This window comes from Enterobacter sp. Ag1, assembly GCA_000277545.1.
GTDB lineage: Bacteria > Pseudomonadota > Gammaproteobacteria > Enterobacterales > Enterobacteriaceae > Cedecea.
The window spans coordinates 56,810-114,480 of the sequence record AKXM01000006.1 but is presented as its reverse complement, the minus strand read 5'-3'; the positions used below and the strand labels follow the sequence as shown (position 1 = coordinate 114,480).

The 57,671-nt window shown below is 54.3% G+C and carries 54 protein-coding genes (1 of these 54 cut by a window edge); 33 read left to right on the top strand and 21 right to left on the bottom strand.

The window, feature by feature from the left end; translation table 11 throughout:
- Window positions 1-73: 73 nt before the first annotated feature.
- Complete coding sequence (gene acuI, locus A936_RS04105; RefSeq protein WP_008454907.1) at window positions 74-1,048, bottom strand: acrylyl-CoA reductase (NADPH); 975 nt, start codon at window positions 1,046-1,048, stop codon at window positions 74-76.
- A gap of 207 nt (window positions 1,049-1,255) precedes the next feature.
- Between acuI and csrD the strand changes: the two genes are divergently transcribed.
- The 8 genes from csrD (at window position 1,256) to tldD (ending at window position 13,698) form a co-directional block, all read left to right on the top strand.
- Entirely contained in the window at window positions 1,256-3,196 is a 1,941-nt protein-coding gene (gene csrD, locus A936_RS04100; protein WP_008454905.1) for an RNase E specificity factor CsrD, read from the top strand.
- A gap of 306 nt (window positions 3,197-3,502) precedes the next feature.
- A complete protein-coding gene (gene mreB, locus A936_RS04095; protein ID WP_000913396.1) occupies window positions 3,503-4,546 on the top strand; it encodes a rod shape-determining protein MreB in 1,044 nt (347 codons plus the stop codon).
- 64 nt (window positions 4,547-4,610) lie between these two features.
- Window positions 4,611-5,597, top strand: coding sequence for a rod shape-determining protein MreC (gene mreC, locus A936_RS04090; protein ID WP_008454901.1), 987 nt, complete (start codon window positions 4,611-4,613; stop codon window positions 5,595-5,597).
- Window positions 5,597-6,085 (top strand): rod shape-determining protein MreD, encoded by a 489-nt coding sequence (gene mreD, locus A936_RS04085; protein WP_008454899.1) that lies wholly within the window; start codon window positions 5,597-5,599, stop codon window positions 6,083-6,085. The genes mreC and mreD overlap by 1 nt, the downstream gene beginning before the upstream one ends.
- 9 nt (window positions 6,086-6,094) lie before the next feature.
- Window positions 6,095-6,688, top strand: a complete 594-nt coding sequence (locus tag A936_RS04080; RefSeq protein WP_008454898.1) for a Maf family protein — start codon at window positions 6,095-6,097, stop codon at window positions 6,686-6,688.
- Entirely contained in the window at window positions 6,678-8,147 is a 1,470-nt protein-coding gene (gene rng, locus A936_RS04075; RefSeq protein WP_008454897.1) for a ribonuclease G, read from the top strand. The genes A936_RS04080 and rng overlap by 11 nt, the downstream gene beginning before the upstream one ends.
- A gap of 206 nt (window positions 8,148-8,353) precedes the next feature.
- Entirely contained in the window at window positions 8,354-12,166 is a 3,813-nt protein-coding gene (yhdP, locus tag A936_RS04070) for an AsmA2 domain-containing protein YhdP (RefSeq protein WP_008454896.1), read from the top strand.
- A gap of 86 nt (window positions 12,167-12,252) precedes the next feature.
- Complete coding sequence (gene tldD, locus A936_RS04065) at window positions 12,253-13,698, top strand: metalloprotease TldD (RefSeq protein WP_008454894.1); 1,446 nt, start codon at window positions 12,253-12,255, stop codon at window positions 13,696-13,698.
- Window positions 13,699-13,715: 17 nt separating this feature from the next.
- Here the strand turns inward: tldD and aaeR are convergent, their stop codons facing one another.
- Complete coding sequence (aaeR, locus tag A936_RS04060) at window positions 13,716-14,663, bottom strand: HTH-type transcriptional activator AaeR (protein WP_034807694.1); 948 nt, start codon at window positions 14,661-14,663, stop codon at window positions 13,716-13,718.
- Between the two features lie 177 nt (window positions 14,664-14,840).
- On the opposite strand from aaeR, the gene aaeX reads away from it, so the two are divergent.
- From aaeX to A936_RS04035, 5 genes are all read left to right on the top strand, one after another.
- The gene (gene aaeX, locus A936_RS04055; RefSeq protein WP_008454892.1) at window positions 14,841-15,044 is read left to right on the top strand and encodes a p-hydroxybenzoic acid efflux pump operon protein AaeX; all 204 of its coding nucleotides are present in this window, start codon (window positions 14,841-14,843) and stop codon (window positions 15,042-15,044) included.
- 7 nt (window positions 15,045-15,051) lie between these two features.
- The gene (gene aaeA / locus A936_RS04050) at window positions 15,052-15,984 is read left to right on the top strand and encodes a p-hydroxybenzoic acid efflux pump subunit AaeA (RefSeq protein WP_008454891.1); all 933 of its coding nucleotides are present in this window, start codon (window positions 15,052-15,054) and stop codon (window positions 15,982-15,984) included.
- 10 nt (window positions 15,985-15,994) lie between these two features.
- Window positions 15,995-17,956 carry a p-hydroxybenzoic acid efflux pump subunit AaeB gene (gene aaeB / locus A936_RS04045; RefSeq protein WP_008454890.1) on the top strand — a complete coding sequence of 654 codons (1,962 nt, stop codon included), beginning with the start codon at window positions 15,995-15,997 and terminating at the stop codon, window positions 17,954-17,956.
- Window positions 17,957-18,054: 98 nt separating this feature from the next.
- A complete protein-coding gene (locus A936_RS04040; protein ID WP_008454889.1) occupies window positions 18,055-19,509 on the top strand; it encodes an NAD-dependent succinate-semialdehyde dehydrogenase in 1,455 nt (484 codons plus the stop codon).
- Between the two features lie 35 nt (window positions 19,510-19,544).
- Complete coding sequence (locus A936_RS04035) at window positions 19,545-19,817, top strand: barstar family protein (protein ID WP_008454888.1); 273 nt, start codon at window positions 19,545-19,547, stop codon at window positions 19,815-19,817.
- 71 nt (window positions 19,818-19,888) lie between these two features.
- Here A936_RS04035 and yhcN (A936_RS04030) read toward each other — a convergent pair whose 3' ends face one another.
- From yhcN (A936_RS04030) to argR, 3 genes are all read right to left on the bottom strand, one after another.
- Window positions 19,889-20,155, bottom strand: coding sequence for a peroxide/acid stress response protein YhcN (yhcN, locus tag A936_RS04030; protein ID WP_008454887.1), 267 nt, complete (start codon window positions 20,153-20,155; stop codon window positions 19,889-19,891).
- Window positions 20,156-20,279: 124 nt separating this feature from the next.
- Window positions 20,280-20,543 carry a peroxide/acid stress response protein YhcN gene (gene yhcN / locus A936_RS04025; RefSeq protein WP_008454886.1) on the bottom strand — a complete coding sequence of 88 codons (264 nt, stop codon included), beginning with the start codon at window positions 20,541-20,543 and terminating at the stop codon, window positions 20,280-20,282.
- Window positions 20,544-20,912: 369 nt separating this feature from the next.
- Complete coding sequence (gene argR, locus A936_RS04020; protein WP_008454885.1) at window positions 20,913-21,383, bottom strand: transcriptional regulator ArgR; 471 nt, start codon at window positions 21,381-21,383, stop codon at window positions 20,913-20,915.
- A gap of 488 nt (window positions 21,384-21,871) precedes the next feature.
- Between argR and mdh the strand changes: the two genes are divergently transcribed.
- Window positions 21,872-22,807 carry a malate dehydrogenase gene (gene mdh / locus A936_RS04015; protein ID WP_008454883.1) on the top strand — a complete coding sequence of 312 codons (936 nt, stop codon included), beginning with the start codon at window positions 21,872-21,874 and terminating at the stop codon, window positions 22,805-22,807.
- 57 nt (window positions 22,808-22,864) lie between these two features.
- On the opposite strand, the gene degS is transcribed toward mdh, so the two are convergent.
- From degS to zapG, 3 genes are all read right to left on the bottom strand, one after another.
- The gene (gene degS, locus A936_RS04010; protein ID WP_008454882.1) at window positions 22,865-23,932 is read right to left on the bottom strand and encodes an outer membrane-stress sensor serine endopeptidase DegS; all 1,068 of its coding nucleotides are present in this window, start codon (window positions 23,930-23,932) and stop codon (window positions 22,865-22,867) included.
- Window positions 23,933-24,020: 88 nt separating this feature from the next.
- Entirely contained in the window at window positions 24,021-25,391 is a 1,371-nt protein-coding gene (gene degQ, locus A936_RS04005) for a serine endoprotease DegQ (RefSeq protein WP_008454881.1), read from the bottom strand.
- 174 nt (window positions 25,392-25,565) lie between these two features.
- Window positions 25,566-25,964: a Z-ring associated protein ZapG gene (gene zapG / locus A936_RS04000; RefSeq protein WP_008454880.1), complete on the bottom strand. Its 399-nt coding sequence runs from the start codon at window positions 25,962-25,964 to the stop codon at window positions 25,566-25,568.
- A 176-nt stretch (window positions 25,965-26,140) separates the two neighbouring features.
- Between zapG and zapE the strand changes: the two genes are divergently transcribed.
- From zapE to sspB, 5 genes are all read left to right on the top strand, one after another.
- Window positions 26,141-27,265 carry a cell division protein ZapE gene (gene zapE / locus A936_RS03995; RefSeq protein WP_008454876.1) on the top strand — a complete coding sequence of 375 codons (1,125 nt, stop codon included), beginning with the start codon at window positions 26,141-26,143 and terminating at the stop codon, window positions 27,263-27,265.
- Window positions 27,266-27,492: 227 nt separating this feature from the next.
- Complete coding sequence (gene rplM, locus A936_RS03990) at window positions 27,493-27,921, top strand: 50S ribosomal protein L13 (RefSeq protein WP_008454874.1); 429 nt, start codon at window positions 27,493-27,495, stop codon at window positions 27,919-27,921.
- A gap of 15 nt (window positions 27,922-27,936) precedes the next feature.
- Window positions 27,937-28,329, top strand: coding sequence for a 30S ribosomal protein S9 (rpsI, locus tag A936_RS03985; RefSeq protein ID WP_000829818.1), 393 nt, complete (start codon window positions 27,937-27,939; stop codon window positions 28,327-28,329).
- 323 nt (window positions 28,330-28,652) lie between these two features.
- The gene (sspA, locus tag A936_RS03980) at window positions 28,653-29,294 is read left to right on the top strand and encodes a stringent starvation protein SspA (RefSeq protein WP_008454872.1); all 642 of its coding nucleotides are present in this window, start codon (window positions 28,653-28,655) and stop codon (window positions 29,292-29,294) included.
- 3 nt (window positions 29,295-29,297) lie between these two features.
- Window positions 29,298-29,801 (top strand): ClpXP protease specificity-enhancing factor, encoded by a 504-nt coding sequence (gene sspB / locus A936_RS03975; RefSeq protein WP_008454870.1) that lies wholly within the window; start codon window positions 29,298-29,300, stop codon window positions 29,799-29,801.
- An 80-nt stretch (window positions 29,802-29,881) separates the two neighbouring features.
- On the opposite strand, the gene A936_RS03970 is transcribed toward sspB, so the two are convergent.
- Complete coding sequence (locus A936_RS03970) at window positions 29,882-31,300, bottom strand: glutamate synthase small subunit (RefSeq protein ID WP_008454857.1); 1,419 nt, start codon at window positions 31,298-31,300, stop codon at window positions 29,882-29,884.
- 9 nt (window positions 31,301-31,309) lie between these two features.
- A complete protein-coding gene (gene gltB / locus A936_RS03965) occupies window positions 31,310-35,770 on the bottom strand; it encodes a glutamate synthase large subunit (protein ID WP_008454856.1) in 4,461 nt (1,486 codons plus the stop codon).
- A 679-nt stretch (window positions 35,771-36,449) separates the two neighbouring features.
- Here gltB and mnmL point away from each other — a divergent pair.
- The 7 genes from mnmL (at window position 36,450) to A936_RS03930 (ending at window position 45,124) form a co-directional block, all read left to right on the top strand.
- Complete coding sequence (mnmL, locus tag A936_RS03960) at window positions 36,450-37,382, top strand: tRNA modification radical SAM protein MnmL/YtqA (protein WP_034807687.1); 933 nt, start codon at window positions 36,450-36,452, stop codon at window positions 37,380-37,382.
- Between the two features lie 61 nt (window positions 37,383-37,443).
- Entirely contained in the window at window positions 37,444-39,786 is a 2,343-nt protein-coding gene (gene arcB / locus A936_RS03955; RefSeq protein WP_008454851.1) for an aerobic respiration two-component sensor histidine kinase ArcB, read from the top strand.
- Window positions 39,787-40,017: 231 nt separating this feature from the next.
- Window positions 40,018-40,671: an isoprenoid biosynthesis glyoxalase ElbB gene (gene elbB, locus A936_RS03950; RefSeq protein WP_008454849.1), complete on the top strand. Its 654-nt coding sequence runs from the start codon at window positions 40,018-40,020 to the stop codon at window positions 40,669-40,671.
- Window positions 40,668-41,396 carry a monofunctional biosynthetic peptidoglycan transglycosylase gene (gene mtgA / locus A936_RS03945; protein WP_008454847.1) on the top strand — a complete coding sequence of 243 codons (729 nt, stop codon included), beginning with the start codon at window positions 40,668-40,670 and terminating at the stop codon, window positions 41,394-41,396. Before elbB ends, mtgA begins: the two co-directional genes overlap by 4 nt.
- Window positions 41,397-41,442: 46 nt before the next feature.
- On the top strand, window positions 41,443-42,570 hold the full coding sequence (locus tag A936_RS03940) for a sugar diacid recognition domain-containing protein (RefSeq protein ID WP_008454845.1): 1,128 nt from the start codon (window positions 41,443-41,445) through the stop codon (window positions 42,568-42,570).
- Between the two features lie 138 nt (window positions 42,571-42,708).
- A complete protein-coding gene (locus A936_RS03935; protein ID WP_008454840.1) occupies window positions 42,709-43,977 on the top strand; it encodes a GntP family permease in 1,269 nt (422 codons plus the stop codon).
- Between the two features lie 10 nt (window positions 43,978-43,987).
- Window positions 43,988-45,124, top strand: a complete 1,137-nt coding sequence (locus A936_RS03930) for a glycerate kinase (protein WP_008454839.1) — start codon at window positions 43,988-43,990, stop codon at window positions 45,122-45,124.
- Between the two features lie 15 nt (window positions 45,125-45,139).
- Here A936_RS03930 and npr read toward each other — a convergent pair whose 3' ends face one another.
- From npr to A936_RS03875, 11 genes are all read right to left on the bottom strand, one after another.
- Complete coding sequence (npr, locus tag A936_RS03925) at window positions 45,140-45,412, bottom strand: PTS phosphocarrier protein NPr (protein ID WP_008454837.1); 273 nt, start codon at window positions 45,410-45,412, stop codon at window positions 45,140-45,142.
- Window positions 45,409-46,263 carry an RNase adapter RapZ gene (gene rapZ, locus A936_RS03920; protein ID WP_008454836.1) on the bottom strand — a complete coding sequence of 285 codons (855 nt, stop codon included), beginning with the start codon at window positions 46,261-46,263 and terminating at the stop codon, window positions 45,409-45,411. The genes npr and rapZ overlap by 4 nt, the downstream gene beginning before the upstream one ends.
- Window positions 46,264-46,309: 46 nt before the next feature.
- Entirely contained in the window at window positions 46,310-46,807 is a 498-nt protein-coding gene (gene ptsN, locus A936_RS03915) for a PTS IIA-like nitrogen regulatory protein PtsN (RefSeq protein WP_008454834.1), read from the bottom strand.
- 81 nt (window positions 46,808-46,888) lie between these two features.
- Window positions 46,889-47,176, bottom strand: coding sequence for a ribosome hibernation promoting factor (hpf, locus tag A936_RS03910; protein WP_008454833.1), 288 nt, complete (start codon window positions 47,174-47,176; stop codon window positions 46,889-46,891).
- Between the two features lie 22 nt (window positions 47,177-47,198).
- Window positions 47,199-48,632, bottom strand: a complete 1,434-nt coding sequence (rpoN, locus tag A936_RS03905; protein ID WP_008454831.1) for an RNA polymerase factor sigma-54 — start codon at window positions 48,630-48,632, stop codon at window positions 47,199-47,201.
- A 48-nt stretch (window positions 48,633-48,680) separates the two neighbouring features.
- The gene (gene lptB, locus A936_RS03900; RefSeq protein ID WP_008454830.1) at window positions 48,681-49,406 is read right to left on the bottom strand and encodes an LPS export ABC transporter ATP-binding protein; all 726 of its coding nucleotides are present in this window, start codon (window positions 49,404-49,406) and stop codon (window positions 48,681-48,683) included.
- 6 nt (window positions 49,407-49,412) lie between these two features.
- Entirely contained in the window at window positions 49,413-49,964 is a 552-nt protein-coding gene (gene lptA / locus A936_RS03895) for a lipopolysaccharide ABC transporter substrate-binding protein LptA (RefSeq protein WP_008454829.1), read from the bottom strand.
- Complete coding sequence (gene lptC / locus A936_RS03890; RefSeq protein WP_008454828.1) at window positions 49,933-50,505, bottom strand: LPS export ABC transporter periplasmic protein LptC; 573 nt, start codon at window positions 50,503-50,505, stop codon at window positions 49,933-49,935. The genes lptA and lptC overlap by 32 nt, the downstream gene beginning before the upstream one ends.
- Window positions 50,502-51,068 carry a 3-deoxy-manno-octulosonate-8-phosphatase KdsC gene (gene kdsC, locus A936_RS03885; protein ID WP_008454827.1) on the bottom strand — a complete coding sequence of 189 codons (567 nt, stop codon included), beginning with the start codon at window positions 51,066-51,068 and terminating at the stop codon, window positions 50,502-50,504. Before kdsC ends, lptC begins: the two co-directional genes overlap by 4 nt.
- Before the next feature lie 16 nt (window positions 51,069-51,084).
- Window positions 51,085-52,071 (bottom strand): arabinose-5-phosphate isomerase KdsD, encoded by a 987-nt coding sequence (gene kdsD, locus A936_RS03880; protein WP_008454826.1) that lies wholly within the window; start codon window positions 52,069-52,071, stop codon window positions 51,085-51,087.
- 16 nt (window positions 52,072-52,087) lie between these two features.
- Window positions 52,088-53,065 (bottom strand): calcium/sodium antiporter, encoded by a 978-nt coding sequence (locus tag A936_RS03875; RefSeq protein WP_008454825.1) that lies wholly within the window; start codon window positions 53,063-53,065, stop codon window positions 52,088-52,090.
- A 229-nt stretch (window positions 53,066-53,294) separates the two neighbouring features.
- On the opposite strand from A936_RS03875, the gene mlaF reads away from it, so the two are divergent.
- The 7 genes from mlaF to murA all read left to right on the top strand — a co-directional run.
- Window positions 53,295-54,110 (top strand): phospholipid ABC transporter ATP-binding protein MlaF, encoded by an 816-nt coding sequence (gene mlaF, locus A936_RS03870; RefSeq protein ID WP_008454824.1) that lies wholly within the window; start codon window positions 53,295-53,297, stop codon window positions 54,108-54,110.
- A gap of 7 nt (window positions 54,111-54,117) precedes the next feature.
- Window positions 54,118-54,900, top strand: a complete 783-nt coding sequence (gene mlaE, locus A936_RS03865; RefSeq protein ID WP_008454823.1) for a lipid asymmetry maintenance ABC transporter permease subunit MlaE — start codon at window positions 54,118-54,120, stop codon at window positions 54,898-54,900.
- Between the two features lie 4 nt (window positions 54,901-54,904).
- A complete protein-coding gene (mlaD, locus tag A936_RS03860; RefSeq protein WP_008454822.1) occupies window positions 54,905-55,456 on the top strand; it encodes an outer membrane lipid asymmetry maintenance protein MlaD in 552 nt (183 codons plus the stop codon).
- A 17-nt stretch (window positions 55,457-55,473) separates the two neighbouring features.
- Window positions 55,474-56,103, top strand: a complete 630-nt coding sequence (gene mlaC / locus A936_RS03855; RefSeq protein WP_008454821.1) for a phospholipid-binding protein MlaC — start codon at window positions 55,474-55,476, stop codon at window positions 56,101-56,103.
- Window positions 56,103-56,405: a lipid asymmetry maintenance protein MlaB gene (mlaB, locus tag A936_RS03850; RefSeq protein WP_008454820.1), complete on the top strand. Its 303-nt coding sequence runs from the start codon at window positions 56,103-56,105 to the stop codon at window positions 56,403-56,405. The genes mlaC and mlaB overlap by 1 nt, the downstream gene beginning before the upstream one ends.
- A 133-nt stretch (window positions 56,406-56,538) precedes the next feature.
- Complete coding sequence (ibaG, locus tag A936_RS03845; protein ID WP_008454819.1) at window positions 56,539-56,793, top strand: BolA family iron metabolism protein IbaG; 255 nt, start codon at window positions 56,539-56,541, stop codon at window positions 56,791-56,793.
- Window positions 56,794-56,846: 53 nt separating this feature from the next.
- Window positions 56,847-57,671, top strand: partial view of a UDP-N-acetylglucosamine 1-carboxyvinyltransferase gene (murA, locus tag A936_RS03840; protein ID WP_008454818.1) — the 5' portion only. Its footprint extends 438 nt past the window's final position; the window shows 825 of its 1,263 coding nt (coding positions 1-825); the start codon lies at window positions 56,847-56,849; its stop codon lies off the right edge, out of view.

Below are 57,671 nucleotides of genomic sequence, written 5' to 3'. Positions count from 1 at the left end.
AAAGCGTTCCGGCGAATATGTCACGAAAAATTGAAATTTGAGGAGCGACAGGGCGTCGCTCCTCGGGCAAGGTTTAACGCACTTTTACCAGGGTTCTGCCCTGAGCGGCGTTATTAATGATATCGCTGGCGTACTTTGGCGCTTCTGCCAGGCCGATTTCGGTCGTCGCTTGCTGGTAGAAGGCATCCGGCAAGTCTTTCACGAGGCGTGCCCACGCGGCTGTGCGGCGATCCGGCGGCGTCATGACGGAATCCACACCCTGCAGGCGAACATTACGCAGAATAAACGGCATTACGGTGGTTGGTAGCGCGAAGCCACCGGCTAAGCCACAGGCCGCCACGCAGCCGCCGTAGTTCATTTGCGCCAGAACTTTCGCCAGCACTTTATCGCCGACGGTATCAATGGCGCCGGCCCAGAGCTGTTGTTCCAGCGGACGGGTTTCGGCGAACTCATCGCGGCCAAGAATACGGTCGGCACCGAGGCTGCGAAGGTAATCATGCGTACTTTCGCGGCCGGATACAGCGGCCACCTTATAGCCCAGTTTGTGCAGCAGCGCGATGGCGGTGCTGCCTACGCCGCCGCTTGCGCCAGTGACGACGATTTCGCCGCTTTCTGACGTCACACCTGCATCTTCAAGTGCCATCACGCAGAGCATCGCGGTAAAACCGGCCGTGCCGATAATCATCGCCTTGCGCGCATCTAAGCCTTCGGGCATTGCAACCAGCCAGTCACCTTTTACCCGCGCGGCTTCCGCCAGGCCGCCCCAATGGTTTTCTCCAACGCCCCAGCCGGTGAGCAGCACCGCCTGGCCTGGCTGAAAACGAGCGTCCTCACTGGTGAGCACTTTGCCAGCAAAGTCGATGCCCGGCACCATCGGGAAATTACGAATGATTTTGCCTTTGCCGGTGATGGCCAGCGCGTCTTTGTAATTCAGGCTGGAGTAATCAATCTCCACGGTGACGTTGCCTTCTGGCAACGCGTCGTGGTCGATCGTTTTTACCGCGGCCAGGGTTTGGCCTTCGGACTGTTCCAGGATTAATGCCTGCATGGGCGTTCCTCGGTCGGTAGCAATGGGAAAAAAATCTTAGCAGACTATACTCCGATACTGATGTGAAGAGCCGACCTGACGCAATAAATGCTCAGAAATTCCCGAGGGGTTTCGTTTGCCTGAGGTCGGCCTTTGCTATTTAATGCTTCCTCGTTTGGGGCCCATGATGAGTGTGGTTAATTTTCACTAACCGGAGTTAACACAGGGATGCGATTAACGACGAAACTTTCAGCCTTTATTACCCTTTTAACCGGGCTTGCGATTTTCGTTACGCTCTTTGGGTGCCTGCTAAGTTTCTATAACTCTGTTCACGACAAAACTCAGCAGCGCATTATGGCGGTTGCCACGATCGTTGATAACCAACTGGTCTCACGCTCACCCCAGGATCTGGTGGATCACTTTAGCGAGCTGATGATACCGGTGGATATTACCGAAATTCGCCTGATGGCGGATAAAACTTACCTCTTCCAGCACGTTTTACCCGAAGGCTATCGCCCGGCAGGGACGCAATATACCTACCGCACTATTAACGTCGCGTTGATGAAGCACCCAGGTATGACGCTGCAGCTGACTTATCTCGACCCGATTGCTGTCTACTATCACGCCATGTTTACCACGACGCCATTAACTGCGGCGGTCGCTTTTATGCTGGTGGTGCTCTTCCTGGCCGGGCGCTGGCTGAGACGACAGCTTTCCGGGCAAGAGCTGCTGGAAATCAGAGCCGGAAAAATCATCGGCGGGGAGCGAGGGGCAGAAGTGCGTGGTTCCGTGCATGAATGGCCGCCGCTGGTGAGCAGCGCAATGGATACTCTACTTTCGGACCTGCAAAGCGCCAGCGAGCAGCGAAGCCGCGTGGATACCCTCATCAGGGCATTTGCCGCCCAGGACATTAAAACCGGCCTCAATAATCGTTTGTTCTTTGATAACCAACTGGCCACGCTGCTGGAAGGCCAGGAGCAAGTCGGTGCTCACGGCGTGGTGATGATGATTCGCCTGCCTGATTTCGAGCTATTAAAAGAGACCTGGGGCAACGGCCCGGTTGAAGAATACTTATTCACTTTGGTTAACCTGCTCTCGACCTTTGTGATGCGCTACCCTGGCGCTTTATTAGCCCGCTATTTCCGCAGTGATTTTGCGGTATTGCTGCCGCACCGAACGCTGAAAGAAGCGGATGGTATCGCCAGCCAACTCCTCAATTCCGTGGATGCACTCCCGTCAACCCGTATGGTTGATCGCAGCGATATGCTGCACATTGGCATTTGCGCATGGCGCAGCGGGCAAACAAAAGAGCAGGTTATGGAGCATGCGGAAATCGCGACCCGCAACGCCGCTTTCCAGGGGGCCAACAGCTGGTCCGTCTACGACGATAAGCTCCCTGAACAGGGCCGGGGCAACGTGAAATGGCGCACTTTGCTTGAGCAGGTCCTCAAGCAGGGCGGCCCGCGCTTTTACCAGAAACCCGCGGTTGATAAGCATGGGGTGGTTCACCACCGTGAAATCATGTGCCGTATCTTCGACGGTGAGCAGGAAGTTTTGTCGGCTGAATACATGCCGATGGTCAGGCAATTTGGTTTATCCGAACAATATGATCGGCAGATCGTGTCCAGGCTGTTGCCGCTGCTAAACTTCTGGCCGGAAGAAACCCTTGCCATTCAAATTACCGTTGACTCGCTGATCCGCGCCCCTTTCCAGCGCTGGCTGCGTGATTCGCTGATGCAGTGCGAAAAATCGAAGCGCGCACGGATTATTTTTGAACTTGCTGAGGCAGATGTCTGTCAACACATCAGCCGATTGCAACATGTTGTAAGGTTAATCACTGCATTAGGGGCAAGGGTTGTGATTATCCAGGCGGGATTAACGGTCGTCAGCACAACTTATATAAAAGAGCTGGATGTGGAGTTAATTAAGCTGCATCCGGGTCTGGTCAGAAACATCGGCAAGCGTACCGAAAACCAGCTTTTTGTGAAGAGCCTGGTTGAAGCCTGTAACGGGACGCGAATCCATGTTTTTGCCACAGGAGTGAGGACCCGCGGCGAGTGGCAGACGCTGATTGATAACGGGGTTGCGGGGGCGCAGGGCGATTTTATCGCCGCATCTCAGCCGCTTGACAGTAATGTGAAAAAATATTCACAAAGATACTCGGTTTAACCTGCCGTTTGCCATTATTTCACGTAGAATAACGCGCGCTGCATCTCAAGGGGGCTAGTCAGCCTGCCAGCCAGATTGTCGCAGCCGTTATGAACCGGTTTGCTGCTGTTAGCTGTTCGTTTATTCTACCGCGTTTGCCGCATTTCTGAACGCCATGTAGGAAGACGTTTCAAAAGTGTTACAGCCGTAGTGAACTGCACTATTTTTCACCGTTGCAGAACATTTTTGCGCCTTGTCGCTGTAGCGTGTGGTTGGTAAAGTAAGCGGATTTTGTATCCGCCCCAGCTTTCAGGATTATCCCTTAGTATGTTGAAAAAATTTCGTGGCATGTTTTCCAATGACCTGTCCATTGACCTGGGTACTGCGAATACCCTGATTTATGTGAAAGGACAAGGCATCGTACTGAATGAGCCCTCCGTTGTGGCCATTCGCCAGGACCGCGCCGGCTCGCCAAAAAGCGTTGCGGCCGTAGGCCATGATGCTAAACAGATGCTGGGCCGTACCCCGGGCAACATCGCGGCTATTCGTCCGATGAAAGACGGCGTTATCGCTGACTTCTTCGTGACTGAGAAAATGCTGCAGCACTTTATCAAACAGGTTCACAGCAACAGTTTCATGCGCCCAAGCCCGCGCGTGCTGGTGTGTGTGCCGGTAGGTGCTACCCAGGTTGAACGCCGTGCTATTCGTGAATCCGCACAGGGTGCAGGCGCACGTGAAGTGTTCCTGATTGAAGAACCTATGGCTGCGGCAATTGGCGCAGGCTTGCCGGTATCTGAAGCAACCGGCTCCATGGTTGTGGATATCGGTGGCGGTACCACCGAAGTGGCCGTTATCTCCCTGAACGGCGTGGTTTACTCCTCTTCCGTACGTATCGGCGGTGACCGCTTCGATGAAGCTATCATTAACTATGTGCGCCGTAACTACGGTTCACTGATTGGTGAAGCGACCGCGGAACGTATCAAACACGAAATCGGTTCTGCCTACCCGGGCGATGAAGTGCGTGAGATCGAAGTTCGCGGCCGTAACCTGGCTGAAGGTGTGCCACGCGGCTTCACCCTGAACTCTAACGAAATCCTCGAAGCATTGCAGGAGCCACTGACCGGTATTGTTAGCGCGGTGATGGTTGCGCTGGAACAGTGCCCGCCAGAGCTGGCATCCGATATCTCCGAGCGCGGTATGGTTCTGACCGGCGGTGGCGCATTGCTGCGTAACCTCGATCGCCTGCTGATGGAAGAGACGGGTATCCCGGTAGTAGTTGCAGAAGATCCACTGACCTGTGTTGCCCGCGGCGGCGGCAAGGCACTGGAAATGATCGACATGCACGGCGGCGACTTGTTTAGCGAAGAGTAACAGCCACAGGCCAGGGGGAGCTTTGCGCTGCCCCTGCTTGCTGGTTTGGGAATACGCATAGCCTATGAAGCCAATTTTTAGCCGTGGCCCGTCGCTACAGATTCGCCTTATTTTGGCGGTGCTGGTGGCGCTTGGTGTCATTATCGCCGACAGTCGCCTCGGTATGTTCAGCCAGATTCGAACATACATGGATACAGCCGTCAGTCCTTTCTATTTTGTCTCTAATGGTCCCCGTGAATTACTCGACAGCGTGTCTCAAACGCTGGCCTCGCGCGACCAGCTTGAACTTGAAAATCGGGTTCTGCGTCAGGAGCTAATCCTGAAAAACAGTGAATTGCTGATGCTGGGTCAATACCGGCAGGAGAACGCGCGCCTGCGCGAGCTGCTCGGTTCCCCGCTGCGTCAGGATGAACAAAAAATGGTGACCCAGGTCATCTCCACCGTTAACGATCCGTACAGCGATCAGGTGGTGATCGACAAGGGCAGCGTGAACGGCGTGTACGAAGGTCAGCCGGTTATCAGTGATAAAGGCGTTGTCGGCCAGGTTGTCGCAGTCGCGAAGCTGACCAGCCGGGTGCTGCTGATTTGCGATGCCACTCACGCGCTGCCTATTCAGGTACTGCGTAACGATATCCGCGTGATTGCCGCCGGTAACGGCTGCACGGACGATCTGCAGCTGGAGCATCTGCCGGCCAATACCGATATTCGTGTCGGCGATGTGCTGGTGACTTCTGGTCTTGGCGGCCGCTTCCCTGAAGGCTACCCGGTTGGCGTTGTATCATCCGTTAAGCTGGATACCCAGCGCGCCTATACCGTGATTCAGGCTCGTCCTACCGCCGGTCTGCAGCGTCTGCGCTATCTGTTGCTGCTTTGGGGCGCGGATAAAAACGGTTCGTCGCCAATGCCGCCAGAGGAAGTCCACCGCGTGGCTAATGAGCGCCTGATGCAGATGATGCCTCAGGTTCTGCCGCCGCCGGGTTCAATGGGCCCTCCTGCGCCGGTCCCAGCGCCAGCAACCGGTATCACACAGCCTGCTACGGGAGCACAGTAGTGGGAAGTTATCGCAGCCAGGGCCGTTGGGTTATCTGGCTTTCATTTTTGATTGCCCTGCTACTGCAGGTCATGCCCTGGCCGGATGACCTCAAGTTTTACCGGCCGGATTGGGTATTGTTGATTCTGCTTTACTGGATTTTAGCCCTGCCGCACCGCGTTAACGTCGGGACAGGTTTTATTGTGGGCGCCATACTGGATTTGATTAGCGGCTCCACGCTCGGCGTGCGCGCTCTATCATTAAGTATTGTGGCTTACCTGGTGGCGCTGAAATACCAGCTTTTCCGTAACCTCGCCCTTTGGCAGCAGGCGCTGGTTGTCATGCTGCTCTCGCTGGTCACAGACATCATTGTTTTCTGGTCAGAATTTTTAGTGATCAACGTCTCTTTCAGACCGGAAGTGTTCTGGAGTAGTGTAGTTAACGGTATCCTGTGGCCCTGGATTTTCCTGTTAATGCGCAAAGTTCGCCAGCAATTCGCTGTGCAATAAAAGGTAAACATGACTACGTTGTATCTGGCATCCGGTTCGCCTCGCCGTCAGGAGCTTCTGACCCTGCTGGGCGTTTCTTTCGAGCGCCTCGTGCCTGGCATTGAAGAACAGCGACAGCCGCACGAAAGCGCGGAACAGTATGTTCGCCGTCTGGCGCGCGAAAAAGCGCAGGCCGGGGTGGCGATGGCCGCCGAAGATTTGCCTGTACTGGGTGCGGATACAATCGTTATCTTCAACGGCGAAGTGCTGGAAAAACCACGGGATACAGAGCATGCCGCACAGATGCTACGTTTGCTCTCAGGCAATCAGCATCAGGTGATGACGGCAGTTGCTATCGCCGACGCCAGTCAGGTGCTGGAAGCGTTGGTGGTGACCGATGTGACGTTCCGCCGCTTATCCGAACAGGATATTGCCGATTATATTGCCAGCGGTGAACCTATGGACAAAGCCGGAGCTTACGGCATTCAGGGGCTTGGTGGCTGTTTCGTTAAAAGGATTAATGGCAGTTATCATGCAGTGGTGGGATTACCGCTGGTGGAAACTGGTGAGTTGCTGAGCAATTTTCACGCGCTGCGTGACGGACGAGGAAAAGATGACGGCTGAACTATTAGTCAACGTTACCCCATCAGAGACGCGGGTGGCCTATATTGACGGTGGCATACTGCAAGAAATTCATATTGAGCGCGAAGCGCGCCGCGGAATAGTAGGGAATATCTACAAAGGTCGCGTTAGCCGGGTGTTGCCTGGAATGCAGGCGGCGTTTGTAGATATTGGCCTGGACAAGGCGGCATTCCTTCATGCTTCTGACATTATGCCGCACACCGAGTGCGTCGCCGGTGAGGAGCAAAAGAACTTTAGCGTGCGCGACATCGCCGAACTGGTTCGCCAGGGGCAGGATTTAATGGTGCAGGTGGTCAAAGATCCGCTGGGCACCAAAGGCGCGCGCCTGACCACCGACATCACGCTTCCTTCCCGTTACCTCGTTTTCATGCCCGGCGCTTCTCACGTGGGTGTTTCCCAACGTATCGAAAGCGAAGCCGAGCGCGACCGCCTGAAGCGTATCGTGAATGAGTATTGCGATGAGCAAGGTGGTTTCATTATTCGTACCGCTGCGGAAGGCGTGTGTGAAGAAGATTTAGCCTCTGATGCGGCTTACCTGAAGCGCGTATGGACCAAGGTCAGCGAGCGTAAAAAACGCAATCAAACCCGCTACCAGATGTACGGTGAACTGGCGTTGGCCCAGCGCGTATTGCGTGATTTTGCCGACGCGGCGTTGGACAGAATTCGCGTTGATTCCCGCCTGACTTACGAAATGCTGCTGGAATTTACCGCCGAGTACATGCCGGAGATGACCAGCAAAATCGAGCATTACAGCGGCCGCCAGCCGATTTTCGATCTCTACGACGTTGAGAATGAAATCCAGCGTGCGCTGGAGCGTAAGGTGGAACTGAAGTCTGGCGGCTATCTGGTGATTGACCAGACCGAAGCGATGACCACGGTGGATATTAATACCGGCGCGTTCGTGGGCCATCGCAATCTCGACGACACAATTTTTAATACAAATATCGAAGCGACTCAGGCCATCGCGCGCCAGCTCCGGCTGCGTAATCTGGGCGGCATTATCATCATCGACTTCATCGATATGAGTAATGAAGATCACCGCCGCCGCGTGCTGCATTCTCTCGAGCAGGCGCTGAGCAAAGATCGCGTGAAGACCAGCATTAACGGCTTCTCCCAGCTCGGCCTGGTCGAGATGACTCGCAAGCGCACGCGCGAAAGCGTAGAGCATGTGCTGTGCAACGAATGCCCGACCTGCCACGGTCGCGGCACCGTAAAGACGGTGGAAACGGTTTGCTACGAAATTATGCGTGAAATCGTTCGTGTGCATCATGCCTACGATTCCGACCGTTTCCTGGTCTATGCTTCTCCTGCGGTGGGCGAGGCGTTGAAAAGCGAAGAGTCTCACGCGCTGGCTGAAGTAGAAATCTTTGTGGGTAAACAGGTCAAAGTTCAGATTGAACCGCTCTACAATCAGGAGCAGTTCGACGTCGTGATGATGTAAATGCGCAAATGCGCATTGCAGACGACTGACAAACCTCTGATGATAGAAGAAATACCAGATGTTTAGTCAAAAAAAACAGGAAAATCAATTCGTTGATTTTCGGCTGATAATCACAAAGAGGGAAAAACCACGCTTTTTCCCTCTTTGTCAGCAACCTCAAATGTGCGGATGCGCATTTTGCCCGTAAGGCTGACAAGGAGAGAAAGGTGAGGCGACTGCCCGGCATTCTGCTGCTCACAGGCGTAACGTTGGTTGTTATCGTCGCGCTACTGGTGAGTGGCCTGCGGCTCGTTTTGCCGCACCTGGATGCCTGGCGGCCCGCGCTGCTGGATAAAATTGAAGCCGCCACCGGTTTGCCGGTGGAAGTCAGTAAGTTACAGGCAAGCTGGGAGAATTTTGGCCCCACGCTTGATGTTCGCGACGTTAAGGCCGGCCTCAAAGACGGCGGTACGCTGAGTATCAAACGCGTTACGCTGGCGCTGGATGTCTGGCAAAGCCTGCTGCACGCTCGCTGGCAGTTTCGCGACCTGACCTTCTATCAGCTGCAAATGCGTACCAACACGCCGCTCAGCCAGAACGGTGGAGATGGTACGCTGGAAGCGGACAAAATCAGCGATCTTTTCCTTCGTCAGTTCGATCACTTCGATCTTCGCGACAGCTCCCTTAGCTTCCTGACGCTCTCCGGCCAGCGGGCCGAACTTTCTATTCCTCAACTGACCTGGCTTAACGGTAAAAACCGCCACCGCGCAGAAGGCCAGGTCAGCCTGTCCAGCTTTAACGGCCAGCACGGCGTGGCCAACGTTCGTATGGATCTGCGGGATGAAAACGGGATTCTGAACAACGGCAAGGTCTGGCTGCAGGCAGATGACGTCGACGTGAAGCCCTGGCTGGGCCGCTGGATGGAAGACAATGTCGACCTGAAAAGCGCCCGTTTTAGCCTCGAAGCCTGGATGGATGTGAAAGAAGGGGATATCAGCGGCGGCAGCATCTGGCTGAAAAAAGGCGGGGCAAGCTGGCCGGGTTCCGGCAGCGTGACGCACTCGCTTTCGGTCGATAATCTTACCGCTCAGGTCAGCCGGGAGAAATCCAGCTGGCAGATCTCCGTCCCTTCTACCAATATCACGCTGGATGACCAGGCGTGGCCGAAAGGCTCGCTCTCTGTGGCCTGGGTAGCCCCGCAGGATGTAGGCGGGAAACAAAGCCAGCGCAGCGATGAACTTCGCGTACGCGCCAGCAATATGGAACTGGACAGGTTTAATGGCCTGTTGCCGATTGCCGCCAAAATTTCGCCGCAGCTGGGGGATATCTGGACTTCGCTGCAGCCTCAGGGCCACATTGACGTGCTGGCGCTGGACATTCCGCTCCAGCAAACCGAGCTGACTCGTCTGCAGGCCCGGTGGAAAGATGTGAGCTGGAAGCAGTGGAAACTGTTGCCTGGCGCGGAGCACTTCTCAGGATCGGTGACCGGCAGCGTCGCAAACGGGCAGCTTAATGCCGAAATCACCGACGCAAAAATGCCTTATGAAACCGTCTTCCGCGCGCCGCTTGAGATTGAGAAAGGCGTAGCGACGCTTGCCTGGCAGAAAAACGCAGACGGCTTCCAGCTAGACGGCAAGAATATCGACGTTAAGGCTCGCTCCGTTTGGGCGCGTGGCGATTTCCGCTACTTCCAGCCCGCCAGCGGCGATCCGTGGCTGGGCATTTTGGCGGGCATTAGCACCGATAACGGTGCGGACGCCTGGCGCTACTTCCCGGAAAACCTGATGGGCAAAGAGCTGACGGATTATCTCAGCTCGGCGATTCAGGGTGGCCAGGCCGATAACGCCACGCTGGTGTACGGCGGCAACCCACATCTTTTCCCCTACGAGCACAATGAAGGCCAGTTTGAGGTATACGTCCCGCTTCGTAACGCAAAATTTGCTTTCCAGCCGGACTGGCCTGCGCTGGAAAACCTCGATATCACGCTAGATTTCATCAATAACGGGCTGTGGATGAACAGCAAGTCGGTCAAGCTGGGCGGTGTAACGGCCATTAACTTGACGGCAAACATCCCCGATTATGCCAAAGAAAAGCTGCTGATAGATGCCGACATCAATGGCCCGGGCAATGCGGTAGGGCCTTATTTCAAAGATACGCCGCTGGATGATTCCCTGGCTGCCGCGCTGGATGAACTCCAGATTGGCGGCGATGTGAATGCCCGCTTACATCTGGATATTCCTCTCACTGGTGAAATGACAACGGCCAAAGGCGATGTGCGGCTGAACAACAACACGCTGCTGATCAAACCGCTGAACAGTACGCTGCATAATCTGAGCGGCAAATTCAGCTTTACCAACGGTGACCTGCAGAGTGAAGCGATGAGCGCGAGCTGGTTTAATCAGCCGGTGAGCCTGAACTTCAACACCAAAACTGGCGATAAAGACTATCAGATTGGCGTCAACCTGAGCGGCGACTGGCAGCCCAATAAAACCGGTGTGTTGCCGAAGCAGGTCAACGACGCGCTCAGCGGAAACATCGCGTGGAAAGGCGACGTGGGTATTACGCTGCCTTATCACGGCAGCGCCAGTTACAAGGTCAATCTGGCGGGCGATCTGAAGAATGTGAGCAGTCACTTACCTGCGCCTGTAGATAAAAAATCCGGGGCAGCGCTGCCCCTGAATATCGCCGTTAAGGGCGATTTAAAGGGCTTCGATCTCACGGGCAATGCAGGCGCGCTCAATCACTTCTCCAGCCGCTGGCTGCTGAATAAGAAACTCACCCTCGACCGGGCTATTTGGGCGACGGACAGTAAAACTGTGCCGCCTCTGCCAGAGCAACCGGGCGTGGAGCTCGATCTCCCTGCAATGGACGGTGCTCAGTGGCTGGCGCTCTTCAGTGAAGGCGCGGCGGACAGCGTTGGGGGATCTGCCATCTTCCCGTCCGCAGTGACACTGCGGACTCCGGCATTAACGCTGGCGGGCCAGCAATGGCATAACCTGAGCCTGGTTTCTCGCCCGGAGATGAACGGCACGCAGGTTGAGGCCCAGGGACGTGAAATTAATGCCTCGCTGAACATGAAGAACAACGCGCCCTGGCAGGCCAGCGTTAAGTATCTTTATTTCAACCCGAACTGGAGCGTTCTCCCGAGTGGTGCAAACGGAACGGAGACGCAGCAGGTCCCGGAAAGCGGCGATACGCTTAGCTTCCGTGGCTGGCCAAATGTGCAGTTGCGCTGCGCGGAGTGCTGGCTGTGGGGACAGAAATATGGCCGTATCGATGGAGATGTGACCATTAATGGCGACACGCTGCAGCTGGCCAATGGGCTGATTGATACCGGCTTTGCTCGCCTCACCGCCGACGGTGAATGGGTGAATAAGCCCGGCAGCGAACGTACTTCCCTAAAAGGCAAGCTGAAGGGCGAGAAGCTCGACGCGGCCGCGAACTTCTTTGGCGTGAAAACACCGCTGCAGGGCTCTTCTTTCGACGTTGATTATGACCTGCACTGGCGGGCGGTACCCTGGAAGCCGGATGAAGCTTCGCTGAACGGTATTCTGCATACCAGGCTGGGGAAAGGGCAAATTACCGACGTCAGCACGGGCCATGCGGGCCAGCTTCTGCGTCTGGTCAGCTTTGACGCGCTGCTTCGCAAACTCCGTTTCGATTTTAGCGATACCTTTGGCAGCGGATTCTACTACGACTCGATTCGCAGCACCGCCTGGATAAAAGATGGCGTATTGCATACTGACGACACGCTGGTTGACGGGCTTGAGGCGGATATCGCGATGAAAGGCTCGGTGGACTTAGTCCGTCGCGAGCTAAATATGGAAGCGGTTGTTGCCCCTGAAATCTCCGCGACGGTAGGCGTGGCTACCGCTTTTGCGGTTAACCCAATAGTCGGCGCCGCGGTGTTTGCCGCCAGTAAAGTGCTTGGCCCGCTGTGGAGCAAAATCTCGGTGCTGCGCTACAGCATTACCGGCCCGGTAGATAAACCGAAAATTGATGAAGTGCTGCGGCAGCCGCGCACCAGCGAAGCTCACTGATTTGACGTTAGCGGTTAATTGCCGCAAGCTCCATAAATAAACCATTCCTCGCCAAACGGGCGATAAGCAATAAGAGTAGCGAAACGATGAGTCTTAACCTGGTAAGTGAGCAGTTGCTGTCTGCGAATGGCTTAACCCATCAAGATCTGTTTTCCATTCTCGGGCAGCTGTCCGAGCGCCGTCTCGACTACGGCGATCTCTATTTCCAGTCCAGCTATCATGAATCCTGGGTGCTGGAAGACCGTATTATTAAAGACGGTTCATGGAATATCGATCAGGGCGTTGGCGTTCGTGCGGTTAGCGGTGAGAAAACCGGGTTTGCCTATGCCGATCAAATTACTTTGCAAGCGCTGGAGCAAAGCGCTCATGCGGCCCGCAGTATCGTTCGTGAGCAGGGCGACGGACGCGCCCGTACGCTGGGTAACGTTCCGCATAGTGCGCTTTATACCGGCGCCGATCCGCTGCTAAGCATGACGCGTGAAGAGAAGCTCGACATCCTGAGACGCGTGGACAGCGTTGCGCGCGCCGCGGATGCCCGAGTGCAGGAAGTTAGCGCCAGCCTGACCGGCGTGTATGAATTGATCCTGGTTGCGGCCACGGACGGTACGCTGGCGGCTGATGTTCGCCCTCTGGTACGCCTGTCGGTTAGCGTTCAGGTTGAGGAAGACGGCAAGCGCGAGCGCGGTGCAAGCGGCGGCGGCGGTCGTTTTGGCTATGAGTATTTCCTGGAAAGCGTGAACGGCGAAGTGCGGGCTGATGCCTGGGCGAAAGAAGCCGTGCGCATGGCGATGGTTAATTTGTCCGCCGTTGCTGCTCCGGCGGGAATGCTTCCGGTGGTACTGGGCGCAGGCTGGCCAGGCGTGCTGCTGCACGAAGCGGTCGGGCACGGTCTGGAAGGCGACTTTAACCGTCGCGGGACTTCGGTCTTCAGCGGCCAGATGGGCCAGCTGGTGGCCTCCGAACTCTGTACCGTGGTGGATGATGGCACGATGGCTAACCGCCGTGGTTCCGTCTCTATTGATGACGAAGGCGTGCCGGGTCAGTACAACGTGCTGATCGAAAACGGCATTCTTAAAGGCTATATGCAGGACAAGCTCAATGCCCGCCTGATGGGCGTGGCGCCTACCGGGAACGGTCGCCGTGAGTCCTATGCCCACCTGCCGATGCCGCGCATGACCAACACCTACATGCTGGCCGGGAAATCCACGCCGCAGGAGATTATCGAGTCCGTGGATTACGGCATCTTCGCGCCAAACTTCGGCGGTGGTCAGGTAGACATCACCTCCGGCAAGTTTGTGTTCTCCACCTCGGAAGCCTACCTGATTGAAAAAGGGAAGGTGACCAGGGCAGTGAAAGGCGCCACGCTGATTGGGTCCGGCATCGAAACCATGCAGCAAATTTCTATGGTTGGGAACGATCTGGCGCTGGATAACGGCGTCGGCGTCTGCGGTAAAGAAGGCCAAAGCCTGCCGGTTGGCGTCGGCCAGCCAACCCTGAAGGTTGATAACCTGACCGTGGGCGGCACTGCCTGAGTCAATATGAGGCCGGACTAGCTCCGGCCCGTTTGTTTTGCCTTCCCGTTCCTGCCCTGCACGCCCTGATAAAGCTCCGCTACCTTCACAAAATAGTTCGTCAGATAGTTAATACATACCTGCACCTTCAGCGGCAGTTTGTCTTTTTCGGTATACAGCGCGTACACCGGACGGGGATCGGACTGATAGCGAGGGAACAGGATCTCCAGCTGTCCGCTATTTATCTCGTCGATCACCCACATCAGCGGCGCATAGCCAATACCTGCTCCGGCTTTCAGCCACCGGCTGAGCGTCATCGGATCGTTGGTGACAAAGCGGCCCTGCGGCAACAGGCGGGTCGAGATCCCTTCGGGCGCAATCAGCTCAAATTCATTATCCGGCCGGATGCTGTATTCCAGCCATGAATGGTTAGCCAAATCAGCCGGTTTTTCCGGCGTACCGTGAATGTGCAGATAGCTTTTGGCGGCACAAACCACCATTGGCATTGACCCCAGCCTGCGGGAAAACAGGCTCGAATCCTGCAAAGCGCCGACGCGAATGACCAAATCAAGACCATCGGCAATCAGGTCAGGTGCCGGTATGCCGGTGACCAGGTTGACGGTCAGGCCGGGATGTTCACGCAGCATTTCGGCGGTCATGTCGGCGAGAACATTCTGTGCCATAGTTGAAGAGCTACCGATGCGCAGCGTGCCGATAGGCGTGTTGTTAAAGGCGTAAAGCTGCTCGTGGACTTCCTGTGCTTCGTGCAGCATTTTGCGGCAGCCTTGATAATAAATTTTGCCGGCTTCGGTCAGGCCAATGCTGCGGGTGCTGCGGTTAAGCAGTTTAACCTGTAGCTCATCTTCCAGCTTGGACACGATCTGGCTGATGGAAGAGACGCTCATTTGTAGCTGCCTTGCGGCAGCGGTGTAGGAGCCAAGTTCAACGACTTTGGCAAACACCGACATACGTTTCAGTCGTTCCATTGTTCACTCTGAGTGAAAAGTGATTTAGATCACACATTATAGATAACAGGGTAACAGTTACGTTAATATATTATTATTAACATAACTCATACCGCACGCTCGCCCGCCTTTTCTGGCCTCTCCGTCGCGGTTTGTCGTCGAGTTATGTATCGCCTGCATTATCTTATCAAGGTCAAAATGAGTCTATTTCCGGTTATCGTAATATTCGGTCTTTCCTTTCCGCCGATATTCTTCGAATTAATTTTGTCGCTCGCCGCGTTCTGGCTGGCGCGTCGGCTGCTGACCCCAACCGGCATTTATGATTTTGTCTGGCACCCTGCATTATTCAATACAGCTCTCTATTGCTGCCTTTTTTATCTGATTTCGCGTTTGTTCGTTTGAGGTTGATGTGAAAATACTAACAAGAAACATAACCCGTACCGCTATCACGCTTTTGCTGGTGCTGCTGGCCTTCATCGCTATCTTCCGTGCGTGGGTGTTTTACACCGAATCCCCGTGGACACGAGACGCGCGTTTCACCGCTGACGTTGTTGCCATTGCGCCGGACGTGTCCGGGCTTATCACCAGCGTGAACGTTCAGGACAACCAACTGGTGAAAAAAGACCAGGTGCTGTTCACCATCGACCAGCCGCGCTACCAGAAAGCGCTCGAGCAGGCCGAAGCAGACGTGGCTTATTACCAGGCGCTGTCCTCTGAAAAACGTCGTGAAGCCGGGCGGCGTAACTCCCTTGGCATTCAGGCCATGTCGCGCGAAGAGATTGATCAGTCCAACAACTCGCTGCAAACCGTTCTTCATCAGCTAGATAAAGCCCAGGCGACGCGCGATCTGGCCAAACTAGACCTGCAGCGCACGGTCATTCGTGCCCCAGCGGACGGCTGGGTAACCAACCTTAACGTGCACACCGGGGAATTTATTAACCGCGGCGCAGCGTCCGTCGCGCTGGTGAAACAGAATTCGTTCTACATTCTGGCCTACATGGAAGAAACCAAACTGGAAGGAATTCGTCCGGGCTATCGCGTACAGATCACGCCGCTTGGCAGTAACCGCGTGCTGCGCGGCAGCGTCGACAGCATCTCTGCCGGGGTGACGAACGCCAGCAGTACCAGCGATTCAAAAGGCATGGCAACGGTCGACTCCAACCTTGAGTGGGTCCGCCTTGCTCAGCGTGTGCCGGTCAGAATCCGCCTTGATGAACAGATGGGGAATCTGTATCCCGCCGGGACAACGGCCACTGTCGTTGTGACGGGAGAAAAAGACCGCAAAGCGGAGAATGACTCAGCCTTTATTAAGCTGATGCATCGTCTGCGCGAGTTCGGTTAAGCAGGCCGCTATGTATAACATTTCCAGGCTGCACGTCCGCTTTGCGATAAAGCTCGCTTTCGCCATTGTTCTGGCGGTGTTTGTCGGTTTTCACTTTGAGCTGGAAACGCCGCGCTGGGCGGTGCTGACCGCCGCGATTGTGGCCGCTGGGCCAGCCTTTGCCGCTGGAGGAGAGCCTTATTCCGGGGCCATACGCTACCGCGGGATGCTGCGCATTATCGGGACATTTATTGGCTGTGCGGCCGCGCTGGTCATCATTATCACGCTGATCCGTGCCCCGGTTGTCATGCTGCTGGTGTGCTGTATCTGGGCTGGATTCTGTACCTGGGTCTCGTCGCTTGTTCGCGTCGAAAACTCCTATGCCTGGGGCCTCGCGGGCTACACTGCGCTGATTATTGTGGTCACTATTCAGGTTGCTCCGCTGACTACGCCGCAGTTTGCCGTTGAACGCTGTAGCGAAATCGTTATCGGGATTGTGTGTGCCATCGTCGCCGACCTGCTGTTTTCTCCGCGTTCCATCAAGCAGGAGATTGACCGGGAACTGGATAACCTGCTGGTGGACCAATACCGCCTGATGCAGCTTTGTATTGCCCACGGCGACAAAGAAGAGGTGGATAAAGCCTGGAGCGGGCTGGTGCGTAAAGTCACCGCGCTGAACGGCATGCGTGCCAACCTGAATATGGAATCCGCCCGCTGGGCGAAGGCCAACCGACGCCTGAAAGCGATCAACACCCTTTCGCTGACGCTGATCACCCAGGCCTGTGAAACTTTCCTGATTCAAAACACCCGGCCCGAATACGTCACGCCAGAATTCCGCCAGCTTTTTGCCGTCGAAGTGGAAACCGCCGACGACGTTTATAAGCGGATGAAAGTGCTGCGCCGAGCGATATCTGCGATGGGCGAAAAGGCCACACCGATAACCATCGGATCCTGGGTTTCCGCCTCGACCCGCTATCTGTTGCTGAAGCGCGGGTTTATCAGTAATAGCCGCGTGAGCGCGATTGAAGAAGAAGTGCTGAACGGTGAAGCGGTGGTGAAGGTGGAATCCGCCGAGGGCCATCACGCGATGATTAACTTCTGGCGCACGACGATTTCCTGCGTGCTTGGAAGCCTGTTCTGGCTCTGGACCGGCTGGACATCCGGCAGCGGCGCGATGGTGATGATTGCGGTGGTGACGGCGCTGGCAATGCGCCTGCCTAACCCGCGCATGGTTTCGCTCGACTTCCTGTATGGCATGCTGGTGGCGCTGCCGCTCGGCGCGTTCTACTTCCTTGTGGTGCTGCCGTCCACGCAGCAGAGTATGCTGCTGCTGTGTATCAGCCTTGCCCTGCTGGGCTTCTTTATGGGCATTGAGGTGCAGAAGCGGCGGCTGGGTTCTATGGGGGCGCTGGCCGGGACGATAAATATTATCGTGCTGGATAACCCGATGACTTTCCATTTCAGTAGCTTCCTCGACAGCGCGCTGGGGCAGATCGTCGGTTGTTTCCTGGCCATGATGGTGATCCTGCTGATCCGAGATAATTCGAAAGAGCGCACGGGCCGCACGCTACTGAACCAGTTTGTCTCCGCTGCGGTATCGGCGCTGACGACTAATAATGCCCGGCGGAAAGAGAACCACCTTCCGGCGCTGTATCAGCAGCTGTTTTTACTGTTGAACATGTTCCCTGGCGACATAGATCGTTATCGCCTTGCGCTGACGCTAATCATCGCGCATCAACGCCTGCGCGATGCGCCTATCCCGGTCAATGACGATCTCTCTGCCTTCCACCGGCAGTTGCGTAAAACGGCGGATAAGGTGATTTCTGCCAGCAGTGATGATAAGCGAGAGCGCTATTACGAAAGCCTTTTAGGCGAGCTGGAAATCTATCAAGAGAAACTTCGCCTGTGGGAAGCGCCGCGGCAGGTCACCGAGCCGGTGAAACGGCTGGCGGACATTTTACATCGCTACCGGCACACGCTGATTAACGCCTGAGCCCAACCTTAGCCTGAAGAGCCGACGCCTGCGTCGGCTTTTTTCTATCTATACTTAACTGCGGTCCATGGGATGAACACTTATGAACAGGAGCTATTATGACGAATCAGACACTCCCGCAAAGTGAGCTCTTTAAAACCGGCTATCTGGTCGCAGGCAAGTGGCATTCGCTCGAAGACACTTTTGATGTGCTGAATCCTGCTACGGGAGAAATAGTGGCCAGAGTGGCAAGAGCCGGCAAACGAGAAACCGAAGCCGCGATTGAGGCCGCCAGCAAAGCTTTCCCCGCCTGGCGGGCGAAAACCGCCAAACAGCGATCTGAAATTCTCTACCGTTGGTTTGAACTGATGCTGGCGAACAAAAGCTGGCTCGCCCGGTTAATGACCCTTGAGCAGGGGAAGCCGCTCAAAGAGGCTGAGGGTGAAGTGGATTACGCCGCCAGCTTCATTCAGTGGTTTGCTGAACAGGGCAAACGCGCCAATGGCGAGATTATTCCTCCGGTTAAGCCCGGTTCTCGCATTCTGGCCACGCGTGAACCCGTCGGCGTAGTCGCGGCAATCACGCCGTGGAATTTCCCCATGGCGATGCTGACCCGCAAGCTCGGGCCTGCTCTGGCCGCTGGCTGTACCGGAGTGATAAAGCCCGCGAATAACACGCCTCTTTCCGCTTTTGCTTTGCTGGAACTGGCGAAGCAGGCCGGCGTGCCGGACGGCGTATTGAATGCCGTGGCCGGGAAAACCCAGGAAATTAGCGATGCCATTATGGCCAGCCATCAGGTGCGCAAAATCTCCTTCACGGGTTCAACGGCGGTGGGCAAAACGCTGATGCGTAATGCCGCAGAAACGATGAAAAAAGTGTCGATGGAGCTGGGGGGCAATGCGCCTTATATCGTGTTTGATGACGCGGATATTGATGCGGCGGTAAAAGGTGCCATTGCTAACAAATTCCGTAATGCTGGCCAGGTTTGCGTCAGCGTTAACCGTTTCTTCATCCAGCAAAATGTGTACGACAGTTTTGTGAATAAGCTTGCTGCAGAGGTTGGGAAGCTGAAAGTAGGCAACGGCCTGGAAGAGGGCGTGATTGTCGGGCCGCTGATTGAGCAATCTGCGGTGGAAAAAGTACGAGAGCATGTTGATGACGCGCTGGCGAAAGGTGGGAAAGCGCTTGTCGGCGGCAAGCCCCATGCGCTGGGCGGCAATTTCTGGCAGCCCACCGTTATCATCAACGCTAACGATGATATGAAACTGGCCAGGGAAGAGACGTTTGGCCCCCTTGCGGCCTGCTTCCGCTTTGAAACGGAAGAAGAGGTCATCGAAAGAGCCAACAATACGCCATTTGGGCTGGCGGCCTATTTCTATACCCAGAATTTACAGCGCGTTTTCCGGGTCTCTCAGGCTCTGGAAAGTGGCATGGTTGGGATCAATGAGTGTGCTGTTTCTACGGAACTGGGGCCCTTCGGCGGCGTGAAAGAGTCGGGGTTAGGGCGTGAAGGCTCCGTACTGGGGCTGGACGAGTTCCTTGAAGTGAAAACGCTACATATCGGCGGGCTTTAGCTCAGCGCTTGCTTAAAAGAGTCGGGGCGGCAGCGATGAAAAAATTTACTTTTGATTTTAACCACATCGAGGACAACCTGGCTTTCTATCGCCAGTTTGCGGAGCAACTCGCGCTACGCAAAGAGCAGGTTCACGACCTGGATAGCCTGTGGGACGTGGTCACGGCGTCAATGTTACCGCTGCCCGTGGAGATCGAATTTGCGCATTTGCCGGAGAGCAAGCGGCGCAGGTTCGGGGCGCTCATTCTGCTTTTTGACGAGGCAGAAGAAGAACTGGAAGGCCAGCTCCGCTTTAACATTCACGGCTAGCGTTTGAGCCGCGGCCATAAAAAAGCCCCCGGCGAGCGGGGGCAAAGTCGTAGGACAAGTACGACGAGGGTTTATTTGTACAGCTCTGCGGTTGCGTGCCAGTTATCGCCGCTACGGGCTTCAATCACGCGGTAAGCAGAGGCACCTTGTTCTGTGGCTTTCTGGGACAATTCCTGACGCATATCCATTGGTGCGCTGCCGACCTGGCTTACAGAAATGGAACCCATGGATTGCAGGCCTTGAGCTTGTTCGCTGTTGATCTGGTGTGCGGCAGCGTTAGCGCCTAAAGAGATAAAGGACAGCAGGCTCAGTGCGGCGATAGTTAATTTGGTTTTCATAGTCTTTACTCCTGAAGGTTTAACGTGGCGGCCGGAAGGGCTTAATCGCGATTTTTCTACTTAGGGCCGCCGAGGCTTAACGTTTCTACTCAACTCTATTCAACTGGCTTAGGGCTAAGAACGCTTATTTGTACAGTTCTGCCGTTGCGTGCCAGTGTCCACCGGTGCGGGCTTCGATCACGCGATAAGCGGAAGCGCCGTTTTGCTCAGCTTTTTGGTTCAGCATTTCGTGCATATCCATCGGAGAACTGCCGATGTCATCAACGGAAACGGTACCCAGTGACTGGCGATTCTGCGCTTGCTGAGCGTCGATAGAGTCAGCGGCGAAAACGCCGAATGACAGAGCGGAGAGCAGGCTGGCGGTAACTAAAGTGGCTTTCATGTTCATGGTTTTTTCCTCGTCGTATTCTTTTGGTTGGGTCATCGTTCTGTGACCCTCATCACGAAATCAAGTATACACTAGTTACGGGAAAAATTAATACCCTGCTAATTGTTGCCTATGCAACTTTAAATTAACGAAATGATTTTTTATTCCTGATAGTTATTAAAAAGACATTTTTATCACGGCTTTTTTGTTAAATATAAGTAAAATCATAGATATGGGTGAATTTGACTATTTGTGCGGTAACACGCAGAACAATGCCCTGTGGAATGGTATTGAAGCAATTCCATACGCTGGATTGAGGTTTATTTACGGAAGATTACCAAATGAGAGGCCCGCCGCGTCATGACGGCGGGCTGAGAAGAGGGGGAGTGATTACAGCTCTTGTTCGAACAGCACCAGGATGGCTTCGTAGAGCTCTTTCACCGTGAAGTTATTGGCTGGCGTGGTGAAAATAGTGTCGTCCCCGGCAATGGTGCCCAGAATACCTTCCGCTTTTCCCAGTGAGTCCAGCAGGCGAGCAATGAGCTGTGCGGCGCCAGGGCTGGTATGGATCACTACGACTGCGTCGTTATAGTCGATATCCAGAACCAGGTTTTTTAGCGGGCTGGAGGTCGTCGGGACGCCCAGCTCGGCAGGCAGGCAGTAGACCATTTCCATTTTTGCATTACGCGTTCTTACCGCGCCGAATTTGGTCAGCATGCGGGACACTTTGGATTGGTTGATGTTTTCGAAGCCGTCGTTTTGTAACGCCTGAACTATCTCGCCCTGTGAGCTGAATTTCTCTTCTTTAAGTAATGCTTTGAAAGCCTTTACTAATTCTTCTTGTTTTGAGGAGTTACGCATAAATAACCTATCCTGGGTAAAAGAGATAACATTATTATGCATTTAAATGAATTTTTATGCAAATTGTTCATCTTCCTTCAGGTGCCTGATTTTACGGCGGCCTGAATAGCGTGGGAGAATCATCCGGCGGAGATCAGCCTGAAATAATGTTATGAAAGCGGGCGATTTTATCAAATTTCGTTATCGGCGAACATGCCTGTGTCACGACTCGCAAATAAGCTTCAAAGTAAATTAAATGTTATCAAAATGATGTTGTTTTGGTGTGCGTGGAGGGGTAATGTAACCGCCGTTGATGTAACCACATCAGGTCGTGACCGGGCGCTATGGCGTCGTTCCTCCCGGCGAGTAAATGCAGCAGCAACGCGGTCGGTGATTGCTTTATATCGCAATCTGGCGGCGGGAAGATTGTAATTACCTCCTCTCTGGATTATGGTCGCCACCGCATGGAGTTACGGCACGATTTTGCTAACCATAATAAGGAGTTTAGGATGAAAGTTGCAGTCCTCGGCGCAGCTGGCGGTATCGGCCAGGCGCTTGCCCTTCTACTTAAGACCCAACTGCCTTCAGGCTCAGAACTCTCTCTGTATGACATTGCGCCAGTAACCCCAGGGGTTGCGGTGGATCTGAGTCATATCCCGACTGACGTGAAAATCAAAGGTTTCTCCGGCGAAGATGCTACCCCTGCGCTGGTGGGTGCAGATGTGGTGCTGATCTCCGCAGGTGTTGCACGTAAACCAGGTATGGATCGTTCCGACCTGTTCAACGTGAACGCGGGTATTGTGAAAAACCTGATCGAGCAAGTGGCGAAAACCGCCCCTAAAGCTTGCATCGGTATTATTACCAACCCGGTAAACACCACCGTGGCGATTGCCGCAGAAGTGCTGAAAAAAGCGGGTGTTTACGATAAGAACAAACTGTTCGGCGTCACTACGCTGGATATCATCCGCTCCAACACCTTTGTTGCCGAGCTGAAAGGCAAGCAGCCAACGGATATCGAAGTCCCGGTGATTGGCGGCCACTCTGGCGTAACCATTCTGCCGCTGCTGTCCCAGATCCCTGGCGTGAGCTTCACCGAGCAGGAAGTCGCTGACCTGACCAAACGTATCCAGAACGCGGGTACTGAAGTGGTTGAAGCGAAAGCCGGTGGCGGGTCCGCAACGCTGTCTATGGGCCAGGCTGCGGCTCGTTTCGGTCTGTCTCTGGTTCGCGCTTTGAAAGGCGAAAGCAACGTTGTGGAATGCGCTTACGTTGAAGGCGACGGCGAGCACGCACGTTTCTTCTCCCAGCCGCTGCTGCTGGGTAAAAATGGTATCGTTGAGCGTAAAGCTATCGGCACCCTCAGCGCATTTGAGAAAAACGCGATGGAAGGCATGCTGGATACCCTGAAGAAAGATATCCAACTGGGCGAAGAATTCGTTAAGTAATCGACGCCTGGATAAAAAAAACCGGAACTCAGGTTCCGGTTTTTTTATGTCTGCCGTTTAGCTTCCGGCGGGGTATTCCTGCACGGTGACCTGCAGCGTGAGTTTCTTGTCTTCACGCATGACTTCGACCGGAATCACCGAGCCTGGGCGAATTTCCGCCACCTGGTCCATGGTTTCCAGCGCCGAGATAGCCGGTTTGTGGTTAACCGAGATAATCACGTCGTTAACCTGAATACCAGCCTGAGCTGCCGGGCCGTCCGGGGATACAGCATTAACGATAATCCCTTGTAGCTGATCGATGCCTGTGGAAGGGCCATGCAGCGGGGTGATTTCTCTGCCGCCAATGCCGATGTAGCCTCGAATAACCCGGCCATCGCGGATGAGCTTATCCATTATTTTGGTCGCCAGTTGGGTCGGTATCGCAAAACCAATCCCTTCCGGCGTTTCGCCGTCATTGCTCTTGTCAAACGACAGGGTGTTGATGCCCATCAGTTCCCCGAGCGAATTCACCAGCGCCCCGCCGGAGTTACCGCGGTTAATTGAGGCGTCAGTTTGCAGGAACGACTGTCGGCCCGAAGGGCTCAGGCCGATGCGGCCGGTCGCGCTGATAATGCCCTGCGTGACCGTCTGCCCCAGGTTGTAAGGGTTACCGATGGCCATGACCACATCGCCAATATGGGGCTGGCGCTTGCCGTTAATAGGAATGATCGGCAGGTTGGTGGCGTTGATTTTCAGCACAGCCAGGTCGGTCAGGCTATCGGACCCAATAAGCAGGGCTTCAAACACTCGCCCGTCCTGGAGCGCAACGATGATTTGCTCGGCATCGTTGATCACGTGTTTATTGGTAATGATGTAGCCGCGTCCGTCCATGATAACGCCAGAGCCGAGCGTCTTGATTTGAAGCTGGTTTTGGCCGTTATTGCCGACGCTGCGATTGTACACGTTCACTACCGCCGGGGCAGCGCGGCGCACGGCCGGATTAAAGCTCATCGGCGTTTCGTCGGTGCTGTCATATTGTGCCGGCGCAAGTGGGCCAACGGCTTTGCGTAACGACGGCATCGCGAGCAGCAGCAGCCCCGCAACAATCAGCCCAATGATCACCGAACGTAAGATCTTTAGAAACATGAGTTTGAGTTAATAAGTGAGAGATCGACCGCAGAATAGCATGAGTTGGACGGACATCGTACAGACGATGTCCGTTTCTCTGCTTCCGTTAACGCAACAGCAAATAGAGGCTCTGTTCGCCGCGAACAACATGCAGCGCAATGACCGCAGGCTTGGTTTCCAGCACTTTGCGCATTTCGGCGATAGTATGAATTCGCTCACGGTTAATGCCGACGATGATATCGTCTTTGTGCAGACCAACCTGAGCCGCAGGCGTGCCTTTATCCACGTTATCCAGACGAATGCCCTTGCCGCCGTCCTTCAGTTGCCCATCGCTTAGCGTGGCACCCTGCAGCGCCGGCAGGATCAATTCTGCGCTTGCGGAAGAGGCGGTGCTCTTGTCCAGCGTCACGCTCACTTCCAGTGGTTTGCCGTCGCGCAGCAAGCCCAGTTTCACCACGGTGCCGGGCTCGGTTGTGGCAATTTTCGCTCGTAATTCGGCGAAACTGCTCAGCGGGTTACCGTTCAGGCTGGTGATGATATCCCCGGCTTTAACGCCCGCTTTTGCCGACCCTGACTGAGGCAGAACTTCACTGACAAAGGCACCGCGCTGGGTGGAAAGGTTAAACGCTTTGGCGATGTCGGCGTTCATCTCCATGCCTTTGATTCCCAGCAGGCCACGTTTGATTTCACCAAATTCCATCAGCTGTTTGGCGAGGGTTTGGGCCATATTGCTCGGGATAGCAAAACCAATTCCTACGCTGCCGCCTGCGGGAGCAAGAATCGCAGTGTTGATGCCAATCAGTTCGCCGTTCAGGTTGAGCAGCGCGCCGCCGGAGTTACCCCGGTTGATTGAAGCATCTGTTTGAATAAAGTTTTCCAGACCTTCAAGGTTCAGGCCGCTGCGGCCCAGTGCGGAAACGATGCCGGAAGTCGCTGTTTGACCGAGGCCAAATGGGTTACCCACCGCAACCGCAAAATCACCCACTTTGAGCTTGTCAGAGTCGGCCACTTTGATTTCGGTAAGCCCGGTCGCGTTTTGCAACTGAAGTAGCGCGATGTCGCTCTGATCGTCCCCGCCAATCAGTTTGGCATCAAATTCACGCCCGTCATTCAGCTGCACGCTGATTTTCTGTGCCTGATTAATCACATGGTTGTTGGTCAGGACATAGCCTTTTGCGGCGTTGATGATGACGCCGGAACCCAAGCCTTCAAACTGCTGAGGTGTGTCGGAGGGGGCTTCATCGCCGTAGAATTTTTTGAACTCTTCCGGCACTTTCTGGCTGGGCGCTGAGGCGGTGCCTTCAACCTGTACGCTGACGACCGCCGGTAAGACTTTTTCCAGCATCGGCGCAAGGCTTGGCAAAGCCGGCTGGCCTGGAACCTGGGAAGGCAGTGACGCGCTTGCCAGAGGGGATACGCCGAGCGTCAGAGCGACGCTTAACGCTAATGCATTCAACAGCCGTGTTTGTTTCTTCATTGGATGCTGGCTCTCGTCACCTGGAAAAAGGAATGCCCACTCACGCAATTGATGTTATTGAAAGATCAATCGACTCACAATGGCGTAATAAGAAAGCACAAGATAATTAAATGATAGCTGGGTCAGGAAAGGATGGGGCACCTGAACTGTGCCCCGGAAAAGCTAAAACAGGGATTAATCGCGTTTTGCACCGGCGCGAAGCAGGCCGGAAGCACCGTCTGAATAATCGCGCGGCATCTGAACCGGCGCCTGATCGTTCCCGGCTTCAGACTCGGCAAGACGGTTACGGAACGGATTGGCTTCCGCTGTCATCTCCGGCAGCAGGCTGCTGGAGCTTTTTGCCATGTGCTGATACAGCTGGCGATAATCGTGCGCCATGTTATCCAGCAGCTCGGCGCTGCGGGCAAAATGGCTGACTAACTCTTCGCGGTACTCTTCAAGCTCCGCTTTGTTTTTTTCCAGCTCATACTGCAGAGCTTGCTGTTGGCGCAGCTTACGATTGCCGAAACGCATGGCTACGGCGCCGATAATAAGGCCCACTACTAACCCAATAAGCGCATATTCCCAAGTCATGAACTTCTCCCGTTATCTTGTGATTCCGTAGGGTAATGTAGCCACTATAACCGTTAACCTAAGAGAAGTGGAATCCTGACGCTGCATCGCTTAGGGTAGAACGGCCTTTTTTTGGACAACCGGTTCGAAAAAGGCAGTGAACGGCTATCCGATTATAAAGGGAAGATAATAATACCATGCAAAATCTCTCTCCTGCAGCGCGCTACCAGCAGGCCCTGGCAGAAGGCAGTTTTCAACCTGATGATGTGCAGCGCGAAGCGATTATGCGCCTGGACGCTATCTGGCAAGCATTGTCCGTTGCACCTACGCCCGCGCCTGCCGGTGGGTTGCTGACTAAGTTCGGCAAGCTGTTCGGTAAAAAAGAGGTTCAGGCCGGGCAGGAGCCCGCCCGGGGTTTGTATATGTGGGGAGGCGTGGGGCGAGGTAAAACCTGGCTGATGGATATGTTTTTTCAGAGTTTGCCGGGAGAGCGCAAACTCAGGCTGCACTTTCACCGCTTTATGCTTCGGGTTCACGAAGAGCTGGCGCAGCAGCAGGGCCACACGGATCCGCTGGAAATTATTGCTGACGGCTTTAAGGCCGAAACGGATGTGCTGTGCTTCGACGAATTTTTTGTCTCTGATATCACCGATGCCATGCTGCTGGGTACATTAATGAAAGCGCTTTTTGCGCGAGGCATCACGCTGGTGGCCACCTCGAACATCCCGCCGGATGATTTGTACCGCAATGGGCTGCAGCGCGCGCGGTTCTTACCCGCCATCGAAGCAATCAAACGCTATTGCGACGTGATGAACGTGGATGCCGGGATTGATTACCGCCTGAGAACGCTGACTCAGGCACACCTTTGGCTGTCACCGCTGAATGCAGACTCCGCGCTGCAAATGGAAAAGCTTTATGTCGCTCTGGCCGGGGCAACGCGCGAAGGTGCGCCGGTGCTGGAAATCAACCATCGGCCAATGGTGACGATGGGGGCCGCAAACCAGACGCTGGCTATCGATTTCAGCACGCTATGCGTGGACGCGCGCAGCCAACATGATTACATCGCGCTTTCGCGCCAGTTCCACACCGTCCTGCTGTTTAATGTAACGGTGATGACAACGTTGATGGAGAGTGAGGCACGCCGTTTTATCGCTATGGTGGACGAATTCTATGAGCGCCACGTCAAGCTGGTGGTGTCTGCTGAGACCGAGCTATTCAATATTTATCAAGGGGAAAGGCTTAAGTTTGAGTTCCAGCGTTGTCTTTCCAGGCTGCAGGAAATGCAAAGTGAAGAGTATTTACGCCGGCCTCATCTGCCGTGACGATGAATATGTGATATCAACGACAAATTGTGGTCGATCTTTGAGGTCGACTTCTCTATAATCTTGCGACCCCACGTTACAACCAAAGTTTTTTTCCCAAAACTTTTGTCGTGCCGGCATAGGCTATTCGAAGGGGTAGGTTTGCTGGACAATGTCGCGTGAACCTCGACTGATTTTAAACGTTTGGGTGTTCACCAACGTGTAACTATATATTGGGTAAGCTTTTAATGAAAACTTTTACAGCTAAACCAGAAACTGTACAGCGCGACTGGTATGTCGTTGATGCTGAAGGTAAGACCTTAGGTCGTCTGGCTACTGAACTGGCTCGCCGTCTGCGCGGTAAGCACAAAGCGGAATACACTCCGCACGTTGATACTGGTGATTACATCATCGTTCTGAACGCTGACAAAGTTGCTGTAACCGGCAACAAGCGTACTGACAAAGTGTACTACCACCACACCGGCCACATCGGTGGTATCAAACAAGCGACCTTTGAAGAGATGATTGCCCGCCGTCCTGAGCGTGTGATTGAAATCGCGGTTAAAGGCATGCTGCCAAAGGGCCCGCTGGGTCGTGCAATGTTCCGTAAACTGAAAGTTTACGCGGGCACCGAGCACAACCACGCGGCACAGCAACCGCAAGTTCTGGACATTTAATCGGGATTATAGGCAATGGCTGAAAATCAATACTACGGCACTGGTCGCCGCAAAAGTTCCGCAGCTCGCGTGTTTATCAAACCGGGCAACGGCAAAATCGTTATCAACCAACGTTCTCTGGAACAGTACTTCGGTCGTGAAACTGCCCGCATGGTAGTTCGTCAGCCGCTGGAACTGGTCGACATGGTTGAGAAACTGGATCTGTACATCACCGTTAAAGGTGGTGGTATCTCTGGTCAGGCTGGTGCGATCCGTCACGGTATCACCCGCGCTCTGATGGAGTACGATGAGTCCCTGCGTTCCGAGCTGCGTAAAGCTGGCTTCGTTACCCGTGATGCTCGTCAGGTTGAACGTAAGAAAGTCGGTCTGCGTAAAGCACGTCGTCGTCCTCAGTTCTCCAAACGTTAATTGTTCTCTGCCTGTTCAGGCAGCAAGACAGTTGGCAAAAAGCCCGGTCCTGGTACCGGGTTTTTTTATGCCTGTAATTTATATTATTGCTTCTAACATTTTGAAATTATTTGCCTTTCAGGCAAATTCGATATACGACCACCACAAAACCAGTAAAATCTGGTAAACTATCATCCAATTTTCTGCCCAAATGTCGGCATCCAGTTGTTTTCGCCCTGATAAGGCGTCAGCGATGTTTCGGCGAAGCATTGGGTAATAACGGTCAGGTTAGTCGCCGCTTGCGGCTATTAGCAGTAATTTTCTGGATAAACTTGGAGGTTTTCATGGCTGTCGCTGCCAACAAACGTTCGGTGATGACGCTGTTTTCCGGTCCTACTGACATCTACAGCCACCAGGTCCGTATCGTCCTGGCTGAGAAAGGTGTTAGCGTTGAAATTGAGCATGTGGAAACGGATAACCTGCCTCAGGATCTGATTGACCTCAACCCCAATCACAGCGTACCGACCCTGGTTGACCGCGAGCTGACGCTGTGGGAATCCCGCATCATCATGGAATACCTTGATGAGCGTTTCCCGCACCCACCTTTGATGCCGGTTTATCCGGTTGCGCGTGGTGAAAGCCGTCTGTACATGCACCGCATTGAGAAAGACTGGTATTCGTTGATGAACGTGGTGATGAACGGCTCAGCGCAGGAAGCGGAAGCCGCTCGTAAGCAGCTGCGTGAAGAGCTGTTGAGTATCGCCCCGGTCTTTACCCAGAAGCCTTTCTTCCTGAGCGACGAGTTCAGCCTGGTCGACTGCTATCTGGCTCCGCTGCTGTGGCGCTTGCCGCAGATGGGCATTGAGCTGACAGGTGCGGGCTCCAAAGAGATGAAAGGGTACATGACCCGCGTCTTCGAGCGTGACTCCTTCCTGGCCTCTTTGACCGAACCTGAGCGCGAAATGCGTCTGCAGACCCGAGGCTAATTGATGGATATGTCGCAGCTGTCGCCGCGCCGTCCTTATCTGCTGCGGGCCTTTTATGAGTGGCTGCTGGATAACCAGCTCACGCCGCATCTGGTGGTAGATATCACACTACCGGGCGTACAGGTTCCGATGGAGTATGCGCGTGACGGGCAAATTGTGCTGAACATCGCCCCGCGAGCCGTAGGGAATCTGGAGCTGGCCAATGACGAAGTGCGCTTTAACGCGCGTTTCGGCGGCGTACCTCGCCAGGTTAACGTACCTATGGCTGCCGTGCTGGCTATTTATGCACGTGAAAATGGCGCGGGCACCATGTTTGAGCCGGAAGCGGGCTATGATGAAGACGCTGAAAGCCACAACGATGACCAGCCCGTTATCGGTGAGACTGAAACAGTTATGCAGGTTATTGACGGCGATCGCCCGGATCACGGCGATGATGACAATCACCCGGATGACGATCCGCCGCCGCCGCCTCGCGGTGGTCGCCCCGCACTGCGCGTGGTGAAATAACAAAAAGCCAGTCGAAAGACTGGCTTTTTTTATGGAGGATTCGGCGCAATCTGGCAGCCTGAGCCGCCAGATTTTAACGCTTATACTTCGAGGAAGTTCAGGATCCCGTCAGCCGCCTTACGCCCTTCAGCAATAGCGGTGACCACCAGATCGGAACCGCGAACCGCATCGCCACCGGCGAAGATTTTCGGGTTGCTGGTCTGGAAAGCGTTCTCGCTAGCTTCTGGTGCGAGAATGCGCCCCTGGCTGTCCAGCTCAACGCTGTGCTGCTCCAGCCAGGTCATGCTGTGAGGGCGGAAACCGAAGGCCATTACCACCGCATCGGCTGGCAATACGTGCTCGGAGCCGGCGACGATCTCCGGGCGACGACGGCCATTCGCATCCGGCGCACCCAGCTCGGTACGGGCCACTTTCACACCGCACACCCGGCCATTTGCGTTAATTTCCACGCCCAGCGGCTGCAGATTGAACTGGAACTCCACGCCTTCTTCGCGCGCGTTTTTCACTTCGCGTTTAGAGCCCGGCATATTTTCTTCGTCACGACGGTAGGCACAGGTCACGTGGGTTGCACCCTGGCGCACTGAAGTACGCACGCAGTCCATAGCGGTGTCCCCGCCGCCCAGCACGACAACGCGCTTACCTTCCATGCTGACATACGGCTCTTCAGCTGTTTCGCCGAAGCCCATGATCTGCTTGGTATTGGCGATGAGGAACGGCAGGGCGTCATACACGCCAGGCGCGTCTTCATTTTCGAGACCACCGCGCATCGACTGATAGGTGCCGACGCCCAGGAACACGGAATCGTATTCGCTCAGCAGCTCGTCCATCTGCACATCGCGGCCCACTTCGGTATTGAGTTTGAATTCAATCCCCATCCCGCTGAAGATTTCGCGACGCTTGGTCATCACCTCTTTTTCCAGCTTAAAGGCTGGAATACCGAAGGTCAGCAGACCGCCGATTTCTGGGTGTCGGTCGTAAACCACCGCCTTCACGCCGTTACGTGCCAGAACGTCGGCACAGGCAAGCCCGGCAGGGCCTGCCCCGATGATAGCCACGCGTTTACCGGTTTGCTTAACGCCGGTCAGATCCGGCTTCCAGCCCATCTCAATCGCTTTATCATTGATATAGCGCTCGATGTTGCCGATGGTTACCGCCCCGAACTCGTCGTTCAGCGTACAGGAGCCTTCGCAAAGACGATCCTGCGGGCAGACGCGGCCGCAGACTTCCGGCAGGCTGTTGGTCTGGTGAGACAGCTCGGCTGCCTCAATAATGCGCCCCTCATTGGCCAGTTTCAGCCAGTTTGGAATGTAGTTATGAACCGGGCACTTCCACTCGCAGTACGGGTTGCCGCAGGAGAGGCAGCGGTCGGCCTGAGCCTTGGCCTGCCCCTCAGAGAACGGCTCGTAGATTTCCACAAATTCAATTTTGCGGATCTTCAGCGGCTTCTTCGGCGGATCAACGCGCTGCAAGTCGATAAATTGATAAACGTTTTGACTCATCGTGACCTCTTACTGCGCCTGCACCCGCAGCTCAGCTGCGGAACGACTGCGGTGACCCAACAATGCTTTAACATCACTGGACTTCGGTTTAACCAGGGTGAATTTCGAGGCGAATGCCGGCCAGTTGGCCAGGATTTCTTCGCCGCGCTGGGAGCCGGTCAGCTGAACGTGTTCGGTAATCATGCCTCGCAGATGCTCTTCATGAATCGCCAACTCTTCCACATTCAGTAATTCAACCAGTTCCGGGTTCACGCGTTTGCGGAATTCACCGTCTTCGTCCAGTACGTAGGCGAAACCGCCCGTCATACCAGCCCCGAAGTTAACCCCCGTTTTGCCCAGAATACAGACGATACCGCCGGTCATGTATTCACAGCCGTTATCGCCGATGCCTTCAACCACGGTGATCGCCCCGGAGTTACGCACCGCGAAACGCTCGCCTGCACGGCCTGCGGCATACATCTTCCCGCCGGTGGCGCCATACAGGCAGGTGTTGCCGATAATGGTCGCTTCGTGGCTGCGGAAGGCTGAGCCTACCGGTGGACGCAGAGAAATCAGCCCGCCCGCCATACCTTTACCGACATAGTCGTTGGCATCGCCGGTCAGGTGCAGCTCAACGCCGCCCGCGTTCCAGACGCCGAAGCTCTGGCCTGCGGTGCCGTTAAAGTGCGCCTTGATTGGGTCAGACGCCAGGCCTTGATCGCCATGTTGCTGGGCAATGTAGCCGGAGAGCGAAGCTCCAATCGAACGGTCGGTGTTGCGAATATCAAACCAGAACGTTTTACTCTGCTTGTCGTCCACATACGCCTGTGCCTGGTTCAGCAGCTGTGCGTTAAGGTCGCCCTTATCGAACGGCGGGTTATGCTCGGTGCAGTACACCGCTTTGCCCGGCATCGGTTCAGCCGTTTTCAGCAGGGCAGAGAGATCCAGCTTCTGCTGCTTCGCCGTAAACCCGTCCAGCTCTTTCAGCAGGTCGGTACGGCCAATCAAATCAACCAGACGTTTCACGCCCAGCAGCGCCATCAGTTCTCGGGTTTCGCGGGCGATGAATTCAAAGTAGTTGGTCACTTTGAACGGCAGGCCGTGGTAATGGTTTTTACGCAGTTTGTCATCCTGAGTTGCCACGCCGGTAGCGCAGTTGTTCAGGTGACAAATTCGTAGGTATTTACAGCCCAGCGCAACCATTGGCCCGGTACCGAAGCCGAAGCTTTCTGCCCCAAGAATTGCTGCCTTGATGATGTCGAGGCCGGTTTTCAGGCCACCGTCCACCTGCAGACGAATCTTATGGCGCAGGCCGTTAGCCACCAGTGCCTGCTGGGTTTCCACCAGACCAAGTTCCCACGGGCAGCCCGCGTATTTCACGGATGACAGTGGACTTGCCCCAGTGCCGCCGTCGTAGCCGGCAATAGTAATCAGGTCCGCATAGGCTTTGGCTACGCCCGTTGCGATGGTGCCGACGCCCGGTTCTGAAACCAGCTTCACGGAAATCATCGCCTTCGGGTTAACCTGCTTCAGGTCGAAAATCAGCTGCGCCAGATCCTCGATAGAGTAGATATCGTGGTGAGGCGGAGGGGAAATCAGCGTCACGCCCGGCACGGAGTACCGCAGCTTGGCGATATAAGGCGTCACTTTATCGCCCGGTAGCTGACCGCCTTCGCCCGGCTTCGCGCCTTGCGCAACTTTAATCTGGATAACGTCGGCGTTGACCAGGTAGGCAGGCGTCACCCCGAAGCGGCCGGAAGCAACCTGCTTGATACGGGACACTTTATTGGTGCCGTAGCGCGCCGGATCTTCGCCGCCTTCGCCGGAGTTAGAGTTCCCGCCGATGCTGTTCATCGCTTCAGCCAGGGATTCGTGTGCTTCCGGGCTCAGAGCGCCGATGGACATTGCCGCGGTATCGAAGCGTTTGAACAGCTCGGTCGCTGGCTCAACGTCTTCAATTTTGACGGACTCGTCCTGCGGATTCAGCGCAAGCATATCGCGCAGCGTGGCGACCGGGCGCTCGTTAACCAGTTTCGCGTATTGCTGATAGTCGCTGTATTCGCCGCTTTGCACCGCTTTTTGCAGCGTCTGCACTACGTCCGGGTTATAGGCGTGGTATTCCCCGCCGTGAACGAATTTCAGCTGGCCACCCTGATCCAACGGCTTACGTACCAGCCAGGCGCGTTTGGACAGGTTCAGCAGATCCTGCTGGAAGTCGCCGAAGCCTGCCCCGCCGATGCGGCTGACCGCGCCCTGGAAGCAAAGCTCGGACACTTCTTTATGCAGACCCACCGCTTCGAACAGCTTAGAGCAACGGTAAGAGGCGATAGTCGAGATGCCCATTTTGGACATGATCTTGTACAGCCCTTTGTTGATGCCGTTGCGGTAGTTTTGCATCACGGTGCGGTAGTTTTTATCGATGGCGCCGTTGTCGACCAGCTTCGCCAGGGTTTCATAGGCGAGATATGGGTAGATAGCGGTCGCACCGAAGCCCAGCAGCACGGCGAAGTGGTGCGGATCGCGGGCGCTGGCGGTTTCAACAATGATGTTGGCATCGCAGCGCAGGCTCTTCTCAACGAGGCGAGTCTGGATGGCGCCTACGGCCATCGGGGCCGGAACCGGCAGGCGATTTTTCGCAATATTACGGTCGGACAACACCAGCAAGACGGTGCCATTCCGAACCATGCGTTCAGCTTCGTCGCACAGCGCCATCACCGTTTCGTGCAGCGACTTCTCGGTCACGTCATAGGTGATGTCGAGCGTATCGGCGCGATAGTGTTCCTCTTCCAGCGTGGTGAGCTGCTGGAAATCAGACCACAGCAGAATCGGCGATTTAAAGCTCAGGCGGTGTGCCTGGCCTTCTGCCTCGCAGAAGACGTTCATTTCACGGCCAATGCTGGTGGCCAGGGACATAACGTGCGCTTCACGCAGCGGATCGATTGGCGGGTTGGTCACCTGCGCAAACTGCTGGCGGAAGTAATCGTAAATAATGCGTGGCTGGCTGGAAAGCACGGCAAATGGGGTGTCATCGCCCATTGAACCCACGGCTTCCTGGCCATTCTCGCCCAGCACGCGGATCACTGAATCCAGCTCTTCGCTGCTGTAGTTAAACTGTTTCTGATAGCTGGCAAGCGTATCGTCGTCCAGCTCCCGCGAACCTACTTTTTCATCCGGCAGGTCTTCAAACGGCACCAGCCGGCGAACGTTGTTCTCCATCCACTCTTTATAGGGATGGCGGCTTTTCAGCTCGGCATCGGTTTCAGCGGAGTGCAGAATACGCCCGACGCGAGTGTCGATAACCATCAGCTCACCCGGGCCAACGCGGCCTTTCTCTACCACTTCATCCGGCTGGTAGTCCCAGATCCCGACTTCAGAGGCGCAGGTGATGAGCTTGTCTTTGGTGATCACGTAGCGCGCCGGACGCAGGCCGTTACGGTCGAGGTTACAGGCGGCGAAACGTCCGTCAGACATCACGATCCCGGCCGGGCCATCCCACGGCTCCATATGCATGGAGTTAAAGTCAAAGAAGGCGCGCAGCTCAGGATCCATGTTCGGGTTGTTCTGCCATGCAGGCGGAACCAGCAGACGCATGGCGCGCACGATATCCATCCCGCCGGCCAGCAGCAGCTCAAGCATGTTATCCATGGAGCTGGAGTCGGAGCCGGTTTCGTTCACGAACGGCGCAGCGTCGTGCAGATCGGGGATCAGCGGCGTCTGGAATTTATAGGTACGGGCGCGCGCCCACTGGCGGTTACCGGTGATGGTGTTGATTTCGCCGTTGTGCGCCAGATAGCGGAACGGCTGAGCCAGCGGCCAGCGTGGCACGGTGTTGGTGGAGAAGCGCTGGTGGAACAGGCAAATGGCCGATTCCAGGCGCAGGTCCGCCAGGTCCAGGTAGAAGCGCGGCAGGTCAGCCGGCATACACAGACCTTTATAAATGTTCACCAGGTTAGACAGGCTGCAGATATAGAAGTCTTTATCTTCCTGGATACGTTTTTCGATACGGCGACGGGCGATAAACAGGCGGCGTTCCATATCACGAGGGCGCCAGCCCGCCGGGGCATTAACGAATATTTGTTCAATACGTGGCAGAGAGGAGAGGGCGATTTCACCTAGCACGTCTTTGTTCACCGGCACTTCACGCCAGCCAACAATAGACAGGGTTTCGTTTTGCAGCTCTTCTTCAACAATGCGGCGGCTGGCGCGGGCAAGCGCGTCATCCTGGTTCAGGAAGATCATGCCAACGGCGTAGTTCTTGGCCAAACGCCACTGGCGTTCTTCTGCAACAATGCGGAAGAAACGATCGGGTTTTTGCAGCAGCAGGCCACAACCGTCGCCGGTTTTACCGTCGGCAAGGATGGCACCACGGTGCTGCATACGGGCTAGCGCGTGAATAGCGGTACGCACTACCTTGTGGCTAGGTTCGCCTTCTATGTGGGCGATCAGGCCGAAACCACAGTTATCCTTCTCAAGGGATTTATCGTACAACATATCAGTGAACCTCCCCAGGCTCTACGTTACTCCCAACCGTTTGCGCGTGGACGCAGCAAGGGCATGGCGACGGGGTTTGCGCATCATACGCTTGCCTCGCGTGTCGCCCTCTTAATGTCCAACGTATCCGGTGTCACAAGTGTTGAGGACTTGCTTTAGAGGGAATCTCAATTACTGCATAAATATGATGGGCACAGAACCCATCCAGAAAGCTTCCAGCGGATTTCCAACTTATCGGGAAAGAGCACACAGGTCAAATGGCATTCTTATTTATACGGAATCGTACTAAGAGTGGCTTAATTAAATGAATTTAATGGTTTTTTTTGCTTTTTTGGCTGTGAGGGGACGACGGTGAACGCCGAGTGTTATGTGATCGTCCTCACTATCCGAAAGGCCGTGAAACTCCAGACCATGCTGGTATGAATGATATTGCCAGCATGATATGCTGCTTAACCCCCGCGGAGTGCAGCATGACACTGTTTTTCACCGTTCGTCATATTCTTTAAATAAAGGGCGGCGTCATAAGGAAAAGTAATCAAGTGCTATGTGAATAGAGTTGCACTTATTTTGAGTTTATATGCAATGGATAAGGCTGCGCCAAAGCGATTGATCCAGGTCATCGCCGGTGCGAGAAGAAAATGGCAGGCTAGGTCCCTTTTTCGGGACGGCCCATCAGATTATGCAGTTACAGAAATTAGTCAATATGTTTGGCGGCGATCTCTCTCGTCGCTATGGGCAAAAAGTCCATAAACTCACGCTGCATGGTGGTTTCAGTTGCCCCAATCGCGATGGGACTATCGGGCGAGGCGGCTGTACTTTTTGCAACGTGGCCTCTTTCGCTGACGAAACGCAGCAGCACAATTCCATCGCTGAGCAGCTCGCACACCAGGCCAGCCGGGTGAACCGCGCTCAGCGTTATCTGGCCTATTTCCAGGCCTATACCAGCACCTGGGCTGAAGTGCAGGTGTTGCGGTCGATGTACCAGCAGGCGGTGAGCCAGACCAGCATCGTGGGGCTGTGCGTCGGTACCCGGCCTGACTGCGTGCCCGACAGCGTGCTGGATTTGCTAAGCGATTATCATGCACAGGGCTATGAGGTATGGCTGGAGCTGGGGTTACAGACGGCGAATGACAAAACGCTGCACCGTATCAACCGGGGGCACGATTTTGCCTGTTATCAGGAAACTACCCGCCGGGCCCGAGCGAGAGGTTTAAAAGTTTGCAGCCATCTTATTGTCGGTTTACCGGGTGAAGGCCAGCAGCAATGTATGGACACGCTGGAGAAAGTGGTTGAAACCGGTGTGGACGGCCTGAAGCTGCATCCTTTGCATATCGTTGACGGCAGCATAATGGCCAAAAGCTGGCGGGCTGGTCGCCTTGAGGGGATCGCGCTGGATGAGTATGTCGTCACCGCGGGAGAAATGATTCGCCATACACCGCTTGATGTCGTGTTCCATCGTATTTCGGCTAATGCCCGGCGCCCAACCTTGCTTGCGCCTTTATGGTGTGAGAACCGCTGGGCCGCGATGGTGGATATCGACAGGTATTTGCTGACGCACGGGGCGCAGGGGTCAGCGCTGGGTACGCCGTGGGATCTCTCAGTTCTTTCGTAAATCCTGAGCCCGGTTCCTTTTTGCGGTATATTTAGCGCATCCAAGGCGAAGGAATCGTTCCATGAAGCAAATTCGGTTATTGGCGCAGTATTACGTTGATCTTATGGTGAAGCTGGGGCTGGTGCGCTTCTCCCTGCTGCTGGCCTCGGCGCTGGTCGTGCTGGCGATGGTGGTGCAAATGGCCGTCACCATGCTGCTGAGCGGCCAGGTTGAAAGTATCGACGTTGTCCGCTCTATCTTCTTTGGTTTATTGATTACGCCCTGGGCGGTTTACTTCCTGTCGGTTGTGGTTGAACAGCTTGAGGAGTCCAGGCAGCGGCTGTCGAAGCTGGTGGAAAAGCTGGAGGAGATGCGCGAGCGAGACCTCATTCTGAACGTGCAGCTTAAGGACAATATCGCCCAGCTAAACCAGGAAATCGCCGACCGTGTCAAAGCGGAGGCCGAGCGCCAGACCATGCTGGAGCAGCTCAAAGTTGAGATGCAGGAGCGTGAAGAGACGCAAATCCGGCTTGAGCAACAATCCTCTTTCCTGCGCTCTTTCCTTGATGCTTCGCCCGATCTGGTCTTCTACCGCAACGAAGACCGGGAGTTTTCAGGCTGCAACCGGGCGATGGAGCTGCTGACCGGCAAGAGCGAGAAACAGCTTATCCATCTCAAGCCGCAGGATGTGTACTCTGCCGAAGCCGCTGAGAAAGTGCTGGAAACAGACGAAAAAGTGTTTCGTCATAATGTCTCTCTGACCTATGAGCAGTGGCTGGATTACCCGGATGGCCGTAAAGCCTGCTTTGAAATTCGTAAAGTGCCTTATTACGACCGCGTCGGTAAACGCCACGGGCTGATGGGCTTTGGCCGCGATATTACCGAGCGTAAACGCTATCAGGACGCGCTGGAGCGTGCGAGCCGGGATAAAACCACCTTCATCTCCACCATTAGCCACGAGCTGCGTACGCCGCTAAATGGCATTGTCGGCCTGAGCCGTATTCTGCTGGACACCGATCTCACCGCCGAGCAGACCCATTATCTGAAAACGATCCACGTGTCGGCCATCACGCTGGGAAATATTTTTAACGATATCATTGATATGGATAAGCTCGAGCGCCGCAAAGTGCAGCTCGATAACCAGCCGGTGGATTTCACCAGCTTCCTTGCCGATCTGGAAAACCTCTCAGGCCTGCAGGCTCAGCAGAAAGGGCTGTCATTTGTGATGGACCCAGCGCTGCCGCTGCCGCACAAGGTGGTGACGGACGGGACGCGTCTGCGCCAGATCCTCTGGAACCTGATCAGCAATGCCGTGAAGTTCACGCCGAAAGGGGGATTAGTCACGGTACGCGTTCGTTACGAAGAAGAGAGCTGCCTGCGCTTTGAGGTTCAGGACTCCGGGATTGGCATTCCGGTGGACGAGCAGGACAAAATCTTTGCTATGTACTATCAGGTTAAAGACAGTCACGGCGGCAAGCCCGCGACAGGAACGGGGATTGGGCTGGCGGTTTCTCGCCGTCTGGCAAAAAGCATGGGCGGGGATATTACCGTGACCAGCAAGCCGGGTGAAGGTTCGCTGTTCACGCTGACCGTTCAGGCGCCGAGCGTGGCTGAGGAAGTGGAAGACACGCTGGAAGATGACGATATGCCGCTGCCAGCCCTGCATGTGCTGCTGGTGGAGGATATTGAGCTTAACGTCATCGTGGCGCGTTCTGTACTCGAGAAGCTTGGCAATAGCGTTGACGTAGCAATGACTGGGAAAGATGCGCTGGAGATGTTTATACCGGGCGAATATGACCTTGTGCTGCTGGATATCCAGTTGCCGGATATGACCGGGCTTGATATTTCTCGCGAGCTGAATAAACGCTTTAGCAAAGAGGAACTACCGCCGCTGGTGGCGCTCACGGCCAACGTGCTGAAAAACAAGACTGAGTATCTTGAGGCCGGAATGGATGACGTGCTGAGTAAGCCGCTCGCCGTACCGGCCTTGATGTCGATGATCCAAAAATTCTGGGATAAGCAGATAACGGATAAGGAGCCTGTGGTGACAAAAGTCGATAGTGAAAAACAGCAAGCATTACTCGATATTCCGATGCTCGAACAATATATCGAGCTGGTGGGCCCAAAACTCATTACCGATGGCCTGGCGATGTTTGAAAAAATGATGCCGGGTTATTTAGAGGTGCTCGATTCCAATATGACCGCGCGGGATAACAAAGGCGTGGTGGAAGAGGGGCATAAAATTAAAGGTGCGGCAGGCTCCGTTGGTTTGCGGCATTTACAGCAGGTTGCCCAGCAAATTCAGTCCCCGGACTTGCCTGCGTGGTCTGATAATGTCGGTGAATGGATCGAAGAGCTGAAACAAGAGTGGCAACATGACGTTAGCGTATTAAAAGCGTGGGTTGCGGAAGCTGGAAAAAAATGACCCCGGCCAGGCCGGGGTGCGCGAATACTGCGCCAACACCAGGGAAAACAGGGTTGCGCCTTTTTTAGCGTTGAATTATTGAACGGCACAACCAGCAATTCGCGGGCTGTCAGCCATATAAGATAGCAAACCTTAAAATATTTGTTACGTGAATCAGTAAAATATGTGAAGCATAGCGATCAAATTAACGTGGCTGATACTGATTCACCCGGAACGAAAAGGAACTGACGGATGAAAAAAATAGGCGTAGTGCTGAGCGGCTGTGGGGTTTATGACGGCAGTGAGATTCATGAGGCCGTATTAACGCTGTTGGCCATTTCTCGCGCTGGTGCGGAAGCCGTTTGCTTCGCGCCGGATAAACCTCAGTCTGACGTGATCGATCATTTAACCGGCGAAGCTGCAGCAGAAACTCGCGACGTGCTGGTGGAGGCTGCGCGTATTACTCGTGGCAATATTCAGCCGTTGCGTGAAGCTTTGTCTGAAAACCTTGACGCATTGATTGTGCCCGGCGGTTTTGGCGCGGCGAAAAATCTAAGCACTTTTGCTTCAAAGGGGGCAGATTGTGAGGTTGATGCCGAACTCCGTCGCGTTGCACGGGAATGCCACGAACAGGGCAAGCCGCTCGGTTTTATGTGTATTGCCCCGGCGATGCTGCCAAAGATTCTGGATATGCCTGTGCGTCTGACCATCGGCACCGACATCGATACCGCAGAGTTACTGGAAGCCATGGGGGCAGAACACATCCCTTGCCCGGTGGATGATATCGTGGTGGACGAAGAACAGAAGGTTGTCACCACTCCTGCTTACATGCTCGCGCAAAATATCGCTGAGGCCGCTGCCGGGATCGACAAGTTGGTTGCCCGCGTGCTGGAACTTAGCGCATGAGTAAAGGGCGTTTCGCGCCGTGGCAGTGGGTTAAACGCTGGCTGTTAAAAGCGGTTCTGGCGGTTTTGGCGATTTGGTTCATGGGCATCCTGGTCTTCCGCTTCCTCCCGGTGCCGTTTTCCGCAGTGATGGTGGAGCGGCAGTTCAGCGCGTGGTTCAGCGGTAACTTCGGTTATGTTGCCCATTCTGACTGGGTTTCCATGGATGATATTTCGCCGTGGATGGGGCTGGCAGTGATCGCCTCTGAAGATCAAAAATTTCCCGTGCACTGGGGCTTTGATACTGATGCCATCGAAAAGGCGCTGGCCCATAATGAACGCAACGAAAATAGGGTACGAGGCGCGTCGACGCTTTCCCAGCAAACCGCAAAAAATTTGTTCCTGTGGGATGGACGGAGCTGGCTACGTAAAGGGCTGGAAGCCGGCCTCACGGTGGGGCTCGAAACCGCGTGGAGCAAGCGACGTATTCTGACGGTGTATCTCAATATTGCCGAATTTGGTGAAGGTGTTTTCGGCGTGGAAGAAGCCTCCCGTCGTTACTTCAACAAGCCAGCTAGCCGCCTGACACCTGCCGAAGCAGCGCTGCTCGCCGCCGTCCTGCCTAACCCAATTCGTTTTAAGGCTAATGCGCCTTCAGGCTATATTCGTCAGCGCCAGCAGTGGATTTTGCGACAGATGCGCCAGCTGGGCGGAGAGTCATTCCTTGAGCAGCACAATTTAAAATAAGCCGCATCCAACGCACTCGCGCGCTCTCCACGACAAGGTAAACGCTATGACGACCTCTTGCCTGAAAGAAGATACCGCCCGGCAAATTGTCCAGCGCACCATGAACATCATCGATCACTCGGTGAATGTGATGAGCGAGCAGGGGGTGATTATTGCCTCTGGCGATCCACGCCGTCTGTATCAGCGCCATGAAGGTGCTGTCCTGGCGCTGACGGAAAACCGGACCGTGGTTATTGATGAAGCTTCTGCCCGGCGGCTGAAAGGGGTTAAACCCGGTATTAATTTGCCCATCGTCTTTCGCCAGAAAATCGTTGGCGTGGTGGGGATTTCTGGTGAGCCAGAGAAAGTGCAGGCTTATGCCGAACTTGTCAAAATGGCGGCCGAGCTGATCCTTGAGCAGGCGGAAATGCTTGAGCAAAATCAGTGGGAAAAGCGCTATCGGGAGCAGCTCGCCGCGCAGATTATTTCAGGCCAGCAATGTCTGGCGGAACTGCGCCCTATGGCCAGCGGCCTTGGCGTAGACCTTGAATTGCCACGGGTTGCGCTGATGATTCATTTTCCCTCTCGAGATGTTTTGCGTCAGCGGGAGCTGCTCGAGCGGCTTGGCGGCTACGACAGCCAGGCATTAGTCACGCCATTCGGTTTTGAACAAATCGCAATGCTACTACCCCTGGGCGGTGGCCGGCCTGAGGAGTGGCAGGCATTGCTGAAAAAAACGCTGCGCAAACTTCATTCTCAGCTGCTGGCGCATTTTGAAGTCACCCTGTCAGTTGGGGGATGCTTCGACGGCGACGACGCGTTACGACGTTCCTGGCTTAGCGCCGTAGCGCTGCATGAGATGGCTTCACGGCAAAAAATTGGCCGGTCGATTTTGTACTATCAGGATCTTTTATTGCCTGTGCTGCTCAACGGACTTTCCGGCAGCTGGCAGGCCGAGGAAATGGGGCGAGCATGGAAAACGCTTTGTGAAGCCGATCCGAAAGGCGTGCTTCGCCGCACGCTGCGCTGCTATTTTGAACAGAATTGTGATCTGTCTCAAACGACAAAATTGCTGCATATTCACGTCAATACATTGCGCTATCGGCTAAGTAAAATAGAGTCGATAACGGCTTTAGATATTAATAAGTTAGATTCGACTCTTCAGCTGTTTATTGGTATGCAGCTCAGCGACTGATTTGTAGTAATCTACAAGAAAACGTTTCTTTCACCGCCCATTTTCTGGTGTTTTCTCTCAAGCTATTTGCAGCCCGCTCAGGGTAATGTCCCGCCGTACCTTTCGATCTCCCTAAAAAAATCAAAACAGGAGTGATTCATGACCACGGTTTCGGCTCTGGGCGCCCTGGTGGCGCTGGTTGTTTCTATTGTCCTTATTTTACGCAAGGTTCCTCCGGCCTACGGCATGATTGCTGGCGCTCTGGCTGGCGGGTTAGTTGGCGGTGCTGATTTAGTGCAGACGCTTTCGCTTATGATTACCGGGGCGCAGGGGATTACCAATGCGGTACTACGCATTCTCGGGGCAGGCATACTGGCGGGCGTGCTGATTGAGTCCGGGGCAGCCAACACAATTGCCGAAACCATTGTCCGTAAGGTGGGTGAGAAAAGGGCGCTGTTCGCTTTGGCAGTGGCGACCATGTTGCTGACTGCCGTCGGCGTATTTATTGATGTTGCCGTTATCACGGTCTCTCCTATTGCCCTGGCGATTGCCCACCGGGCCGATATTTCGAAAATGGCTATACTGCTGGCGATGATTGGCGGCGGGAAGGCCGGCAACGTTATGTCGCCCAATCCTAATACGATTGCGGCGGCTGACGCTTTCCACGTTCCACTCACCGACTTAATGATGGCGGGCGTTGTACCGGGTCTGTTTGGGCTGGTGCTCGCCTATTTTCTGGCGAAGCGGTTGCAGCATCGGGGCTCTAAAGTTGCCAGCAGTGAGTTGATTGCCGGGGAAAAAGAAAAGGCCTTGCCTGCGTTTGGCGCGGCAATAGCGGCGCCGCTGGTGGCTATTTGCCTGCTTGCACTTCGCCCGATTGCCGGCATTGCGATTGATCCGCTGGTTGCGTTGCCGATAGGCGGCCTGATTGGGGCTATAGTGATGGGGCAGTGGCGGCAGACAAATCATTTTATGGTGTCGGGGCTGGCGCGTATGTCTCCGGTGGCGATTATGCTGCTGGGGACCGGAACGCTGGCCGGGATCATCGCCAACTCCGGCTTGAAGGATGTATTGATTAACGGTTTAACGGCCTCCGGTATGCCGTCCTACCTTCTGGCACCTTTTTCCGGGGCGCTGATGTCCATGGCTACCGCATCAACAACGGCAGGAACGGCGGTGGCTTCTGCGGTGTTCAGCTCAACGCTTGTCGATATGGGAATTTCTGCACTCGCCGGGGCGGCAATGATCCATGCCGGGGCGACGGTGCTTGACCATATGCCGCACGGCAGCTTTTTCCATGCCACCGGGGGCAGCGTGAATATGCAGGTTCATGAACGCTTAAAACTGCTTCCCTACGAAACAGCCGTTGGTTTGGCCATCGCTTTTGTTTCAACCCTGATGTTTGGTGTGTTTAATTTAGCGGGTTAATGAGGTTGCCATGAAAATTGTTATTGCCCCCGATTCTTTCAAAGAGAGCCTGAGCGCGATGCAGGTCGCCGAGGCCATTGAGCAAGGTTTTCGCGAGATTTACCCGAACGCAGAGTATATCAAGCTGCCGATGGCCGACGGAGGAGAAGGGACCGTTGAATCGATGGTTGCCGCGACGCACGGGCAAATTATCCCTGTAACGGTGACCGGCCCGCTGGGGCTGCCTGTTGAGGCTTTCTTTGGCATCACGGGCGATGGCGAAACAGCCATCATTGAAATGGCGGCCGCTTCAGGGCTGCATCTGGTGCCGCCCGAAAAACGAAATCCGCTGCTGACCGGCACTTTTGGCACCGGGGAGCTTATTCTGGCGGCGCTGGATCGCGGCGCACGTAAAATCATTATTGGTATCGGTGGCAGCGCGACCAACGACGGCGGGGCCGGCATGATGCAGGCGCTGGGCGTCAGGCTTCGTGATGCACAGGGTAATGAGCTTTGCGCAGGCGGTGCTGCCCTGGCTGAGCTTGCAGAGATTGATGTTAGCCAACTGGATGCCCGCCTGGCACAGTGCGACATTCTGGTGGCCTGTGATGTCGATAATCCGCTGTGCGGTGAGCGCGGTGCGTCAGCGGTCTTTGGGCCGCAGAAAGGCGCTACGCCCGAGCAGGTTATGCAGCTTGATACTGCACTCAGGCATTATGGCGAACAGCTGGAGCACATCAGCGGTAAGGATGTGATTGCCGTAGCAGGTGCCGGGGCGGCAGGGGGCATGGGGGCGTCTTTGTTTGGTTTGCTTCATGCCCGCCTGCAGCCCGGTGTGGAAATTGTCACCGAAGCTTTGCGGCTTGCCGAGGCTGTTCAGGGGGCGGACCTGGTTATCACCGGAGAAGGGCGTATAGACAGCCAGACCATTTATGGCAAAACGCCGATAGGCGTGGCGAGAGTGGCGAAGCGTTTTCAGGTGCCGGTTATCGCGCTGGCTGGCGGTATGACGACTGATTACGGCGTAGTCCATCAGCACGGGCTCGACGCTGTATTTTCGGTGCTTAATCGGGTTCAGACGCTGGCGGAGGCGTTGGAAAAGGCGGGCGAGAATATTTGCGTGACAGCGCGTAACGTTGCCGCAGTATGGAAAATAGGGCGCGGTTAGATCCGCGCACGGCAGTTAGTCTTCGTCAAATCCGGCATTGAACAGAGCAATCACGGCCGCCAGGGCTTGCTCTTCTTCCGGACCTGTGACTTCTATTTCTATGTGGCCTCCTTTGGCGGAGTCCAGCATCAGGAGGGCAATCACGCTGCTGGCTTCAGCTTCGGTGCCCGCTTCGTTTCTCAGCATCACTTCTGCGTCAAAACTTTGTACCAGCTCAAACAGTTTCATCGCCGGGCGCGCGTGCATGCCCAGCTTGTTGGTGATTTCAACGGTCTGCTTTACGCTCATGTTTTACGTTTTTCCAGCGTGCGATGACGGGACTGGACGTTCTTCCCGCGTGAGCGGAAGTAGTCAGCCAGCTGCTCTGCAATATAAACCGAACGGTGTTTACCGCCGGTACAGCCAATCGCCACGGTCAGGTAGCTACGGTTGTTGGTTTCCAGCATCGGTAACCATAACTCAAGATAGCTGCGGGTCTGGTAGATAAAATTGTGTACTTCTGTGTGCCTGTCGAGGAAGGCGGCGACAGGGCGATCGAGGCCGGTCATTGGACGCAGTTTTGGATCCCAGTGCGGGTTAGGAAGAAAACGCACGTCGAACACATAATCGGCGTCAATCGGTATGCCGTGCTTAAAGCCAAAAGACTCGAACACCATGGTGAGTTCGCGTTCACGTTTACCCAACAGACGAGTACGCAGCATCTCCGCCAATTCGTGTACCGACATTTCGGAGGTGTCGATGATCAGGTCCGCGCGGGATTTTAGTGGTTCGAGGAGATCGCTTTCTTCGTCAATCGCACTTTCCAGAGAGAGATTTTTGCTGGAAAGCGGATGAAGGCGGCGCGTGTCACTGTAGCGGCGGATTAGCGTATTACGATCGGCATCAAGGAACAGCAGCTGCGGAGAAAAAGCGTCCGGCAGGCTGTCCATTGCGTGCTCGAAGATTTCCGGCGACTCCGGCATGTTGCGCACGTCTATGCTGACGGCAGCAGAGATTTGCCGATCGGCAAGCGTTTTTGCCAGCTCTGGCAACAGGACAACCGGCAGGTTATCCACGCAATAGAATCCCATATCTTCCAGTGCGCGCAAGGCTACAGACTTCCCTGAACCTGAGCGGCCGCTGACAATCATCAGCACCATGTAATCATTCTCCCGATTTATCTGTCTGAGACATCAAACGCGCCGATTATTCATTTTCGCTGTCGTGATCGACTTCTGTTTCAGTAATTATCTGGTAAAGCTCTTCGTCACTGCCGGCTGAGCGCAGCCTGCGACAAATGGTTTTATCCGCCAGACGCTTGGCCACCAGGGAAAGCGTGTGCAGGTGGGTTTTTGTCTGGTCAGCAGGTACCAGTAACGCAAATAACAGGTCAACCGGTTGATTGTCGATGGCATCAAAAGCGATTGGCGTTTCCAGTTGAATAAAGACGCCGACGGCGCGAAGCGTATCTTCCTCCAGCTTGCCGTGGGGAATAGCGATACCGTTGCCAATGCCGGTACTGCCCATACGCTCACGGGTCAGTACGGCTTCGAAAACGACCTGCGGTGGAAGGCCAAGCTGTTTGGCTGCCAGTTCGCTGATGATTTCCAGCGCACGTTTTTTACTCTGGCAGTGGACGCCACTGCGAGTACATTCCTGGTTAAGGACATTGCTCAGTTGTAGAGCGGAATCGTTGTTCATCATAAGTTCACCTAAGCACTTTTGTGCAAACGGCCCGCGACTTAAGCAGCGGGCCGGCCATATGCACATCGGATGCCCGGATTATCAGTGTTGTTTTAGTTTATCTTTGTGTTTTGTTAACTGTCGGGCCAGTTTATCAATCAGGCCGTCAATCGCCGCATACATGTCCTGGCCTTCGGCACTGGCATGCAGTTCTCCACCGTTCACATGCAGCGTAGCATCCGCTGTATGGGTGACTTTTTCCACCTTTAATACAATATAGACCTGGTTGATTCTTTCGAAGTACTGCTCCAGTTTGGCAAACTTCGAGTTCAGAAATTCACGCAGTGCTTCAGTGATCTCGACGTTTTGTCCCGTAATGTTGAGCTGCATAGTGTCTTCCTTATCGGTAAAGTCACACCAGCTGTTTACGCTGGTTTGACGGTGGAATGGATAAAGACTCTCGGTACTTCGCAACTGTGCGGCGCGCCACCATAATACCTTGATCCGACAGTATTGAGGTTAACTTACTGTCGCTCAGCGGTTTGGCGGGGTTTTCCGCAGCAATTAACTTCTTCACCAGCGCCCGAATTGCCGTGGAGGAGGCTTCACCGCCGCCTTCGGTATTGACGTGGCTGGAGAAGAAATATTTCAATTCAAAGATGCCGCGTGGGCTATGCAAATATTTCTGAGTGGTCACCCTCGAAATTGTCGACTCGTGCATGTCCACTGCCTGAGCAATATCGGCCAGCACCATCGGTTTCATATGCTCTTCACCGTGCTCAAAGAAGGCCTGCTGCTGTTCGACAATGCATCGGCTCACGCGCAATAACGTATCATTGCGACTTTCCAGGCTTTTAATCAACCATTTCGCTTCCTGCAGGTTGCTGCGGATGAACTGCGAGTCGCTGTCATTGCGCGTGTTGCCGCTCATGGCTGCGTATTGCTGATTGATTTTGAGGCGCGGGATGCTGTCTGCGTTAAGCTCTACAACCCAGCGCGTCAGGTGCTTACGCACCAGTACATCAGGAATAACGTACTCAGGTTCACCCGTTTGGATCGACTGGCCGGGGCGAGGATCGAGGGACTGAATCAGGCACATGGCCTCTTTAAGCGCGTCCTCTTTGATACGCGTGACCCGCATCAACGTCCGGAAGTCGTGATTTGCCAGCAGATCTAAATGATCGCTAACAATAAGCCGGGCTTCCGCCAGCCATGGGGTCTCTTTGGCGTACTGAGAAAGCTGAATTAACAGGCAATCGCGTAAGTCTCGTGCTGCGACGCCGACGGGATCAAAACGTTGGATGCGTTTGAGGACGGCTTCCACTTCGTCAAGGCTTACATCGTCGTGGCCCAGACTTTCCAGAATGTCTTCCAGCGGCACGGTGAGATACCCGGTTTCATCCACTGCATCGACAATAGACGTCGCGATAGCGGCGTCCGTATCGGAAAATGGCGTCAAATCGACCTGCCACATCAGGTAGTCCTGCAGAGACTGGGTGGTCTCGCCCTGGTAGACAGGCAGCTCGTCGTCCAGATAGTCAGTTCCCGTACCTGAAGGCGTTCCAGCGGTGTAAATTTCATCCCAACTGGCATCCAGCGGCAGCTCATCGGGCATCTCTTTCTGCTCGAGGGCTTCACGGGTGTCCATTGCTTCGCTCTCAGGCACTTCCTGAGTATCGATCTCATCATGCAGGTCGGTTTGCTCAAGCAATGGATTACTGTCCAGTGCCTGCTGGAGTTCTTGCTGAAGCTCTAACGTTGAGAGCTGAAGCAGACGGATGGCCTGCTGCAGCTGGGGCGTCATAGCAAGTTGTTGGCTAAGCCGTAATTGCAAACCTTGCTTCATGTTCAGAGCAAACGTCCTCAAATAAGTCGTGTAAGACTTCCCACCCTATCAGAGTCTGAACTCTTCGCCCAGATAGACTCGCTTAACTTGCTCGTCTTCAAGGATTTCTTCCGGTGTACCGTGGGCAATCAGGTGCCCCTGACTAACGATGTAGGCGCGTTCGCAGACGGCCAGCGTTTCGCGGACGTTATGGTCTGTAATCAATACGCCGAGGCCGCTGTCACGCAGGTGCTCGATAATGCGTTTGATATCAATAACGGAAATAGGATCAACCCCGGCAAAGGGTTCATCCAGCAAAATGAACTTCGGGTTTGCCGCAAGCGCGCGAGCAATTTCTACGCGGCGGCGTTCACCGCCGGACAGTGACTGCCCGAGGTTATTACGCAGGTGCGAGATATGGAACTCTTCCATCAGCTCGTTAGCGCGATCGTCACGCTGTTCTGACGTCAGGTCATCGCGAATCTGCAACACCGCCATCAGATTATCAAACACGCTCAAGCGGCGGAAAATGGACGCTTCCTGTGGCAAATAACCGATGCCGCGACGCGCACGAGCGTGCAGCGGCAGCAGACTGATGTCTTCTTCATCAATAATGATGTTACCTGCATCGCGTGGCACGATCCCCACTACCATATAAAACGTCGTGGTTTTACCGGCGCCGTTTGGCCCGAGCAGCCCAACGATTTCACCTGATTTAACGGTCAGGCTGACGTCTTCGACTACGCGGCGGCCTTTGTAGGCTTTGGCCAGGTTTTTCGCAATTAAAGTTGCCATAACGAATCAGTTACTCTTTTTCGGTGCCGGTTGCTGGCCGTTTTTGTTTTGCAGCTGAGACGGCACCAGCACGGTGGTCACGCGTTTGCCTTTCTCGCTAAACGCCTGCATTTTTTGCTCTTTCACCAGGTAGGTGATCTTGTCGCCGGTGATGTTGCTGTCCAGCTGTTCAAGGTAAGCGTTGCCGGTCAGTACAACGAAATCTTTAGCCAATTCATAATGCATGGTGGACGCGTGGCCTTTTACCGGCTTACCGTTGTCCTGCATTTGATAGAAAGTAGCTGGGTTACCGTAGCCATCAATCACCTCTTTGCCTTGTTCACCGCCTGGGCGGGTCACAACGACTTTATCGGCGTTGATTTTGATCGTGCCCTGAGTCACAACGACATTGCCGGTAAAGGTAACGACGTTGCCCTGCATATCGAGAGACTGTTGGTCGGATTCGATATGAATAGGTTGGTCGGTGTCACCGGTCAGTGCCCAGGCTGACAGCGGTACGGCAAAAAGCGAACCAAGCAGAACAAGTTTAAGGCTGAGTTTGTTTATTCTGGATTTCATATGAGGTTTTAACCTTTTCAATCAGCTGTGCAGTTTGGCTGCGTAAGTTGCCACGCATTTTCAGGCCACTGGAGTTAAATGTGGTGCCGTACAAAGTCACCAGGTCGTCAGAAGCGACATCCTGAGTAATTAAATTCACCTGCGCATTGTCCGTCGTGATTCTGCGTAACTGAGAGTCAGGTGTTAACGCTGTGACGACGACGTTGCCATACAAATAAAGCATTTTGTCATCGGTAAGTTTGGCGCGATCCGCCTGAATTTCCCAGGTGGCGATTTTATTTTCATCGTACTGGGTCATGACAGGCTTGGTGAACCATGAAATACCCGTATCCGAGAAGTATTCAACGTGTTGAGCAATAAGCTTATAGTTCAGCGCGCCCTGTGGGTTGTATACGACTGTCGTGGAAAATTCGCTTTGATAAGTTGGCGTATCGCTGTTAACGGTTATGCCGGACTCGTCCTTCTCCGTCAGATTCAGGCCGATAAGCACTAATGCCGCAATGGCAAGCAGGAAAATAATCCAACGTCTGGTCTTGCTCATATGGATTGCCCTTTTGCCTCATCAAGCTTGCCTTGCGCCATCAACAGGAGATCGCAGATTTCCCGCACTGCGCCTCGCCCGCCGCTGATTCTGGTCACGTAATCCGCTTTTGGCGTCAATAATGGGTGGGCGTCTGCAACGGCAACGCTTAAACCGACCCGTTCCATGACTGGCCAGTCGATCAGGTCATCGCCAATGTAGGCAACCCGATCGGGAGAAAGCGCAACCTTTGACAACAGATCGTGAAACGCCACAACTTTATCGGATTGCCCTTGATAAAGGTGGGTAATGCCCAACGTTTCGCAGCGATCTTCCAGCAGTTTTGCTTTCCTGCCTGTAATAATAGCGACTTCAATTCCGGAGGTCAGGGCGCAGCGAATGCCATAGCCATCGCGTACGTTAAAGGCTTTCAGCTCTTCACCGCTGTTGCCCATGTAAATAAGGCCGTCAGACATTACGCCGTCAACGTCCAGAATCAGCAGGCGAATCTCTTTCGCTTTCGCTATGACCTGCGCGCTTACCGGCCCGTAGCAGGTATTAAGCAGCGCATCATGGTTACTCATTAAGGCTAATCCTTTTTTAAACTACGCCCGCGCGTAGCATGTCATGCATATGTACCACACCCAGCAACTGGTCGCCATCCGCCACCATAACCGAAGTAATATGGCGTGACTGCATCAGGTTTAATGCGTCCACAGCTAATGTGCCAGGGCGTACGCGAATGCCTCCCGTTGTCATGACATCCGCAATACGTAAGGTATGTAAATCAACACCCATATCGAACACGCGACGTAAATCGCCATCGGTAAAGATGCCCTCTATTTTCATCAGGTCATTGCAGATGACCGTCATCCCCATATTTTTACGGGTAATCTCCAACAGCGCATCCCGCAAAGAGGCTTCTTTGCTTACGTGCGGGATATCATCACCCGTGTGCATGATATCGTTCACGCGGAGTAATAGCTTACGCCCCAGCGCGCCGCCAGGATGAGACAGAGCAAAATCTTCAGCGGTAAAACCACGAGCTTTCAGTAACGCCACGGCCAGCGCATCGCCCATAACCAGCGTCGCCGTTGTGCTGGAGGTTGGCGCGAGGCCGAGAGGGCAAGCTTCCTGAGGCACTTTGATGCACAGATGAATATCCGCTGCACGACCCATTGAGCTTTCCGGGCGGGCGGTCATGCAAATCAAAGGCACCTGAAGGCGCTTTAATACCGGGATGAGCGCCAAAATTTCGTTCGACTCGCCGGAATTAGAAATCGCCAGGACGATATCCTGTGCCGTGACCATGCCTAAATCACCGTGGCTGGCTTCTCCTGGGTGCACAAAAAAGGCTGGCGTGCCGGTACTGGCAAAGGTTGCCGCGATTTTTTTCCCAATATGACCCGATTTTCCCATCCCCATGACAACAACTTTACCGGGACAATAGAATATCTTCTCACAGGCCAGCGAGAAATCGTCGTTGATGTACTGGTCGAGTTGAGCCAGGCCTTCACGTTCAATATTGAGCACGTCTTTGCCCGCTTGTTGAAAGTCAAAACCCGGCGCTAAATCTATATGAGACATAATTCCCGTTTCCGCTTTATTCGACGACAGGTGGCGCAACGAACCACAGCACCACAATCCATATGATGAATCCACATGTTAACAGAGCGCCCGCGAGCTTGCCGATTTGGCGAGGTTTGCGCCAGCAGAGCAGGGCAAAAACAGCACTTACCGCTAACATCAACCAATAATCCCGGGCAAAAGCTAACGGGTTGAGGTGGCCCGGTGCCACCAACGCAGGAATGCCAAGCACAAACACAACGTTAAAAATGTTCGAACCGATGATATTACCAATCGCAATGTCATCTTCGCCCTTGCGCGCGCCGGCTATGGCGGTCGCTAATTCCGGCAGACTGGTACCAATCGCAATGATCGTCAAACCGATAACCAGTTCGCTTACGCCAAAATAATGGGCAAGCACCGAGGCATTATCGATGACCATCCGCGTTGCCATCGGCATAATAACCAACGCCACTCCCAGCCATAAAAATGCGACGGACAGACTGCCTTCTTGAGGGAGTTCGGCCTGCTGCTCCCGCGTCAGACTATCGATCCCCTGCCGTTCCGCAAGGCGGCCTATTCTAATGATAAAGAGTAGATATAACACTGCGATTGTCAGCAGCATGACGCCCTCGGCCTGCGTCAGTTCACCGTCGTAGAGAAACAGACCTGCGGCGGCACTCACCGCCAACATTAGAGGCAATTCACGACGTAGAATATCGGAATTAACGGTAAATGGATGCAGCAGCGCGGCGAGCCCCAGGATCAGCATAATGTTAGTGATATTTGAGCCGATAGCTGTCCCTACGGCCAAATCCAACTGGCCGTGCAGCGCTGACGTACTGGCGATGATAATTTCAGGCAGTGAAGTGCCAATGCTGACCACCGTCATGCCGATAATCAGCGGCGGGATCCCGATGCTGCGACAAAGTATCGCTGCGGCGAAAACTAAACGGTCGGCACCATAGACCACCAGGAGTAAACCAATAATTAATAGCGCCGTAGCTAACAGCATGAAAAATCCTTTATTAGGGTATAATCGCCGATCCTGGGGGGCTGAAGGGTCGGGCAAAACGAAGTGCAGCCTGAGCCTGGCGATAAGTCTTAATTCTGACTTTATGCGGCGAAAAAGTAAAACAAATGCCAGCTTTCGCTAACCTGCGCAGGTAATATTCTGTAAAAATGTTGGGTTTTAGCATCCCTTTGAGGCCATGCTTGCCGGCAAACATAAAAAAGGAAGGGCGATGAGTCAGACAGAAGCCAATCTGGTTGAGATCCGTGGGATGAGTTTCTCTCGCGGCGAGCGCCAGATCTTCGAGAATATTTCGCTGACGGTACCACGCGGCAAGGTGACGGCGATCATGGGGCCATCGGGGATCGGTAAAACTACGCTGTTGAAGCTTATTGGTGGGCAGATCCAGCCGGACAGCGGCGAGATCCTTTTTGATGGTGAGAACGTACCGTCGATGTCGCGCTCACGGCTTTTTACCGTGCGTAAACGCATGAGTATGCTGTTCCAATCCGGCGCCTTATTTACCGATCTTAATGTGTTTGAAAACGTGGCTTATCCACTGCGTGAACATCTTCAGTTACCAGAACCGCTATTGCACAGCACGGTGATGATGAAACTGGAAGCCGTGGGGCTTCGCGGGGCGGCCAATCTTATGCCTTCTGAATTATCTGGCGGGATGGCGCGCCGCGCGGCGTTGGCCCGTGCTATAGCGCTTGAGCCAGACTTGATTATGTTTGATGAACCTTTCGTCGGACAGGATCCCATTACCATGGGCGTGCTGGTTAAGCTTATTTCAGAACTTAACAGCGCTCTTGGCGTCACCTGCATTGTGGTATCACACGATGTACCAGAAGTATTAAGCATCGCGGATTACGCTTATATTGCTGCCGATCAGCACATTGTTGCTCAAGGTAGCCCGGCGGAATTGCGTGAAAACCACGATCCACGCGTTAGACAGTTCCTTGATGGGATCGCGGATGGCCCGGTGCCATTCCGTTATCCAGCCGGGGATTATCAACAAGATTTATTACCTGGAACGAGGAGCTAAACTGCTCATGCTGCTAAATGCACTGGCATCTCTCGGGAGACGCGGGATAAAAACCTGCGCTTCGTTTGGACGTGCCGGACTGATGTTATTCAACGCGCTGGTAGGGAAACCGGAGTTTCGCAAGCATGCGCCGTTGCTGGTTCGTCAGCTTTATAATGTCGGCGTACTGTCGATGTTGATCATTATGGTTTCCGGCCTGTTCATCGGGATGGTGCTTGGCTTACAGGGCTATCTTGTACTGACGACTTACAGCGCTGAGTCGAGTCTAGGCATGCTGGTGGCGCTTTCACTGCTCCGTGAACTTGGCCCGGTTGTTGCCGCGCTACTGTTTGCCGGGCGTGCGGGTTCTGCTTTAACCGCTGAAATTGGCCTGATGCGTGCGACGGAACAGCTGTCCAGCATGGAGATGATGGCTGTCGATCCGCTGCGCCGCGTCGTTTCACCGCGATTTTGGGCTGGGGTTATCTCGCTGCCGCTTCTGACGCTTATCTTCGTTGCCGTGGGCGTTTGGGGTGGTGCTCTGGTGGGCGTGAACTGGAAAGGCATTGATGCCGGTTTCTTCTGGTCAGCAATGCAAAATGCAGTCTCATGGCGGCTGGATTTGGTTAACTGCGTGATTAAAAGCGTAGTCTTCGCCATTACCGTAACGTGGATTGCGTTATTCAACGGGTACGATGCTATTCCGACTTCTGCCGGGATTAGCCGGGCAACCACGCGCACCGTTGTGCACGCTTCTCTGGCCGTTTTGGGCCTCGATTTTGTGCTGACAGCACTGATGTTTGGGAATTGAGTTCATGCAAACAAAGAAATTTGAAGTTTGGGTTGGTGCTTTTCTGCTGGTTGCGCTGGTCGCTATTATTTTTCTCTGCCTGAAAGTGGCGAATGTCACCTCTCTGCGTAGCGAACCGACTTATCGGGTATATGCCACCTTCGACAACATCGGTGGCCTGAAAATGAGTTCGCCGGTTCGTCTTGGTGGTGTTGTTATTGGTCGAGTTGATGGTATCGCTCTTGACCCGAAAACCTATTTGCCTCGCGTAACGCTGGACATTGAACAGCGCTACAACCAGATTCCGGATACCAGCTCTCTGGCGATTCGCACGTCTGGCCTGTTGGGTGAGCAATATATTGCTCTTAACCTCGGCTTTGACGACCCGGAACTGGGGTCATCTATGCTGAAAGATGGCAGCACCATTCAGGATACGAAATCTGCTTTGGTTCTTGAGGATCTGATAGGTCAGTTCCTTTACAAGAGCGGCAACGGCGACAATAAGAATTCTGGCGATGCTGAAGCACATTCCGCAGGCCATACTGATGCTGCACCGCAGTCAGGTACTACGAATTAATTTAAGAGGAACAAGTGATGTTTAAGCGTCTTATGATGGTAGCTATGCTGGTTATCGCCCCATTTGCGATGGCGGCAGACCAGACCAACCCTTACAAATTAATGAATGAGGCGGCGCAGAAGACCTTTGATCGCCTGAAAAACGAGCAGCCTCAAATTCGACAGAATCCGAATTATCTGCGGGATATCGTTGGCCAGGAACTGCTGCCCTATGTTCAGGTAAAATACGCGGGGGCGCTGGTGTTAGGGCGTTACTACAAAGATGCTACGCCTGCGCAGCGTGACGCTTACTTCAAGGCTTTTGAAGAGTACCTGAAGCAGGCCTATGGTCAGGCGCTGGCGCTGTATCACGGTCAGACTTATCAAATCGCCCCGGAGCAACCTCTTGGCAATGCTGATATTGTGGCGATCCGTGTGACGATAATCGATCCAAATGGGCGTCCACCAGTGCGTCTTGATTTCCAATGGCGTAAAAATAGCCAAACCGGGAACTGGCAGGCATACGATATGATTGCCGAAGGGATCAGCATGATCACCACCAAACAAAACGAGTGGAGCGACCTGCTCCGTACGAAAGGTATCGATGGTTTGACCGCGCAGCTGCAGTCGATTTCGAAACAGCCAATTACCCTGGACAGTAAAAAGTAATGGCGGAAGAACTAAGCTGGAAGCAGGACGGTGCAACGCTGCATTTCTTCGGAGAGCTGGATGGCGTCACCGTTAATTCGCTTTGGCAGCAGCGTGAGAAAATGGTCACGGGTATCAATCTCTTTGAGCTAAGTGGCTTAACTCGCGTTGATACCGCCGGGCTGGCGTTGCTTATTCACCTGACAGCCATTGTGGCTCGCCAGGGGAACAAGATTGAGCTTAGGGGCGCTACTGATAATTTGCGCACGCTGGCTCAACTCTACAATCTGCCAGAGGCGCTATTGCCACATCTGGCAGGCTAATGATTTCAGCACGTTACTTTCAAAGCCCTCGAACTGCTAAGTTCTGGGGCTTTTTGCTTATTTAAGCGGACGCCACTTTCCTCTAAGATGTGTGGCTTATTTCATCATTTATTAATCGACGAATAGATACCCCATGGAAAATCATGAAATTCAGACAGTGCTGATGAACGCACTGCCCCTCCAGGAAGTCCACGTCTCAGGCGATGGCAGCCACTTTCAGGTTATAGCGGTGGGTGAGTTATTCGCCGAGTTAAGTCGCGTCAAAAAACAGCAAACCGTGTATGCCCCGCTGATGGAATTTATCGCGGATAATCGCATGCATGCTGTGTCTATTAAGACCTATACGCCAGAAGAGTGGGCGCGCGATCGCAAACTGAATGGTTTTTGAATCATCGGCTCAGGCTGGTGATAACGTTTTGAATTTAAAAGAGAGCAGTTTCAATGGATAAATTTCGTGTGCAGGGGCCTACCCGCCTGAGTGGAGAAGTCACAATCTCAGGGGCTAAAAACGCCGCGCTGCCAATCCTCTTCGCCGCGCTTCTGGCGGAAGAGCCGGTAGAGATTCAGAACGTTCCAAAACTGAAAGACATTGATACCACGATGAAGCTGCTGAGCCAGCTGGGTACCAAAGTTGAGCGCAACGGTTCCGTCTACATCGACGCCAGCGGCGTAAATATTTTCTGTGCGCCATATGACCTGGTGAAAACCATGCGAGCATCTATTTGGGCGCTAGGACCACTGGTTGCTCGCTTTGGCCAAGGGCAGGTTTCTCTGCCTGGTGGTTGTGCCATTGGCGCTCGTCCGGTGGATTTGCACATTACTGGTCTGGAGCAGTTGGGTGCGGAGATTAAGCTCGAAGAAGGCTACGTTAAGGCGTCGGTAAATGGCCGCCTTAAAGGTGCTCATATCGTGATGGATAAGGTCAGCGTGGGTGCAACCGTGACCATCATGAGTGCGGCCACGCTTGCGGAAGGCAAAACGATCATTGAAAACGCTGCCCGTGAACCGGAGATCGTCGACACTGCGAACTTCCTTAACACCCTGGGCGCGAAGATCAGCGGTGCGGGCACCGATCGTATTACTATCGAAGGCGTTGCTCGTTTGGGCGGGGGCGTTTACCGCGTGCTGCCTGACCGTATTGAAACCGGGACGTTCCTGGTGGCTGCGGCAATCTCTGGCGGTAAAATTCTTTGCCGTAACGCGCAGCCGGATACTCTGGATGCTGTTCTGGCGAAGCTGCGTGAAGCTGGCGCGGAAGTTGAAACG

Coding starts and splice junctions, on each gene's coding strand:
- acuI (WP_008454907.1), bottom strand. CDS start 1,048: ATGCAGGCATTAATCCTGGAACAGTCCGAAGGCCAAACCCTGGCCGCG.
- csrD (WP_008454905.1), top strand. CDS start 1,256: ATGCGATTAACGACGAAACTTTCAGCCTTTATTACCCTTTTAACCGGG.
- mreB (WP_000913396.1), top strand. CDS start 3,503: ATGTTGAAAAAATTTCGTGGCATGTTTTCCAATGACCTGTCCATTGAC.
- mreC (WP_008454901.1), top strand. CDS start 4,611: ATGAAGCCAATTTTTAGCCGTGGCCCGTCGCTACAGATTCGCCTTATT.
- A936_RS04080 (WP_008454898.1), top strand. CDS start 6,095: ATGACTACGTTGTATCTGGCATCCGGTTCGCCTCGCCGTCAGGAGCTT.
- rng (WP_008454897.1), top strand. CDS start 6,678: ATGACGGCTGAACTATTAGTCAACGTTACCCCATCAGAGACGCGGGTG.
- tldD (WP_008454894.1), top strand. CDS start 12,253: ATGAGTCTTAACCTGGTAAGTGAGCAGTTGCTGTCTGCGAATGGCTTA.
- aaeR (WP_034807694.1), bottom strand. CDS start 14,663: ATGGAACGACTGAAACGTATGTCGGTGTTTGCCAAAGTCGTTGAACTT.
- aaeX (WP_008454892.1), top strand. CDS start 14,841: ATGAGTCTATTTCCGGTTATCGTAATATTCGGTCTTTCCTTTCCGCCG.
- aaeB (WP_008454890.1), top strand. CDS start 15,995: ATGTATAACATTTCCAGGCTGCACGTCCGCTTTGCGATAAAGCTCGCT.
- A936_RS04040 (WP_008454889.1), top strand. CDS start 18,055: ATGACGAATCAGACACTCCCGCAAAGTGAGCTCTTTAAAACCGGCTAT.
- A936_RS04035 (WP_008454888.1), top strand. CDS start 19,545: ATGAAAAAATTTACTTTTGATTTTAACCACATCGAGGACAACCTGGCT.
- yhcN (WP_008454887.1), bottom strand. CDS start 20,155: ATGAAAACCAAATTAACTATCGCCGCACTGAGCCTGCTGTCCTTTATC.
- yhcN (WP_008454886.1), bottom strand. CDS start 20,543: ATGAACATGAAAGCCACTTTAGTTACCGCCAGCCTGCTCTCCGCTCTG.
- argR (WP_008454885.1), bottom strand. CDS start 21,383: ATGCGTAACTCCTCAAAACAAGAAGAATTAGTAAAGGCTTTCAAAGCA.
- mdh (WP_008454883.1), top strand. CDS start 21,872: ATGAAAGTTGCAGTCCTCGGCGCAGCTGGCGGTATCGGCCAGGCGCTT.
- degS (WP_008454882.1), bottom strand. CDS start 23,932: ATGTTTCTAAAGATCTTACGTTCGGTGATCATTGGGCTGATTGTTGCG.
- degQ (WP_008454881.1), bottom strand. CDS start 25,391: ATGAAGAAACAAACACGGCTGTTGAATGCATTAGCGTTAAGCGTCGCT.
- zapG (WP_008454880.1), bottom strand. CDS start 25,964: ATGACTTGGGAATATGCGCTTATTGGGTTAGTAGTGGGCCTTATTATC.
- zapE (WP_008454876.1), top strand. CDS start 26,141: ATGCAAAATCTCTCTCCTGCAGCGCGCTACCAGCAGGCCCTGGCAGAA.
- rplM (WP_008454874.1), top strand. CDS start 27,493: ATGAAAACTTTTACAGCTAAACCAGAAACTGTACAGCGCGACTGGTAT.
- rpsI (WP_000829818.1), top strand. CDS start 27,937: ATGGCTGAAAATCAATACTACGGCACTGGTCGCCGCAAAAGTTCCGCA.
- sspA (WP_008454872.1), top strand. CDS start 28,653: ATGGCTGTCGCTGCCAACAAACGTTCGGTGATGACGCTGTTTTCCGGT.
- sspB (WP_008454870.1), top strand. CDS start 29,298: ATGGATATGTCGCAGCTGTCGCCGCGCCGTCCTTATCTGCTGCGGGCC.
- A936_RS03970 (WP_008454857.1), bottom strand. CDS start 31,300: ATGAGTCAAAACGTTTATCAATTTATCGACTTGCAGCGCGTTGATCCG.
- gltB (WP_008454856.1), bottom strand. CDS start 35,770: ATGTTGTACGATAAATCCCTTGAGAAGGATAACTGTGGTTTCGGCCTG.
- mnmL (WP_034807687.1), top strand. CDS start 36,450: ATGCAGTTACAGAAATTAGTCAATATGTTTGGCGGCGATCTCTCTCGT.
- arcB (WP_008454851.1), top strand. CDS start 37,444: ATGAAGCAAATTCGGTTATTGGCGCAGTATTACGTTGATCTTATGGTG.
- elbB (WP_008454849.1), top strand. CDS start 40,018: ATGAAAAAAATAGGCGTAGTGCTGAGCGGCTGTGGGGTTTATGACGGC.
- mtgA (WP_008454847.1), top strand. CDS start 40,668: ATGAGTAAAGGGCGTTTCGCGCCGTGGCAGTGGGTTAAACGCTGGCTG.
- A936_RS03940 (WP_008454845.1), top strand. CDS start 41,443: ATGACGACCTCTTGCCTGAAAGAAGATACCGCCCGGCAAATTGTCCAG.
- A936_RS03935 (WP_008454840.1), top strand. CDS start 42,709: ATGACCACGGTTTCGGCTCTGGGCGCCCTGGTGGCGCTGGTTGTTTCT.
- A936_RS03930 (WP_008454839.1), top strand. CDS start 43,988: ATGAAAATTGTTATTGCCCCCGATTCTTTCAAAGAGAGCCTGAGCGCG.
- npr (WP_008454837.1), bottom strand. CDS start 45,412: ATGAGCGTAAAGCAGACCGTTGAAATCACCAACAAGCTGGGCATGCAC.
- rapZ (WP_008454836.1), bottom strand. CDS start 46,263: ATGGTGCTGATGATTGTCAGCGGCCGCTCAGGTTCAGGGAAGTCTGTA.
- ptsN (WP_008454834.1), bottom strand. CDS start 46,807: ATGATGAACAACGATTCCGCTCTACAACTGAGCAATGTCCTTAACCAG.
- hpf (WP_008454833.1), bottom strand. CDS start 47,176: ATGCAGCTCAACATTACGGGACAAAACGTCGAGATCACTGAAGCACTG.
- rpoN (WP_008454831.1), bottom strand. CDS start 48,632: ATGAAGCAAGGTTTGCAATTACGGCTTAGCCAACAACTTGCTATGACG.
- lptB (WP_008454830.1), bottom strand. CDS start 49,406: ATGGCAACTTTAATTGCGAAAAACCTGGCCAAAGCCTACAAAGGCCGC.
- lptA (WP_008454829.1), bottom strand. CDS start 49,964: ATGAAATCCAGAATAAACAAACTCAGCCTTAAACTTGTTCTGCTTGGT.
- lptC (WP_008454828.1), bottom strand. CDS start 50,505: ATGAGCAAGACCAGACGTTGGATTATTTTCCTGCTTGCCATTGCGGCA.
- kdsC (WP_008454827.1), bottom strand. CDS start 51,068: ATGAGTAACCATGATGCGCTGCTTAATACCTGCTACGGGCCGGTAAGC.
- kdsD (WP_008454826.1), bottom strand. CDS start 52,071: ATGTCTCATATAGATTTAGCGCCGGGTTTTGACTTTCAACAAGCGGGC.
- A936_RS03875 (WP_008454825.1), bottom strand. CDS start 53,065: ATGCTGTTAGCTACGGCGCTATTAATTATTGGTTTACTCCTGGTGGTC.
- mlaF (WP_008454824.1), top strand. CDS start 53,295: ATGAGTCAGACAGAAGCCAATCTGGTTGAGATCCGTGGGATGAGTTTC.
- mlaE (WP_008454823.1), top strand. CDS start 54,118: ATGCTGCTAAATGCACTGGCATCTCTCGGGAGACGCGGGATAAAAACC.
- mlaD (WP_008454822.1), top strand. CDS start 54,905: ATGCAAACAAAGAAATTTGAAGTTTGGGTTGGTGCTTTTCTGCTGGTT.
- mlaC (WP_008454821.1), top strand. CDS start 55,474: ATGTTTAAGCGTCTTATGATGGTAGCTATGCTGGTTATCGCCCCATTT.
- mlaB (WP_008454820.1), top strand. CDS start 56,103: ATGGCGGAAGAACTAAGCTGGAAGCAGGACGGTGCAACGCTGCATTTC.
- ibaG (WP_008454819.1), top strand. CDS start 56,539: ATGGAAAATCATGAAATTCAGACAGTGCTGATGAACGCACTGCCCCTC.